Raw genomic sequence first — 54,773 nt, forward strand, 5'->3', positions numbered from 1 at the left:
CCGCCCGCGGCACCAATGTCGGCAAGTCGCTCTGCGAGCATGATCTTGCCGATACCGCCAAGCAGATCATGATTGAAGCCGCCACTGCCGGTTGCGCGATCGTCCTGCCGGAAGACGGAGTCGTCGCCCGAGAATTCAAGGCGGGTGCTGCCAACGAGACCGTCTCGATCGACACCATCCCTGATGATGCCATGGTCCTCGACGTCGGCCCGAAGTCGATCGACGCCGTCAAGGCATGGATCGAGCGCGCCACCACGCTCGTCTGGAATGGCCCGCTCGGGGCCTTCGAAATCGAGCCCTTCGATGCAGCGACCGTCGCCGCCGCAAAATATGCCGCCGAACGCACCAAGGACGGCAAACTTACCTCCGTTGCAGGCGGCGGTGACACGGTCTCCGCTCTCAATCATGCCGGCGTTGCCGAAGACTTTACCTATGTTTCGACCGCAGGCGGCGCCTTCCTTGAATGGATGGAAGGAAAGGAACTACCGGGCGTGGCCGTTCTCTCCCGTTAATCGATAAGGCGATTAGCCAGATATTCCAGCAGGATAGACCGCGGAGGCTAGCGCTTCCGCGGTCTTTTGCTCAAAAAGAGAAAAAATTCCCGAACTTTCAAACGATTGAAATCATTTCAATCGTTTCAATGACTTAGCACTCCCTTTTTTCTCCCTATAAACTTCTGTTATCCGGGTTCTATATTATCAATTCTGCCGGGTTTCATTGTGGAGAGAACGAGATGAGCGAACGACTGGAAGACATTGCAGTTAAGATGGTTGCCGGTGGTCGGGGCCTGCTGGCAGCCGATGAATCGACCGCCACCATCAAGAAGCGTTTCGACGCGATCAATCTTGAATCGACCGAAACCAGCCGGCGCGATTATCGCGAGATGCTCTTCCGCTCCGACGAAGCGATGAAGAAGTACATCTCCGGCGTCATCCTTTATGAGGAAACCCTTTTCCAGAAAGCCGCCGACGGCACGCCTTTCGTCGACATCATCAAGGCTGCAGACAGCATTCCGGGCATCAAGGTCGATATCGGCGCCAAGCCGATGGCCAAGTTCCCCGGCGAAACCATCACCGAAGGCCTCGACGGCCTCGCAGACCGCCTCGCCAAATATTACGAAGCCGGTGCTCGTTTCGCCAAGTGGCGTGGCGTCATCGCCATCTCGCAGACCCTGCCGAGCCGCGGCTCCGTGCGCGCCAATGCCCAGGCGCTGGCGCGCTATGCAGCGCTCTGCCAGGAAGCCAGGATCGTGCCGATCGTCGAGCCGGAATGCCTGATGGACGGCAAACCGGGCGACCACAATATCGACCGCTGCGCAGAAGTGACTGAATCTACGCTGCGCATCGTATTCGAGGAACTGGCCGATGCCCGCGTCAGCCTCGAAGGCATGATCCTGAAGCCGAACATGGTCATCGACGGCAAGAATGCCCGCAAGGCTTCCGTCGCCGAGGTTGCCGAACGCACCGTGCAGGTTCTGAAGCGGACGGTTCCGTCAGCCGTTCCTGGCATCGCCTTCCTCTCCGGCGGCCAGACAACGGAAGAAGCGACCGCCCATCTCTCCGCGATCAATTCAGGTTACGATCTGCCCTGGTTCGTCACCTTCTCCTATGGCCGCGCCCTGCAGGACAGCGCGCTCAAGACCTGGAACGGCAAGCAGGAAAACATCGCTGCCGGCCAGCGCGAATTTGCGCACCGCGCCGAAATGAACAGCCTCGCCGCCAAAGGCAACTGGAAGGCCGAACTCGAAAAGGCCGCCTGAGCCTTTTGACGATTGAAAGACGACACAGGCGGCGAACATCTTCGCCGCCTGTTTTATTTGCACGTGCGTATCGCGATGGCGATTTGTCATGGCGACAAGATAATCCTTCGCCACAACCGCGGGCCTCGCTAATCATGGCGCCTCAACCATCGGAGCCGCCATGAACAGCCTGTCCTACACCACCGTCGACGTTTTCACGTCCACCCGCTTCGAAGGCAACCCGCTCGCGGTCATGGCCGACGCAAGGGGCTTCAGCGACGCGGCAATGCAGAAGATCGCCGCCGAATTCGGCTATTCCGAAGTCACCTTCGTGTTGCCGCCGGAGAACCTCGAAAACACGGCAAGGGTGCGCATCTTCACGCCGACAATGGAAGTGCCGTTCGCCGGGCATCCCAATGTCGGCACCGCCTATGTGCTCGGCCAGCAGAGCGAAATCTTCGGCCGCCCCGTCGGCGACAAGCTGCGGTTCGAGGAGAAGGCCGGCCTAGTAGAAGTCGCCCTGCGGCGCCGCGAAGGCCGTGTCACCGCAGCGACGATCCGTGCGCCGCAACCGCTTGAAGTAGGAGACACGATACCCGAAGCGGTCATTGCCAGCTGCATCTCCATCGATCCGGCCTCAATCTGCAAAAGCACCCATGCCCCGGTCTTTGCATCGGTCGGTCTGAACTTTGCCGTCGCAGAACTCGAAAGCCTTGACGCTCTCGCTGCGGCAAGCCCGAATCTCAATGGCTTCCAGGCGGCGGCCAAGACCACAGCCGGCAGCCATGACTTCTCCCTGTTCCTCTACGTCCGCCCCGCCGCTACGCCCTGGAAGATCCGCGCCCGCATGTTCGCGCCACTGGACAACGTCATCGAGGATCCGGCGACCGGCAGCGCATCGGCAGCCCTTTCCGCCTATCTCGTCTCATTGCAGCCGGAGGCTGACATCAGCCAGCACGTAACGATCGAACAGGGCGTTGAAATGGGCCGGCGCAGCGTTATCGAGCTCGATGTCGTCAAGAAGGCCGGCACAGTGACCGACGTGACGATCTCAGGAAGCTGCGTACCCGTCATGAAAGGCGAGATCATCCTGCAGGACTGAACCTGCGGCCTACATCACAAAATCGCGCGCCAGCAGCGCCACCGCCCAGACGGCAAAGGCAATCAGCGCGATCTTCCAGAAATCCATCCGACGGCGCAGACCTGGATAGCCGAGCGGCTTGATGATCTGGATTGCCATGGCAAGGATGAGCAGCAACGCTATCAGCTTTGTCATGGCTTTATTTTTTCCATTTATCAGAATGTCACAGGACGGACATTTTTTCACGCGAACAGAGAATATCTACTCGCCGTAAAGGCATTCCGGGACACAATCAACATTCTTATGGACTGGGCAGATGCAGGTCTCGCCTTACGTCCTTTTTCAAAGCGAACACGCCGAGTCTGGGGATATGACAAGAAATCTTCTGTCCGTCGCTGCGCTGCTCTTTGGCACGCTCTTCCTTTTCATGGGCAACGGATTGCAGGGCATTCTGCTTCCCGTACGCGGAAATCTCGAAGGTTATGCCACGACGACGCTCGGCCTGCTCGGCACGTCCTGGGCGGCAGGCTTCGTCATCGGCTGCCTTGTCGCCCCGAAATTGGTGCGCCGTGTCGGCCATGTGCGCGCCTTCTCCGGCTTCATCGCCATCATCGCCATCATCGCGCTCGTGAGCGGCATCATCATCGACCCGATCTGGTGGGTCGTTCTGCGCGCCGTCACCGGCTTCTCAACCGCCGGCACCTCGATGATCATTGAAAGCTGGCTGAACGAGCGGGCGAACAATGAAAGCCGCGGCGCGATCTTCTCGCTCTATATCGGCATCACCCTGCTCGGCGTCGTGGGAGGCCAGTTGATGATCCCGTTGGAAGACGTGCGCACGCCGGTGCTCTTCATGGTCTGCGGCATTTTCTACTGCATCGCCATGTTGCCGACGACGCTGTCGACCGCCGCCTCGCCGCAGCCGCTGAAGGCCGTAAAACTCGATCTGCCGGCGCTCTACCGCAATTCGCCCGTCTCCTGCCTTGGCATCTTGCTCGTCGGCATCGCCAACGGCGCCTATGGTACGCTCGGCGCCGTCTTCGGTGCGGGTGCTGGCCTCTCCGACACTGCGATTGCTGTCATGATGAGTGCGACCATCTTTGCCGGCGCCATAATGCAGCTTCCGGCCGGGCGGCTCTCCGACCGTATCGACCGTCGTTATGTATTGGCCGCCATGTCGGCCATCGCAGCCCTTGCCGGCCTGCTGATCTTCCTGCTGCACCCCTCCTCCCCTGCTTTCCTGATCGGCCTCGTCATCCTCTACGGCGCCGTCGCCAACACGCTCTACCCGATCGCGGTCGCCCATGCGAACGACTTCGCCGCATCCGAGGATTTCGTGAAGGTCTCAGGCGGCCTGCTCCTGCTTTACGGCATCGGCACCGTCATCGGCCCGACGATCGGCGGCCCGGTCATGTCCATCATCAGCCCGCACGCGCTCTTCCTTGTGACCGCGCTTGCCCATCTTCTGATCACCGCTTACGCCATCATCAGAAGCCGAATCCGCGCCGCCGTTCCCGCAAGCGACCGTGACGCCTATACCACGATCCCGACGGCGACAGCGCCGACCCTCACGCCCGAAAGCATGTCGCTTGCCAATCGCAGCGCCGGCAAGTCTCCCGAAAGCGGCGATCCTGCTGTAAAGTTCGGCTGACGAACTGAAGCATGTCACGCAAAACTGCGCAGCGGTTTTGCGAGAACGACATGCATGAAACAAAAACTTAAAGCGTGAAAGCGAATCCTGGAGATCGCGACACGCCTTAAAGGAGGAGTGACGATGAGCTTCATGGATGACGACAGGCCACAGAAGAAGACTGCACACGAGATCGGCTCCGATCTCTCCATGCTTTCGGTGGACGAGCTGAAAGCGCGCGTGGAACTCTTGAAAACCGAGATCGCGCGGCTCGAAGCAGAGGCCGCCAAGAAGGCGTCCGGCCGGGTTGCAGCCGAAGGCCTTTTCCGATCATAAGACTGCAAACACGCAAATATTGCTTCAAAATTACTTGCTGCAAGTCTTAAATTGGGACGATATTAATAAAAAATTAAGCTTTATAAGATATTACTCATACCGTTCAGATCTTTCTGGACCTCAGACAGTTTTCCAAGCGGTGAATTGGTCTGATTTTTCTCCCTGTTTTACCTTGAGAGCCGCTTTTGCGGCTCTTCTTTTTGCGCTGCCCTACTCCTTTCCACGAAACTGTGGAGATTAACCTTTTCTTAAGAAACGGCTTGCGCATTTAGGCTAAAGATACCATCTTGAAATCATAAAGACCGGCGTGGGAAACTTTTCCACGGAAACCGGCGTTACCTGATAGTAGATGCGTGCAACAGGGATTCTTTAGATGTCGGAACTTGGATTGAACACAATCAGTTTTGCGGGCCGCGCTGCCGCATCCTCGCAGTTCAAGACGCTGTATGCCGAGGGCATGTCGCTCGTCGAAGAAACCGCATCCTACCTCGACGGCCAGGGCCGCGCTGCCTCCAAGGTGCTGCCGCGCATGGCCTCGGTCCTTTACGCGGCTGAATCGATGCGCCTGACCACCCGCCTCATGCAGATGGCTTCCTGGCTGCTGCTGCAGCGCGCCGTCAACAATGGCGAAATGTCCCGCGATCAGGTTCTGGCCGAGAAGAACAAGGTTCGCCTCGACGGCTTCAACGTCGACCGCAACGCTCCGGGCTGGGGCGACCTGCCGGAATCCTTCCGCGATCTCGTCGAACGTTCGCTCCGCCTGCAGAACCGCATCGCCCTGCTCGACCGCGAGATCTATCGCCCGGCCGAAGCTGCGATCGTTCCGGACAATCAGAACAGCGTCCAGGCCCAGCTTTCCCTGCTGCAGACGGCTTTCGGCAACAACTGATCTGGCATCAAGAATTCGATGAAACCGGCTGCGGCAACGCGGCCGGTTTTTTGTTTGTTCACGCCGCCTGCCTCACTCCTATACGCGCAGGAATGAGGAGTGCAAACACAGAAAGCAAAAAGCCCGGCTTGAAGCCGGGCTTTTGCAAATTCCGTCGACCGCAAGCGGATTAGAGGCCGAGGCCGCCGAAACGCTTGTTGAACTTCGAAACACGGCCGCCGCGATCCATGAGCTGCTGGTTGCCGCCAGTCCAGGCCGGGTGCGACTTGGAGTCGATTTCGAGATTCATGACAGCACCTTCCGAACCCCAGGTCGAGCGGGTTTCGTACTCGGTGCCATCGGTCATGACTACCTTGATGACGTGGTAGTCGGGATGGATGCCTTCCTTCATGACAATCTTCCTGCGATGCCGGGGTTCAATTTGCCGCAGACAGTTGCGGCGAAAGAACCGATTGAATAAATGAAGCCGCAGTCGTTAAGGCTACGGCTTCCCATTAGGATGCGGTGCCTATACATGAAGGGCGCCGGGATAACAAGGGCCAAGGAGCCGCAATACGCGGTCTTTGAAGGCGATCGGAGACGAATTGGCAGAACAGGCAGAGCTTGGGGAGAAGAAGTCGCGTTCGCTAAGACCGCTCGGCAGATTGGCCCCCTATGTGGCACGCTATCGCGGCATGGTCGCGGGCGCCCTGATTGCGCTGGCTCTTGCCGCCATCACCTCGCTTGCCATACCGCTTGCCGTGCGCCGGATGATCGACCACGGCTTTACTCAGGCCGACGGCAGCTTCATCAATAGCTATTTCGCCATGCTGATGCTCATGGCCATGGTGCTCGCCGTCGCTAGCGCTCTTCGCTATTATTTCGTCATCAGCATCGGCGAACGCATCGTTGCGGATCTGCGCCGCGATGTCTTTTCGCATGTCACACGGCTTTCGCCTTCCTTCTTTGACGTCAACCAATCTGGCGAGATCGTCTCGCGGCTGACGGCCGACACGACACAGATCAAATCCGCCGTCGGCGCCACGGCTTCTGTTGCGCTGCGCAATCTTATTCTCTGCATCGGCGCGCTCGGGATGATGATCGTCACCTCGCCGAAGCTTTCGAGCCTCGTCATCGTTGCGATCCCGGTCATTGTCTTTCCGCTGGTCGCTGGCGGCCGCTCGGTGCGGAAGCGTTCCCGCGCAGCACAGGATACACTGGCCGAGGCCTCCGCCTTCGCCAATGAGACGATCGCGGCAACCCGCACTGTACAGGCCTTTAACGCCGAGACCGCAGCCGCCGACCGGTACGGCTCGGCTGTCGAATCCGCCTATCAGGCCGCACGTTCCGCCGTATCCTCCCGAGCCCTGCTCACAGGCATTGCCATCACCCTGATCTTCGGCAGCGTGGTCGCCGTTCTCTGGTTTGGTGCCCATAGCGTTCTCGCCGGTACGCTCTCGGCCGGCACGCTCGGCCAGTTCCTGCTCTATGCAGTCATCGCAGCCGGCTCGCTCGGCGCATTGTCGGAGGTCTGGGGTGAGCTTTCGCAAGCGGCAGGCGCGGCCGACCGCCTGACCGAGCTTCTGGACGAGGTTTCGCCGATTGCTGCCCCTGTAGATCCGCAACCGCTTCCCTCACCGGCACAGGGTCGGGTGGAATTCGATAGCGTGCATTTCGCCTATCCGTCCCGCCCCGGCAGATCGGCTCTGCATGGGCTGGATTTCAGAGTGCAGCCGGGGGAAACGGTCGCGATCGTCGGCGCCTCCGGTGCCGGCAAAAGCACCGTCTTTTCGCTCCTGCTGCGATTCTACGATCCGCAACAGGGCGGCGTGAAGATCGATGGCGTCGATGCCCGCCAGGCAGATCCGGATGCACTGCGCCAACGCATCGCCATCGTGCCGCAGGATGTCACTATCTTCGCAGCTTCGATCCACGACAACATCGCTTTCGGCGTTCAAGGTGCCACGCGCGAGCAGGTTCGTGACGCCGCGATTGCGGCCCAAGCCGATGAATTCATCAACAGGCTGGAAAAGGGTTATGACACTGAGGTCGGCGAACGCGGCGTCACCCTGTCCGGCGGCCAGCGCCAGCGCATCGCCATTGCCCGCGCGATCCTGAAGAACGCACCCATTCTGCTTCTGGACGAGGCCACATCCGCCCTTGATGCCGAAAGCGAAACGCTGGTGCAGAAAGCCCTCGATGACCTGATGCAGGGCCGCACCACCTTGGTGATCGCTCACCGCCTCGCCACCGTTTTGAAGGCCGACCGCATTCTCGTCATGAATCAGGGCCGTATGGTGGAGGAAGGCACGCATCAGAGCCTGATCCGTCACGGCGGCATCTATGCGAAGCTCGCCCGCCTGCAATTCGATGCGGCCAACGAGGACGTCTTGGCCGCAGCCAAGTAGGCTGCCTCGCGTCGCATCGCGACTAAAGTCTGATCGGCACACCTCCCACCAGCGATTGCCTTTGCCGCAGCCTGCCCTAACCTCCCTATGCCCGAGGATGGGATCTTTGCTGTTGAAATCTATGGGAGGAGATTCGAATGGCGCTTTGTAGAATGACTCGTCGCATGAGCCTGGCGTTAGCCCTTGGTCTGCTTGCCGCCACTGCAGGCACGGCAGCATTGGCCCAGAGCTTTCCGGATCGCTCGATCACCATGATCGTGCCCTTTGCCGCCGGCGGCTCGACCGATGTCGTCGCCCGCATCGTCGCGCAGAAAATGTCCGACGATCTCGGCCAGCAGGTCATCGTGCAGAATGTCGCAGGTGCCGGCGGCAATCTCGGCGCCGGCAATGTCGCGCGCGCCGAGCCGGATGGCTATACGATCCTGATGGGTACCGTCGCCACGCACGCTCTCAACCCGCTGATCCTGAAATCGACGCCCTACGATGCCGAGAAGGATTTTGCACCGATCTCGCTGCTCGTGATCGTTCCGAACGTGCTGGTCGTCAATCCGGAACTGCCTGCAAAGAATGTGCAGGAACTGATCGCACTGCTGAAAGCCGATCCGGACAAATACAGCTACGCCTCATCCGGCAACGGCACGCCGCTGCACCTTTCCGGCGAACTTTTCAAAAGCATGGCCGGCGTCGACATGCAGCATATTCCCTATAAGGGAGCGGGACCGGCGCTGAACGACGTCATCGGCAACCAGGTGCCGATCATGTTCGACAATCTGCCCTCGTCGTCGAGCCACATCAAGGCCGGTACGCTGAGAGCTCTCGCCGTGACGACGGCCGAACGCGCGCCTTCCTTCCCCGATGTTCCAACCATAGCGGAATCCGGCATATCAGGATACGAGACCTATACGTGGAATGCGCTCTTTGCACCCGCCAACACGCCGGCCGATGTGGTCAGCCGCCTCAACGCCGCGGCCAACAAAGCCTTGACCGATCCGGCCGTTGCCGAGCGGATGAAGGAGTTCAGCGCGACGATCGTCGGATCTACGCCGGAAGAACTCGGCGCTCATGTGAAGGCCGAGCTTGCCAAATGGAAACCGGTCGTCGACGGCGCCCATATCCAGATGGAGTGACCGCAACGGGAGGGAACCGCATGCCGGTATCCCCTTCTCTCCGCCCGATCCAACCGGCGGCAACCGGACGCCCTGCAATTGAATTCTAATTAAGGTAGTGGAAAAGCTTACAATTCTGGGCTAGCCTTCAAAAGGCTGATGCACGATTTCAGCTTACCAGGAGGGATCCATGTACAGATTTGAAGTTTACAAGGATAAGGCCGGTGAATTCCGCTTCCGCTTCAAGGCGTCGAACGGAGAGACCATGTTCTCGTCCGAAGGTTACAAGGCGAAAGCATCCGCAGTGAACGCCATTGAATCCATCAAGAAGAATTCGCCCGGCGCGGATGTGGTGGACCAGACAAAGGCGGAAGCCTGATCTGAAGCGGAGGCGACACCGTCGCCTCCAGCATCTCCTTATCGACGTATTTTCCCGCACCCATTTGCAGCGCGAACTTTTTTCGACCGCGATGTCGAAATGACGGCTGCTGAAACCTCATTGTTTCGGAACGGCCCGAGGCCGCGCCACCGGAGCATTGCAGCCTTGGCAATTTCGGCTTTACATGCTGCTGCCCGGTCAAACGCCATCAGAGGATCAGGAGTTTCCGATGCAATACGCGCTTATCATCCGTGAATCCGCAGAAGACTTTGTCCGCCGCGGCGATCCCGCCTACCGCGACGGCTGGACGGCTTACACCAAGGCACTGATGCAAGCCGGGATCTTGACCGCCGGCGCCGGTCTGACCCCACCTGAGACCGGCACGATCATGCGCCGCAAGGGTGAGGATCATGACGTGCAGGACGGTCCCTACCCGGAAGGCAAGGAACAGCTCGGCGGCTTCTACGTGATCGAGGTGCCGGATCTCGATGCCGCGCTCGAATGGGCCACACGCGTTCCCGTCTCCGAACGGGGCTCGGTCGAAATACGGCCCCGGCTGCAAACAGCGTGAGACCGTTGTGACATCAGATGCAGGTCGCGCCGCCGAAAAGGTGGCGCGCCAATCCTACGGCAAGCTTATTGCCTTTCTTGCTGCCCGCTCGCGCGATGTGCCGGCAGCAGAAGATGCCCTGTCCGAAGCGCTTGCGGCTGCTCTGCGAACATGGCCCGAGCGCGGCATTCCCGATAATCCCGAGGCCTGGCTGCTCACCGCAGCTCGCCGCAACCTCATACAGGCCGTCCGCCACCGAAATGTGCGCGACAATGCTCGCAACATGATTACGCTGGCTTTCGAGGAAGCCGAAGAGCGCATGAACGATGTCGAAAATGCCGTCTTCCCGGATGAACGGCTGAAACTGCTTTTTGCCTGTACCCACCCGACAATCGACAAGTCTGTTCACACACCGCTGATGCTCCAGACCGTGCTTGGCGTTGACGCTAAAACCATGGCGCGGGCCTTCGTCGTCTCGCCGGATGCCATGAGCCAGCGTCTGGTGCGGGCTAAGGTGAAGATCCGCGATGCCGGCATTCCCTTCGCTATTCCCGAGCAGCACATGCTGACGGAGCGGCTGGCGAGCGTGCTCTCCGCAATTTATGCCGCCTATGGCTTGGGCTGGGATGGTCTCGATGGCGAGGAAGACAGTCGCACGGGCCTGACAGGCGAAGCCATCTGGCTTGGCCGTACGCTCATAACAATTCTGCCGGAAGAGCCCGAGGTCATGGGGCTGCTCTCACTGATGCTTTATTGCGAAGCAAGAAGACATGCACGGCTCGACGCTGATGGCCTCTACGTGCCGCTCGAGGATCAGGACACCGGCCTCTGGAACGAGATCATGATGGCGGAAGCCGACGCGCTGCTGCGCAAAGCCGGTACTTTCGACTGCTTTGGTCCGTTCCAGTGCCAGGCGGCGATCCAGTCCGTCCACGTCTCGCGTCGCCGGACGGCGGCAACGGACTGGGAAGCTCTCGTCACGCTTTATCGGGCACTGATTGCCATGAAACCGACGCTCGGCGCGAAGGTCAGCCACGCAGCTGTCATCGGCAGGGTCGAAGACGCGGCCTCGGCCCTCACTTTGCTGGACGGGCTGGAGCAACGTGCCATTGCCAGCTACCAGCCCTATTGGGCAGTGCGCGCGCATCTGCTTTCCGAACTCGGTGAAAGTGATGCCGCGGCAGAAGCCTACGGAATCGCGATCGGCCTGAGCGACAATCCGGCCATCTGCACCTTCCTCACCAGCAGGCTTAAGGCCGTTATTTCTCGGTCAGCTTGAGTTCGATACGGCGGTTCGTGGCACGCGCTTCCGGCGTATCGCCGGGCGCAATCGGCTGGAATTCGCCAAAACCTGCCGCAACAAGCCGGTCGGCAGGCACACCCTGCGCGATCAGGAACTTCACGACAGAGATCGCGCGGGCAGACGAAAGCTCCCAGTTGTCCCGGTAGCGGCCCGTGCCTGAAAGCGCGACATTGTCCGTATGCCCGTCGACGCGCAGAACCCAGTTGATTTCGGGCGGAATTTCCTTGGCAAGGTCGAGCAAGGCGGCGGCGAGCTTTGCCATTTCTGTTTGGCCATCGGGATTGAGGTCCGCTCCCCCAGATGGGAACAGCACTTCCGACTGGAAGACGAAACGGTCGCCGACGACACGGATGTTTTCGCGATCGGACAGGATCTCGCGCAGACGGCCGAAGAAGTCCGACCTGTAGCGGTTGAGTTCCTGCACGCGCGCGGCCAGCGCCACATTCAGACGGCGGCCGAGATCGGCGATTTTTGTCTGCGAGGTTTGATCCTTCTCCTCGGAAGCCTGAAGTGCTGCCTCGACAGCAGCAATCTGGCTGCGCAGTGCTGCGATCTGCTGGTTGAGGAGCTCGACCTGGCTGAGGGCACGGTCGCTGACCTGCTTCTGCTCATCGAGCTGTTGCGTCAGCGTTCCGATCTGTCGCTTTGCCGCATCCTGGCCGCCGGAGCCCGCGCTCAGCAGCGCCTGCAATCGCGTACGCTCGCCCTCAGCACTCGCAAGCGATGCCTGCAGATTGGCGACGGAATCCTGAAGATCCTGATTGCTGCCCTTCTCGAGCGCCAGCAACTGCGTGAGCTCATTGATCTGACCGTTCAGACGTGCCAGCACCTCATCACGGCCGCTGATTTCGCGGCTGAGAATGAACTGGCCGACGACGAAGACCGTAAGGATGAACATGATGGCGATGAGCAGCGTCGACAGAGCATCGACGAAGCCCGGCCAGTAGTCGACCGCGCGTTGGTGGCGACGGTTGCGGGCAAGAGGCATCGCTTACTTGCCCTCGCTCTTTTCGACATGGCCGGCCCGCTCGCGCGCCCTCTCGCCGCCACGATCCTGCACGCCGATACGCTCGGCCAGCCGGTCGAGCGTGCGGCGCATCGCCTTTGCCTCGTCCTGCTGCACCTCGATCCAGTCGCGCAGCATCTGCTGCTCGTTGCGCATGTTCTTGACGAGGCCCTGGATGCCTTCGGCAAGGCTCGCCATGGCCGCGACCGACCGCTGGCTGGCCGGGCCACCCTCTTCGGCAACCTTGCGCAGATATTCCGAAAGCGCCTTCATATCTTCCGACGAGCCGCCGGAGACTGCATCGAGCGTCGGCACCGGAATGTCCGAGCCGACATCGGTAACGGAGGAGAGCCAGTTTTCGAGCTCCGTGTAGAAACGGTTCTGCGCGCGGCCGGCCTGCAGGTCGAGGAAACCGAGGATCAGCGAACCCGAAAGACCGAGCAGCGATGACGAAAAAGCCTGGCCCATGCCGGACAGCGGCGTCGCAAGCCCTTCTTTCAGCGTGGACAGCACGTCGCCCGTACCGTTCGAGCCGGCATCGAGTGACTGGATGACCGAGCTGATGGAACCGATCGTACCGATAAGGCCCCAGAAGGTGCCGAGCAGGCCGAGGAAGACGAGAAGCCCGATGAGGTAGCGGGAGACGTCGCGTGATTCGTCGAGACGATTGGCGATCGAATCCAGAATGGAGCGCAGCGCCGTGGTCGACAATGCCACCCCGGACTTGCGATTGCCGATCAGCGCCCGCATCGGCGCAAGCAGCCGCGGATTGCGGTTCACCTTGTCGGCGCTGCCTGCCGCGCGGAAGGAGTTGAACCAGCGCACTTCCGGACGAAGCGACAGCACATGATTGAAAACGAGAATGATTCCAACGGCAAGAACGCCGAGGATGAGACCATTGAGGCCCGGATTATGCATGAAGGCGGTCTGTGTCTGCCGGAACAGGATGGCCGCTATGAAGCCCACGATGATGAGGAACAATAACATCGTCCAGAAGAACGACATGGGACTTGAGAGTTTGTAGGCGTAGCCACTCGTGGTCTTCTCGGTCGAGCCGAACTCGGCCACATTCACATTTTCCATAGGTTCCTCGGCCTCCGGACTAATTGCAGCCGGAGACTAGATCAACATTGCGCCGAATTGAAGTATGCCCGGTGGAAAAGCGGGACTTTGCAACAGGCTGCTTGCCCGCCCGTCACCGGGTCGGAACGGGCCGCTTGACGACTTCCGTCAGGGCCTTGTGAATGTGCTCGTTGCCGGCAATGATCGCGCCGGTTTCGAGGATCGACGTGCCGCCGTCCCAGTCGGTCGCAAAACCGCCCGCTTCGCGGATGAGCAGGATGCCGGCCGCCATGTCCCAGGGCGACAACGCCGTTTCCCAGAAACCGTCAAAACGACCGGCCGCCACATAGGCAAGATCGAGCGAGACCGCACCCATGCGACGGATGCCGGCGACCTCACCCATGACGTGGCGCAGCTCGATCAGGAACTTGCCGTGATTTCCACGGCCGAGATGCGGCACACCGCAGGCGATGACGCTGTCGGAGAGCACTCGGCGCGAGGCGACCCGCAGCCGGCGATCGTTCAAGAATGCACCACCGCCGCGCTCTGCGGTGTAAAGCTCGTCCGTCGCCGGGTTGAAGATGACACCTGCCACGATCTCATTGTTGCGCTCGAGTGCGATGGAGACGGCGAAGGCTGGAATGCCGTGCAGGAAGTTGGTCGTGCCGTCGAGCGGATCGACGATCCAGCGATGCGCGCCATCAGTACCCTTGATCTCTTCGCTTTCCTCACCGAGGAAGCCGTAGGTCGGGCGAGCCTTGAGAAGCTCTTCCTTGACGATCTTTTCGGCCTTGCGGTCCGCATTCGAGACGAAGTCGCCCGGTCCCTTCACCGATACCTGCAGGTTCTGCACTTCACCGAAATCACGCCCCAGCGACTTGCCTGCCTTGATGGCAGCCTGAACCATGACATTGAGAAGAGCTGAACGGGCCATGTGGGCATTTTCCTTGGATAATACGGGACGCGCTGTCAGGGGCGGGGGTATGTCCCTGAACGCCGGAAGCGACAGCGCTGCATAGATTGGCGGCCTCAAGACCACAAAATCAGGGAAATTTCAAGGGGAATGCCGCATGGCGGGGTTGCAGCACGAAAGGATAATTCCAAGTTATTCTGGATAGATCCGTCTGAATGGCACTCGGCCGCATGGGCGAGGACAAGGAAATCGCGAGCTTCGCAGCCTGTCTCGCGAGCCCCGAAACATCCTTCATCACCGGCGCCAGCCTGACGATCGACGGCGGTTATCTGGCCTGGTGCAGACAAGCGAACGGCGGCGCAGATGTGCCGTCATTCCATTGCTCCCGTCATTCCATCGCTCAATGTCCGAAAGTCAGGACTTCTGCTGTGTGATCAGCACTTCGCGGGCGATCTGGTCGAGCGGCAGAATTCGGTCGACACCGCCCTTGGCGATCGCTTCCTTCGGCATGCCGAAAACAACCGAGGTCGCTTCATCCTGCGCGACGGTATAGGCGCCGGCCTGATGCATTTCCAGCATGCCGCGCGCACCGTCGTCTCCCATTCCCGTCATGATGATGCCCATCGCGTTCGAGCCGGCCGAACGGGCAGCGGAACGGAAGAGCACATCGACAGACGGGCGGTGGCGGGAAACCAGTGGTCCGGACTTGACGGACACATAATAGCGTGCGCCCTGACGCTCCAGCAGCATATGCTTGTCGCCGGGCGCAATCAGCACGTGACCGCGCAGCACCGGATCGCCGTCGGCTGCTTCCTTGACCTCGACTTCGCAAAGACCATTGAGGCGCTTGGCGAAAGCCGCGGTGAATCTTTCCGGCATGTGCTGGACGATCACCATGCCCGGCGCATTGGCCGGCAGCGCCTCCAGAAATTCGCGCAGGGCTTCCGTTCCGCCCGTCGAAGCGCCGACGCAGACGACCATTTCCGTCGTCTTCGCCATGGCCCGGCCGGTTGGTGGCGGCAGCATCGCATCGGCCGTCAGCTTCTTGGCCGGCCCTTCCGCCGAAGCCGAACGGACGCGGCCTGCAGCGCGGCGCACATTCGCAAGCCGTGCATGCGAAGCGCTCTTCACCACTTCACGGATACGCATCGCATCGTCGGCCAAACTGTCGGCCGCACCGATTTTCGATTTCAGGATGACATCGACAGCTCCAGCCTCCAGCGCCTGCAGCAGCGTTTCCGAACCTGCTTCCGTCAGCGAGGAACACATGACGACCGGGATGGGCCGCTGTGACATGAGCTTGCGCAGGAAGGTGATGCCATCCATGCGCGGCATCTCGACATCGAGCGTGATAACGTCGGGGATCTCTTCCTGGATCTTGCGCGCCGCCATGAACGGGTCGGAGGCGACGCCCATGACTTCGATCTCCGGGTCGTCTTCCAGAACCCGTGTCAGTGTCTGCCGGACACTGGCGGAATCATCGATGATGAGGACACGGACTTTTTTGGCCATAGGACCCTCTCAGATGCGCTGGAACACCGTATTCGAAACCTGCTTCAAGGGAAGGTCGAAGCCGGTGATCGATTCCGAGTGTCCGATAAACATGTACCCGCCCTTCGCGAGGCAATCGCAGAGACGGGTGAGAACACCTGCCTGCGTCTGCTTGTCGAAGTAGATCAGCACGTTGCGGCAAAAGATCAGATGCATCGTGTCGCCAACCGGATATTTCTCGTCCATCAGGTTCATGCGGGCGAAGCCGACGCGGCTACGCAGCTTCGGTGAGATGCGAACATCGCGTCGGCCCTGCTGCTTGGCCACCATGACATACTTCTTCTGCAGGTCGCGCGGCACCGGCGCGACCAGATCTTCCGCATAGATGCCCCGGCGCGCGGTCTGCAGCACGTCGGTCGAGAGGTCGGTCGCCAGCACACTGTAGGAGAGATCGCTACGACCCTCGACGAATTCGGCCAGCACCATTGCCATGGTGTAGGGCTCCGCGCCGGTCGAGCATGCCGAACTCCATGTACGAATGGTCCGCACACCGCTGTCGGCGAGCGTTGGAAGGGCGACCGTCTGCATATATTCGAAATGCTTGGCTTCCCGGAAGAAGTCGGTCTTGTTGGTCGTCACGACGTCTATCAGGTAGACGCTCTCCTGCTCGAGACCATCCTCGTTGAACAGGAAATCGCAATAGTCGTCGAAGCTCGCATGGCGCGTGGCGCGGAGACGCCGGCGCAGCCGGCCCTCCAGCATCGTCAGCTTCGTCGGCGGCATCTTGATGCCGCTATAGTCATAGATGAACCGTGCCAGCTTGTCGAAGTTACGCTTGCTGATCCTGTCACCCGGCAATTGGGTTTCTACCGCTGCCATACTCATAAAACGCGACGCTCCGGGTAAGTCTCGAGGGCCTTAGGCGGCCGATTGCAGGACAGAGGCATCCTCGCGCGACAGAAGCCGGGCAAGGTCGACGATAACGACGAAGCCGTTCTCGCGGCGCACGACACCGGCAATGTAATCCGACCGCCAGCGCACGCCGATATCGGGCGCAGCCTCGATCTGATCGCGGCGGAACGGCGTCACTTCGAAAACGCGATCGGCGACGAGGCCGAGCGTCAGAAGACGGTTTTCCATGGGAACGTCGAGGACCAGCACGCGCGTATGCGGCGTCGGCACGGTCTTCGACATGCCGAGCTTCAATCGCAAGTCGATCGTCGGCACGCCCTGACCGCGCACATCGCGCAGGCCGAGCAGATAGTCGGGGCCATTCGGAATCTTGAAGGCTTCCGCATAGTCGAGGATTTCGCGCACCACCTCCACCGGAACGGCGAAGATCTCCTCGCCGAGGCTGAAGGTCACGAATTGAGCTTCCAGAGATGTTGTTGCCATGATCAACCGCTTTCCTTGGATTCGGGCGCCCCCATTATCGGGGACGCCTGTTAACAGATTGAAAGGACCCGAATGCTCAGGCGCTTTCCTTGAACTCCGCATCCCCATCGTCGGGGCCGCCCATGGAGAGGTCGAGGGCAAAGCCCTTGGCGCGCGCCTGCTGGGCAGCAACCGTATTGGCGGCCGCGGTCTTCTTGGCGACCGGCTTGCGGCCTCCGGTCGGAAGCGGCGTGCTCACCGTGACCTTGGCAGCCGGAGCGCGGGACAGACGGTTGCCGGCCATATCCACCTTGAAGAAGGCGATCGAGGCCTGCAGTTCCTCAGCCTGGGTTGCCAGCTCTTCGGAGGTCGCCGACATTTCTTCGGAGGCACCGGCATTCTGCTGCGTCACCTTGTCGAGCTGCTGGATCGCCTCATTGATCTGGGCTGCACCAATATCCTGCTCGCGGCAAGCAGCGCTGATCTCGGAGACCAGTTCGGCAGTCTTGCGGATATCCGGAACCAAGCGGCCGAGCATGTCGCCGGCTTCCTGCGCCGCCTTTACCGTATCGCCGGACATCGCCGAGATTTCAGCGGCTGCCGACTGGCTGCGTTCTGCCAGCTTGCGCACTTCCGAGGCGACGACCGCAAAACCCTTGCCGTGCTCACCGGCACGCGCGGCTTCGACGGCGGCATTCAGGGCGAGCAGGTCGGTCTGGCGGGCGATTTCCTGGACGATGCCGATCTTCTCGGCGATCGTGCGCATCGCAGCCACCGCACGGTTGACGGCATCGCCGGAATTCTCCGCATCCTTGGCGGACTGGCGGGCGATCTTTTCGGTCTGGGCGGCGTTATCGGCGTTCTGCTTGATGTTTGAGGCCATCTCTTCCATCGAAGCGGAGGCCTCTTCAGCCGAAGCCGCCTGTTCGGTCGCACCCTGCGAGACCTGCTCGGAGCTGGCAGACAGTTCCTGGCTGCCGGACGAGACGTTTTCCGCAGCGGCGATCGCATCGGCGACAACACCGCGCAGGCGCTCCACCATCTGCTCCAGAGCGATGCCCAGCGTGTCCTTTTCCGACAGAGGCTTCGGAGAGACCGTAAGGTCGCCGTTCGAGATCTGGTTGGCGATCTGCGCGGTGTTACGCAGGTTGCCGGTCATCCGCGTCATGGAATTGACCAGATCGCGGATCTCGTCATTGCTCTTATGCTCGATGTCCTGTTCGAGATCGCCGATGCTGACGGCATCAGCAAGTTGAACCGCGCGCTTGAGGCCACGGGAGATATTGAGCAGGATCCAGATGGCAGCAGCCGAGGATATGACCATCAGCCCGATCGTCATGAGGATGAGCAGGTTGCGCGACTGTGCATATTGCTCGTTTGTGGCCGAGTCGGTCTCGGCGACATTGCCGGTTACCGTGTCATTCAGCTTCAAAAGGATGGCGAGAAGCTGTGTCGTAACCTGCTGGCCTTCACCCATCGAAATGACGCCGGCCTGCGTGTTGGATTCACTGGTGTTCTGCGTGGCGAGATCAGCAACACGGTCCTGAAGGGACGTCCACTTGCCGTAGAGATCGCCGAATTCGCTCATGCCGCTGCGGATATCCGGATCGGGGGATGCAGCAAGACGTGCCTGCAGCGTCTTGATCTGATCGCGCTGCTGGGAGATTTCGTCGACATAGCCGGCGATCTTAGTCGGATCCGTGTTGATGATTGCATCCTTCTCGGCGCGGATCGAGCGCATGACCGCATCGGAAAGATCACCGGAATCGCGCAGGTTGGCGACTGGGCCGGCAACCATGACCGAGATGTCATCGTTGAGCGACGAAAGATTGTAGATCGAAAGACCTGCCATTGCGCAGGTCAGGAGAACAATGAAACCGAAGACCAGGCCCAGTTTCAGTTTGATGGTGAAGCGCATTTCCGAACCTCTTTTAGAATGGTTGCGGCTGTGCCGCACAACAGGACCTCTGATAAACGCTTCATGCGTCGCCGGCTGAGCCCGGTACAGACCGGCTTGGACATCGCCGGATGCCGGAGGGGCCATGTAGCTTCGGCCCCTCCCTCGTCGAAAACGGAAAACCCTATGCGCTTTCCCGGAAATCATCGTCCGCCGTATCCGGCCCGCCCATGGACATGTCCAGGGCAAAACCCTTGGCGCGAGCTTGCTGAGCGGCAACGCCGTTGGCAGGGGCCGCTTTGCCGGCCGGCTTGCGGGCTGCTGCCGGAGCGGGGCTGCGCGTCGTCACTTTGGCGGCCGGGGTGCGGCCCTGGCGGCCACTCGTCGCCATTGCCTTGCCACCCGTGGTATCGACCTTGAAGAAGGCGATCGAGGCCTGCAGTTCCTCGGCCTGAGCGGCAAGCTCTTCCGAAGTAGCCGACATCTCTTCCGAAGCACCCGCATTCTGCTGGGTGACCTTGTCGAGCTGCTGGATCGCCTCGTTGATCTGCGACGCACCGACATCCTGCTCACGGCATGCGGAGCTGATCTCCGCCACGAGTTCCGCCGTCTTTCTGATGTCAGGCACCAGGCGGCCGAGCATGTCCCCGGCTTCCTGGGCAGCTGTGACGGTATCGCTCGACATGGCGCTGATTTCCGCTGCCGCCGACTGGCTGCGCTCGGCAAGCTTGCGCACTTCCGAAGCGACGACCGCAAAACCCTTGCCATGCTCTCCGGCACGAGCAGCTTCCACTGCAGCGTTGAGTGCGAGAAGGTCGGTCTGGCGGGCGATTTCCTGGACGATGCTGATCTTCTGGGCGATCGTACGCATGGCCTCGACCGCACGGGAAACGGCGTTTCCGCTCATCTCCGCATCCTTGGCCGACTGGCGGGCGATCTTTTCCGTCTGGGCGGCGTTATCGGCGTTCTGCTTGATGTTGGCAGCCATCTCCTCCATCGAGGAGGAGGCTTCCTCGGCCGACGAAGCCTGCTCGGTGGCGCCCTGCGATACCTGCTCCGAGCTCGCCGAAAGCTCCTGGCTGCCGGCCGAAACATTCTCCGCTGCCGCAATTGCGTCCGCGACGACATCGCGCAAACGCTCCACCATCTGTTCGAGCGCGGTGCCGAGTGTGTCCTTGGCCGAGAGCGCCTTCGGAGAAACCGTCAGGTCGCCGGCGGCAATCTGCGTGGCAATGTCGGCGGTGGCACGAAGATTGGTGACCATGCTTTGCATGGCGATGCCGAGCGTATCCTTGACCGAAAGCGGCTTCACCTCGACCGAGAGGTCGCCTTCTGCGATCTGGTTGGCAACATCGGCGGTAGAGCGCAGGTTATTCACCATGCCGAGCATGGCAATGCCGAGCGTATCCTTGTCGGAGAGCGGCTTCGGTGTGACGCTGAGATCACCGTTCGAAATCTCGTTTGCGATGCCAGCGGTATTACGCAGATTGTCCGTCATGACGTTGATCGTGTTCACCAGGTCCTTGATCTCGTCATTGCTCCTGATCTCGACCTTCTGGTTCAGATCGCCGATGGCGACGGCGCTGGCGACGTTCATGATCTTGCGTAGGCCGCTGTTGATGCCGAGCGCGATCCACAGCGCGGCAGCGAAAGCGATGACGGAAGCGCCTATGGCGATGCCGATCAGCAGGTTTCTCGTATTACCATAGAGGATTTCCGTATCGTCGTCGGCTTGGGTCATCGACTTCTGCTGAAGCGCGACGAGCGTCGTAAAGACGTCTTCCAGTTCGTCGACGATGGCGCGAACCTCTCCGCCGGAATAAGCCGTGGCCGCTGCCCTGTCGCCACCTTCCTGGATGGAGGCAACTTTATTGGAACCTTCCATGAAACGTTTGCCCAGCTCGACCAGCCTGTCCCACGTGGGCTTGCCGTCAGCCGTTGCGAGCCGTTGGCCGCCTGTCGCGAAAGTAAGCATGTCATCCATACTCTTCGCCGACTTCTCGTAGTTCTTCCTGACCACTTCGGGATCCATTTCCAAAAGGGCGTTCTTCTGCCACCTGATGGCATCGAGCTCGGCAGCTTTTGCTTCCAGAGCCAATTCCAGTCTTTTTGATGGACCTGCGATCAGGTCGCCGACGGCGGCATTCAGCGAGCTGAGACTGATAATTCCATAAACCGCGCTGCCTACCAGCAACAGTATGACGAAGCCGAACGCGGCCGCGAGCTTGAGCTTGATCGTAATACGCATCGCAATACCCCTATTTGAAAACGACGTAATAAACGTGGACCGATGGTTCCTGTCGCCGCGTCATGCAGCAAGACATTCCGGTAGGCAAAAACAGGTCGCACAAAGGTCTTGCGGCCTTGCATCCGGCGTTCCTGGTCGCCGGAAGCTTGTGTCAGGGGCCGCATGCGCAGCCGCCCTGACGGGATAAAGCGCTCAGGCGCTTTCCTTGAACTCCGCATCCCCATCGTCGGGGCCGCCCATGGAGAGGTCGAGGGCAAAGCCCTTGGCGCGCGCCTGCTGGGCAGCAACCGTATTCGCGGCCGCGGTCTTCTTGGCGACCGGCTTGCGGCCTCCGGTCGGAAGCGGCGTGCGCACCGTGACCTTGGCAGCCGGAGCGCGGGACAGACGGTTACCGGCCATATCCACCTTGAAGAAGGCGATCGAGGCCTGCAGTTCCTCAGCCTGGGTTGCCAGCTCTTCGGAGGTCGCCGACATCTCTTCGGAGGCACCGGCATTCTGCTGCGTCACCTTGTCGAGCTGCTGGATCGCTTCGTTGATCTGGGCAGCACCGATATCCTGCTCGCGGCAGGCGGCGCTGATCTCGGAGACCAGTTCGGCCGTCTTGCGGATGTCAGGAACCAGGCGGCCGAGCATGTCGCCGGCTTCCTGCGCGGCTTTGACCGTATCGCCGGACATCGCCGAGATTTCGGCGGCTGCCGACTGGCTGCGTTCTGCCAGCTTGCGCACTTCCGAGGCGACGACCGCAAAACCCTTGCCGTGCTCACCGGCACGCGCGGCTTCGACGGCGGCATTCAGGGCGAGCAGGTCGGTCTGGCGGGCGATTTCCTGGACGATGCCGATCTTCTCGGCGATCGTGCGCATCGCAGCCACCGCACGGTTGACGGCATCGCCGGAATTCTCCGCATCCTTGGCGGACTGGCGGGCGATCTTTTCGGTCTGGGCGGCGTTGTCGGCGTTCTGCTTGATGTTTGAGGCCATCTCTTCCATCGAAGCGGAGGCTTCTTCAGCCGAAGCCGCCTGTTCGGTCGCGCCCTGCGAGACCTGCTCGGAGCTGGCCGAGAGTTCCTGGCTGCCCGAAGAGACGTTTTCCGCAGCCGCGATCGCATCGGCGACGACACCGCGCAGGCGCTCCACCATCTGCTCCAGAGCGATACCAAGCGTATCCTTTTCGGAGAGAGGCTTCGGAGAAACCGTCAGGTCGCCGTTCGAGATGAGGTCTGCCACCTCGGCCGTTGTGCGCAGGTTTGACACCATGCTCTGCATGGCGATGCCGAGAACATCCTTATCCGACAGCGGTTTTGCGTCTACCGAGAGATCCCCCATGGCGATCTTGTCGGCAAGCGCTGCAGTGCTGCGCAGGTTGGCGGTCATGACATTGACCGTGTCGATCAGATCCTTGATCTCATCATTGGTCTTGATCTCGACCTTCTGTTCGAGGTCGCCCTTCGACACGGCCTCCGCGATGAAGGCAACCTTCTTCAGACCGCGGTTGATGCCGAATGCGAGCCAGACGGCGATGGTCGTCGAGAAGACGAACAGCACAACCGCCATGCCGATCAAGGCGCTGCTGGAATTGTCGTACTGGACATTCGTCGCTTCGTCCGTAGCACGCAGATCCTCAACGATGTGATTGTTGAGTTCACCCAGGATCTTCAGGAGATTGTCCGTGACCTTTGCGCCATTGCCCATGGAGATCTGGGCGGCATGGGCATTGCTTTCAGTTGTGTTCTGGGTTGCCAGATCGAGGATCTGGTCCTGCACTTGCATCCAATTCGGATAGACCGAACGGAATTCTGCGAGCTTGCCGACGACTGCCGGATTGGTCTCCTTGTCGAGCTCGGCCAGCCGATCGTCGATGGACTTCCGCTCCTGCGTGACCGTGTCCCGATATCCGGTAATGGCAGCCGGATCCGTGTTCATGATGGCATTCTTCTCGGCGCGGATCGATGCGGCGACCGCATCAGAAAGCCCGCCCGAAGCCAAAAGATTCTTGGCAGGACCAGCAACGATATCGGTGATAGCCGCATTGAGTGAATAAAGATTGGTAATGGCAAGACCTGCCATCCCAAGCGCCAATAATATTACGAGGCCAAAAGCAATACCTAGCTTCATTTTAATAGTGAAACGCATCTCTATCCCCTGAAAGCGGAAAATACTGTCTCGCAAGGCGGCCCGTGAGCAGATCGCCAGTAAGGAAAACCAATGAAGAGCCAAAAAAGGGGGACAGCGAGTAATTCACTTCCCAGCAGTCGGACATCTAGTGATCACGACGCTAACGCATACACACGTTGCGGGATATTTTCGTCCGAGGCCGCCAAAGCGGCCGCGGAGAGTTTCGGTCGACTGCGAAGCCGCTCAGGCGCTTTCGCGGAAATCGTCGTCACCGGCATCCGGGCCGCCCATCGACATGTCCAGGGCAAAGCCCTTGGCGCGTGCCTGTTGGGAAGCTACGGTGTGGCCGTGATTGTGGTTTTGCGTCGCCGGAGCCGGCTTGCGTGGGGCAGCGGCCGGAGCCTTGACCATCTTGGCAGTCGTCTTCGCAGCGGTCTTCCGTACGCCAGCACGGGTCGCGCCTGCCGTATCGACCTTGAAGAAGGCGATCGAGGCCTGCAGTTCTTCGGCCTGAGCAGCAAGCTCTTCGGAGGTCGCCGACATCTCTTCGGAGGCACCGGCATTCTGCTGGGTCACCTTGTCGAGCTGCTGGATCGCTTCGTTGATCTGCGCTGCACCGATATCCTGCTCGCGGCAGGCGGCACTGATCTCGGAAACCAGCTCGGCAGTCTTGCGGATGTCAGGAACCAGGCGGCCGAGCATGTCGCCGGCATCGCGGGCGGCCTTCACCGTATCGCCGGACATGGCACTGATTTCGGCGGCTGCCGACTGGCTGCGTTCTGCCAGCTTGCGCACTTCGGAAGCGACGACCGCAAAGCCCTTGCCATGTTCGCCGGCGCGAGCGGCCTCGACGGCGGCATTCAGGGCGAGCAGGTCCGTCTGGCGGGCAATTTCCTGGACGATGCCGATCTTCTCGGCGATCGTGCGCATCGCATCCACGGCGCGGTTGACGGCATCGCCCGAAGCTTCCGCGTCCTTGGCGGACTGGCGGGCGATCTTCTCGGTCTGGGCGGCGTTGTCGGCATTCTGCTTTATATTCGCAGCCATCTGTTCCATTGAAGCGGAGGCCTCTTCAGCCGAAGCCGCCTGTTCGGTCGCGCCCTGCGAGACCTGTTCGGAGCTGGCTGAAAGTTCCTGACTGCCCGACGAAACATTATCAGCGGCAGACAAGGCATCGGCCACGACGCCGCGCAGGCGTTCGATCATGACATTGACGTTGCCGAGCAGTTCACCGATTTCGTCATGCGTGGTGATTTCGGCCATCTTCGTCAGGTCGCCTTCGGCAACTTCGCGGACAACGGTGTTGGCGCGGCTAAGACCCTTGCTGATCGTATTCGCGATCCAGAAGGCCGTGAGGACAGCAATCAGCAACGCTACGGCAGCAACCGCAATCATCGTCGTGCGCGTCGTGGCATACTGCTGTTCGGCGCTGTCGTCTGCTTCCTTCATGCGCTGTTTTTCGAGCGTCAGAATTTCATCGAGTGTGGCGTCGATATCGTTGGCCGTCTGGCGAGCCGTCGTGACCGAGACATTGTTGGCGCCGTCCATATTGCCGTCCTTGATGAAATTTCGGATCTGGTCGTCGGCCTGATTGAATGCCTTGGAGAGTTCGGCAACTTGCTCCCAACGCGCCTTGCCTTGCTCGGTCGCAAGCTTCGTCACGGCAGCGAAGGCATCGGCGAAGTCCTTGCGAGCCTTGTTGCCCTTTTCGATCGCACCGGAAGCGTCGTCGGCATTGCGCGCCGTCAGGAGGTTCTTCTGCTGGCGGATGGCTTCGAGCTGGGCGATATTGATCTGTTGCGCCAGGTCGAGGCGCGCGGCAGGACCGGCAAGAAGGTTACCGATCGTGTCGTTCAGCGAGCCGAGGCTGAAGATGCCGTAGGCGGCAGTACCCATGAGCATGAGAATGATAAAGGTGAACGCTGTCACCAGCTTTGTCTTGATCGTCAATCGCATCGTCTTAACCCCTAGTGATTGGCCCCGGCTAGTTGACGGCCCCCGCCGTCTCATGCCTCGATGAGAAAATCGCCTGCAAATTCGGGAGGATGATGAACTCGCCGCCCCTCTTGACCAGGCAGTTGATGTAATCCGCGCGCCAGCGCATACCCACGCTCGGTGGCGGTTCGCTGGCGCTCTTCGTCAGCGTCGTGACCTCGTTCACCTTGTCGGTGCGCATTCCCACGAGTGTCTGCTCCCCCTGCAGATCGACCTCGATGACGACGATGCGGCTGTCGATCGTCGCTTCCGAAGCTTCCATCCCGAAAGCAAGACGAAGATCGGCGAGCGGAATGACCTTGCCGCGGAAGTTGATGACGCTGGCGACGAAAGGCTGGGCGCCGGGCACCGCAGTTTCGGGAAGCAGATCCAGGATTTCCTGGACGATGACCGCTTCCAGCGCGAAGGTCTCGCCATTGAGATCGAAAGTCAGAACTTCGACTTCCTCGGCATAATTCCAGTGCTTGTCGAATTTTTCGGCTGTTGCTGCTGTGCTCATCCTGCCACGCGCAATTGCGCCTCCTGTTGCTGACCCGCGGCAACGAGGTGCCCGACGTCAAGAATGAGAGCGACGCTGCCGTCGCCAAGAATGGTGGCGCCAGAGAAGGTCGCCACGTCGTTGTGCAGTTTGGACATCGACTTGATGACCGTCTGGTGGTCGCCGATGATCTGGTCGACCACGAGGCCGACGCGTTCTGTGCCCGTCGAGATGACGACCACCTTCTGATGCACGTCCGGCTTGGTGCCGGTGCGGAAGAGATCGCGCAGCCGCAGGAACGGCACCAGGCTGTCGCGCAGCGAGATGAAGCTGCGCCCACGCGAGCGGAGATCTTCTTCCAGCGAAAGTTCGAGGCATTCTTCGACCGCCGAGAGCGGGATGACGTAACGGCCGGAACCGACACGCACCAGCAGGCCATCGATGATCGCGAGCGTCAGCGGAATGCGCAGAGAGACTTCCGATCCCTGCCCCGGCAGGCTGACGATCTCGATGGCGCCACGCAGCGCCTCGACCGTCTTCTTGACGACATCCATGCCGACGCCGCGGCCGGAGAGATTGGTGATCTGCGCAGCGGTGGAGAAGCCCGGCGCGAAAATGAGCTGCAGCAGTTCCTGATCGGAAAGCGGCTGGCCGGGCGCAATCAGGCCCGAGGATTCCGCCTTGGCGCGAACCCGCTCGCGGTTGATGCCGCGGCCGTCATCCTTGATGGAGATGATGACTTCGCCGCCGGACTGGCGGGCGGCAAGCGTCACGGTCCCTGCTTCCGTCTTGCCGGCGCCAAGGCGTTCGGCTGGCGGCTCGAGGCCATGGTCGATCGAATTGCGGACGAGGTGGACAAGCGGATCGGCGAGACGCTCGATGACGGTCTTGTCGACTTCGGTGGTCTCGCCTTCGGTGACGAGTTCGATCACCTTGCCGGTTTCACGCGCGAGATCATGGACGAGGCGGCGGAAGCGCGAGAAGAGCGTTCCGACCGGCACCATGCGAAGCACCATCATCGTGTCGCGAAGCTCGCCGGAGAGACGTTCGATTTCCTCCGAAACCGAGCGCAGGGCGATATCCGAGCTGGAACTTGCCAGCTGGCTGAGGCGCGACTGGGCGATGACGAGCTCGCCGACGCGGTCCATCAGCTCGTCGAGACGTTCTGCCGGAACGCGGACGTTTTCCTGCGTTTTTGCCTGGGCTGCGGCTTGGGCGGGCGCGGGCGTTTCGCGCTTCACCGGAACGGCCTCGACCGGGCGGAATTCCGGAGAGGCGGCGGGTGTTGCCGCCGCGACCGGAGCGGCGGCAGCTATATCCTTCTTTGTATCGACCGGAGCGGGCTGCGGACCGGCGATTTCCTGAACATCGAGCTCCATATCGTCCATGACGAAGATGAAGACGTCGTCTATGGCGGAACGGTCCTGCTCGCTGGTCAGAACGACGTCCCAGGAAACGTAGAGTTCGGTCGGGACCAGATCATCGAGCGGCGGAATGCCTGACGTGTTTGCACGAACAGTGCATTCGCCGAGATCGCGCAGTTCATCCAGAAGACCGAGCGGGTTGGTGCCGTTGGCCATGGCATTTGCCGGCAGGCTGAAACGGATGCGCCAGGTCGTCGTCTTCTTAGCAGGAGCGATTGCAGTGACAGCGGGCACTGCAGCGGCAGGCGCAGCAGCCTCCTTTGCCTCGACCTTGCCGCCGACGGCGGCCTGAAGCTGGGCAAGCAGCTTGTGGCCGGTATCGCCATGATCGGCATCGGGCTGCTCGACGAGAGCCCGCATGTGATCCTGCGCGGCAAGGACGGCCGCGACCAGCTCGGCGGTTGCCGGAACCTCACCCTTGCGGACACGGTCGAAGGCCGTTTCGCAATGATGGGTGAAAGCGGCAAGCGCCTCGAAGCCGAACATCGCCCCCGAGCCCTTCAACGTGTGAAGGCCACGGAACACGGCGTCGACGAGATCCTTGTTTTCGAGGTCGTAGTTAAGGTCGAGAAGGCCGGCTTCGATCGCCTCGAGGCATTCGGCTGCTTCGGTACGGAAGACTGCGACTGGATCAAGCGAGCTCATCTGCCAAGGACCTTCTTCACGATCTTAACGAGATTTTCCGGATCGAACGGCTTGGTGAGCCAGCCGGTGGCGCCGGCAGCCTTGGCGCGCGCCTTGAGGTCTGCATCGGACTCCGTCGTCAGGAAGATGATCGGCACGCCGGCCTGGGCGGGCAGCTTGCGCAGCTCCTCGATCATCGTCAGCCCGTCCATGACGGGCATGTTGAGATCGGTGACGATCAGGTCGAAATTGCCGCTCTTGGCGATTGCCAGGCCCTCGGCGCCATTGACGGCTTCGGTGACTGCGTAACCTGCATTGGTGAGCGTGACCTTGGTGGTCAGCCGGATGCTGGCGGAATCGTCGACGGTCAGGATGTTTGCGCTCATAATGTCACCTCTTTATGCAACCAGAACTTCTTGTCTTCTTCATCGAAGGCCTCGGTAAATCCGGCCCGCTCGAGAACCTTGAGAAGCGAACCGCTGGCCGGAGTCGAAAGGGTAAAAGTCTTACCTGCGGCCTTTGCCTGACGACGGGCCGCTTCGATGAGCTGAAGGAAACTCAGATCCGCCTCCGCATTCTCAGGAAGACTTAGAGTAATACTATTATTGTCACGGAATTGATCAATAATCTTCGAATATACTTCTGAAGCATTGCGAATGCTCAGAATTTTTGGAAGGAATATAGATTCACAATATTGTGCCTGAGTATCCAATGCGGCCTCCATGGTCGGAGAAATACTTAACGACCCTAAAAGGACTCTCATGACAGGCTTAACAGCGGGTAAACGACGGTTGTAGGAAAGTGCAATTTGCGCGAGTCTGGACTCCCTGAATTATCACCCAAGATAAATTATAATGAAGCCTTCTCATATTATAAAATACTATATAAAAACAAATAGATAGATTGGCACCAGCACAGGGTCTGTCAATTCTTGCCGAATGCCTTCATAGGTTGTTAATCACAACGTTTACGAGTCTGCGGCGTTTACCTGCCGTTTCCATCCTGCCCGTAAAAATAGAGTCAAATTGCCTGTGTTTATAAGTAAAGGTACAAAAATGACAAACGCGACGGCATCGGCACAGACTGCGTTTTACGCATCAGGTTCGGATATCAGTCAGACTCTGGAATCGGCCCGCACCGAGGTCGAGGAACGCTTCCTCGAAGGTGGCACCGTCCTGCTGTCCGTCATGGATGTCCTCAATCGTCTGTTGACGTCGCTGGAGCAGATCACCAAGGCGCTCGACAACAATGAGGCGAGTGATACCAGCGCTGATCTCAATGCAACCGTCCAGAACCTGATCGAGCTTCCGGGCGCCGAAGAAAACCGCCAGCAGGCCCTGGCGGCACTTGCCCAGACCGGCTCGGAATTGCACCGGCATGTCGCAGACATGCAGGAGACGATGCGCTACCTGCGCACCTTCGCGGTCACGGTGAAGATAACGGGCGCGGGCCTCGCCGAATTCGCGGGCTTCGCTCAGGAGATCCTCGAACGCATCTATTCAGGGACCGACGAAGTCAACCGTTTCGCTAGCCATCTCGACAGCCTGCAGAAGGAAGTCAAGCTCGCCCTCTCCTTCGGCAACAATCTCTCCAAGAACTATGCCGACACCGTTCCTGCCGTTGCCAGGGCACTCAAGGACGACGCGAAGAAGATCGCCGATCATCGCCAGAATCTAGGGGCGATCGCCCGCGACGTCGGTGCCGTTGCCCGTGGCGTGCAGGCCAAGGTCGCATCCACGCTTTCGGCGCTGCAGATCGGCGATATCACCCGCCAGCGCATCGAGCATGTGCAGAGCACCTTCTCGTTGCTGGAGGATTTCTTCGTAAGCGAGGACGGCGTCAGGCTCGATGCCGACGCACGCAAGCGCCTGCAGAACGTCATTCATCACCTGACGGCCGCGCAGATGGCGGACATGTGCACGGATTTCCAGCGGGATTCCCGCAATGTCGTGCAGACCATCGCGAGTTTCAGCCAGGATACGCAGGAAATTCTGAGGTTGCGCGACCAGATGAGTGGTCAGAGCGGTGGCAATGGCGGCAATTTCATGCGCGCGCTGGAATCCAGCGTCTCGGCCGCCCACGAGATCGTCAAACAGGTCGATGCCGCGGGCCGGCAGGCCGATCAGGTCAGTCAGTCGACGCTCGGCACCGCCGCGACGCTTCTGCACTCCATCGAGGCGATCCGCGCGGTCAAGACCGATATTCACTACATGGCGCTGAATACCAACCTGCGCTGCAGCCGTCTCGGGGAAGAGGGCAAATCGATCAACGTCGTTACCGCCGAGCTGCGCATCTTTGCCGGCAAGCTCGACGATTCAGCCGATGCCATCGTCAACGGCCTGCCGGCACTCGAAGCCTCGGCCGGACGCGTTGCTCCTGCAGGCAGCGCCAAGAACGGCGGCCTTGCCGAAAGCCTCACCTCGGCGGTCGGTACGATCCGCTCCGCAGCCGACCTGATGGAAGACGAGCTCAAGGTGCTTGCCGAACATGGCCGCGAGGTCGCGACCAAGATCAACCTGCTGATCGGCAAACTCGATTTTCAGCATGATCTCGGCGATGTGCTCGCTCGCTGTGCCGACGTGCTGGAAACCGTGGCCGGCGATCGGATCGCCGATATCTCCGACATCGCCGAAGCGATTGCTCCGTTCGACCGCAAGATCTTCAAGCTCTACACGATGGTGCAGGAACGCAATGTCCATCGCGACATCATTCCCGCCATCGACGAAACGGCGGCAGCCGCATCTGCTGAGCCGGCAAAAGCCCAGAGCGACGAAGATCTGTTCGAGGACGCGCTTTTCTAAGGCAAGGCCCGCGCGTCAGTTGGTCCGGCGGAACTTGTTTGCCGCCTCGATCGCGGCCTTCTGCTGATCGTCCTCGATGCCGAGATAGAAATCCTCGAGCACCGGGTCGGTCAGCCCTGCCCGCCGCGACAGCACGTACCATTTCGCGGCCTCGATTGGATCGGGCGGGGTACCGAGCGCATTGATGTATAGATGTGCGAGCTTGTTCTGTGCAACGACATTGCCGCGGTTGGCGGCAAACTTCAGCCATTCGAAGCCACGCACGTAATCCTTCGGCCCGCCGATACCGTTAACCAGCCAGATACCCATGTCGAGCTGCGCCGTATCGAACCCCGCACGCGCCGCGCGCGCCAGCCAGTCGCGGGCCAGAAGCTTCTTGTCTTCAGGCAGATCGGCAACCTTCTGGTAGATCTGCGCAACTGCATATTGCGCATCGGCGACGCCGTGTTCCGCCGACTTCTCATAATAGGGCAAGGCAAGCTTCAGCCCCTTGTCGCCGCGATTGTCGGCAACGAGTGTCTGCGCCCAGTTGAATTCGGCAGACGAATTGCCCGCATCAGCCGCTTTGCGCATGAATTCATCGGCCTTCGCCTTGTCGCGCGTGACGTTGTTGCCCTCCATGAGGAGCAGGGCATATTTGAACATGGCTGCCGGATCGCCACCCTCCGCCGCCTTGCCGTACCAGAAAGCGGCATTCTTCATATCCCGCTTGACGCCAAGCCCCTGCGACAGGATTTCCGCAATCAAGGTCTGGGCGGCCGGATCGCCGAGCTGCGCCCTCGGCAACGCCTTGTCCATGGCAGTCAGGTAATAGCCACGCTGATAGGCGCCGAACGCCTCGTCGATCTGCCCCTTGTATTCCTTTTCAGGCGGCAGGTCGGGCAGCTTTGCGCCCATGCGATCGAAAACCCCGACGCCATCGGATGGAACGGCGCCAGCGGGCGGCTGCGGCCGGTCGGTACGGAATGTCTGGCTGGGCGTCGCGGAGGGTTCGGTAATCGCTTCATTCGCCTGGGCCAGCGCAAACTCCGGCCGGACCGCCAGCAGGGCGGTTATGCAAAGGAGAACGCATCTCGAAAGGCGGGCAGGGATCGGCATGAGGGCGATATCAATCCTCAAACCGTGGCGCTTTTTCGTCAAGCAAGGCATTGATCTGAGCCACGATCGAGGACGCCTGCGCCGGCTCCGCAAAAACCCCCATGCGCATCGCCACGAACTCCGCGCCGGTCTCGGCAACGGCAAGCGCGGAAGCCGGATCGGTGCCGCCCATCACGATGCAGGGGATCTCGATCATCGAAGCCCACCACTCGGCAAGCGCCAGGTTCTTCGGATGCGCCTCCGGCTTGATGTCGCCATCGAGCTTGCCGAAGAAGATGTAGTCGGGCCGTTCCTCGCCGACTTCCAGCGCCGTATGCCGGTCGGCCGCATTGCCGCCGCCGACGATCAGCTTGTCCGCGTAACGATCGATCGCATCGGCAATCTCGCCTGCCGGTCCGGTGACATGCAGGCCATCGGCCTTCGAACGGCCGACAACGCGGCTGTCGCCGGCGATCAGTGCCGCAGCACCGGCACCCTGAATGATCGGCACGAGCTTCTCCGCACGTTTCTGGAAGCTGCCGTCATCCAGGCCGTATTGCGGGAGAATGACGGATGCGACATCGCCGCCATCAAGCGCATCGGCAACGCTCTTCACCTGTTCATCGGCATCGGCGATGTCGGGCACAACAAGGACAAGGCGGCAGCGGTTTTCCGGTTCGGTCATGAAGTCTTTCCATCTGCGGCGGTTTTTCCCGCTCTATGGCGGATCCGCACTCGTTTTGAGTGAGTAATTCCGATAGAGGGGGCTTGCAAGGGGAGGAACTTCAAAAGCATGCCGCAAGATCTGTCATTCTACTACGCCGCAATCCCGGCTGTCATTCTGGTCGGGCTTGCCAAAGGCGGGATGGGCGACGCTTTGTCGCTGATCGGCCTCCCCTTTCTCGCCCTCGTCGTCGCACCCGTCGAAGCCGCCGCGATCCTGCTTCCCATCCTCGTTTTCATGGACATGATATCGCTGGTGATCTGGCGCCAGCACGGCGACTGGACGACGCTGAAGATCATGCTGCCAGGCGCCATTCTCGGTATCGCTTTCGGCTGGGCCACCTCCGCTCTCGTACCAGGCAATGTGCTGCGCATTCTCATCGGCGCCGTCACCATCGCCTTCTGCCTGCGTTATTTCTGGAACAATTTCGGCCCCGGCAAGGGGAAGGTCATCCCGCCGCGGCCCCAGCGCCCGGTGCTGGCGAGCCTTTGGAGCACGCTTTCCGGCTATGGCAGCTTCGTCGCCCATGCCGGCGGCGCGCCCTTCCAGATCTATGCCTTGCCGCTCAAGCTGCCGCCGCGGGAATTCACCGGCACCAGCGTGCGCTTTTTCGCCATCCTGAACGCCGTAAAGCTCGTTCCGTATTTCGCGCTCGGCCAGCTCGACACCCGCAATCTTCTGGCCTCCGCCACGCTCCTGCCCTTCGCTCCGCTGGCAACAATCACCGGCGCATGGTGCGTACGGCGCATGAAGCCGCAGATATTCTATCCCTTCATGTATACCATGGCGCTGATCGCCGCTTTCCTGATCCTGCGCGAAGGCATGCTCGAATAGGGTTGTCTTCCGTTGCGATGCACAATTTCCTTGCTGCAAGGGCCTGTTTGACGTAGCTTTTTGCGATGTCGAACACGGACCCCTTCGCTGCGATTGCTGATCCGAACCGGAGGTTTTTGCTGGAGGAATTGCGGCGCGCGCCGAAGACGGTCAATGAGCTTGCCGAGGGCCTGCCGATCAGCCGCCCTGCCGTGTCGCAACATCTGAAGGCGCTGCTCGAAAGCAACCTCGTTTCCGTGACCTCGGAAGGCACGAAGCGCATCTACACGGTCAACAACCGCGGCTTCGACAAGCTCAATCTCTGGCTGGATCAGTTCTGGGCCTGAAGACGCCCTTTTCTCATAAAAACGCCAGCCCGATGCCGCATGCAAGGGACTGGCGCTTGATTTCGGTTATTCACCGGGTCTTGCTTGATAGTCTAGAAAACTGGGGAATTTACCTTTTCTTTCACAAGACTGATATCCGGCGATATCCTGGAAAGATCAATGGACGGATGACTTGAGACGCTCGATCTCGTCCTTGATGCGCAGCTTACGGCGCTTGCATTCGGCAAGTTCAGTATCGGAAATAGAGGGAGATGTTCTCAGGGCATGCAACTCCTCCTCGAGAGCGACATGCTTTTTCTGGAGCGATTCAAGATGAGCTTGAACAGTCATTTGACCCTTCCTTCCTCTTACCCTTCCCCAGCCATCCATTGCTGGAGATCCAAGGTGTCAACCCGCGGACTGTGACACATTTTTAAAGGCTTGTCGAAGGCCAAAAGATGAAGACTAAGTGGCAAATTCATGATCAACACTAACTTCCCGTTACCTCTATTTGGTGATAGGAGCTTGCGGAAATTATCGGCAGACCGGACAAGGTCCGAAGACGATTATGGGGAATACAAATGGCCGATCAGGAACAGGCGGAAATCAGGCTCATGGTGGCGCGTCTGCGCCAGGAGCACGAGGATTACGACGCCGCGATCAACGCCATGATTGAGACGGGCTGCGACGCGCTGCGCATCCAGCGCATGAAGAAGAAGAAGCTGGTCATCAAGGACAAGCTCTCCAAGTTGGAAGATCAGATCATCCCCGATATCATCGCCTGAAGGAACGATTGTGACGATGACAGACAGACCGCCAGTCGCCATTATCATGGGCAGCCAGTCCGACTGGGAAACCATGAAGAATGCTGCCGATACGCTGGAGGCGCTGGAAATCGAGTATGACGCGCGTATCATTTCCGCTCATCGCACACCCGACCGGCTCGTCACTTTCGCCAAGGGCGCACGCGCGGAGGGGTTCAAGGTCATCATTGCAGGCGCCGGCGGCGCGGCCCACCTTCCGGGCATGACCGCCGCCATGACGCCGCTGCCGGTCTTTGGCGTGCCGGTCCAGTCGAAGACGATGTCCGGTCAGGACAGCCTGCTTTCCATCGTCCAGATGCCGGGCGGCATCCCAGTCGGCACGCTTGCCATCGGCAAGGCAGGCGCCATCAACGCTGCTCTTCTCGCCGCTGCCGTGCTCGCCCTCTCCGACGAGGAGATCGCCGACCGCCTCGACGAATGGCGGGAGCGCCAAAGCGCCTCGGTCGCCGAATATCCGATGGACGATCTCTGATGGTAAGAACGATAGGTATCATCGGCGGCGGCCAGCTCGGCCGCATGCTTGCCATGGCCGCGGCACGGCTGAATTTCCGCACGGTCATCCTCGAGCCGCAGACGGACAGCCCCGCCGCCCAGCTCGCCAACCGGCAGATCGTCGCCGCCTATGACGATCCGGCAGCGCTCGCCGAACTGGCTGATCTCTGCGACGTCGTGACCTACGAGTTTGAGAATGTGCCTGTTGCGGCTGCCGAAAAGCTGGCAAAAAGCGTGCCTGTCTATCCGCCGCCGAAGGCGCTGGAAGCCGCCCAGGACCGCCTCATCGAAAAACGCTTCATCAACAGCTGCGGGATCCCGACCGCCCGTTTCCATGCCATCGACAGTCAGGCCGATCTCGATTCGGCGCTGGCGGATTTCGGTGGTCAGGGCGTGCTGAAAACCCGCCGCCTTGGTTATGACGGCAAGGGCCAGAAGGTGTTCCGTTCACCGGCCGACAGTCCTGACGGGACCTATGCGGAGCTCGGCTCGGTGCCGCTCATCCTCGAAAGCTTCGTCGCCTTCGAGCGCGAGATCTCGATCATCGCCGCCCGCGCCACCGATGGCACCGTGCTCTGCTTCGACCCGGCCGAAAATGTCCATCGCAACGGCATCCTTCATACATCGACCGTACCGGCGGCGATCTCCGCTGCCACCGCCGATGCAGCACGCAAGGCTGCTGAACAAATCCTCGCCGCGCTCGACTACATCGGCGTCATCGGCATCGAATTCTTCGTGCTGGCCGATGGCAGCCTGATTGCCAACGAGATGGCACCGCGCGTCCACAATTCCGGCCACTGGACGGAAGCCGCCTGCATCGTCTCGCAATTCGAGCAGCATATCCGCGCCGTTGCGGGCCTGCCGCTCGGCAATCCGCGCCGCCATTCCGATTGCGTGATGCAGAACCTGATCGGCGACGATATCCTGGCCATCCCGGACTGGCTGAAACGCGACGACACGCTTGTGCACCTCTACGGCAAGACCGAGTCGCGCCCTGGCCGGAAGATGGGCCACGTGACGATGCTGACGGGCAAAACCACCTGAACCTTTGCCCGGACAGCGCCTGAAACCCACGGAAAAAAGCCTTCACATGGTTGACACAGGGCAGAGGCCGGGTTATCTGCTCCCCCACCTGAAGAGCGCGCCCAGCCGGCGCGCTTTTGATTGTTAAAGATACGGGCGAATGTGAATTCCCCCAGAAACATCGCGGATCAGAAAAATGAAGATCAAGAATTCGCTCAAGTCGCTCAAGGCGCGTCATCGTGACAACCGTCTCGTTCGCCGCAAGGGCCGCATCTACATCATCAACAAGCAGAACCCGCGCTACAAGGCTCGTCAGGGCTGATTGTACGCGTATCCGGTTTGCCTGCCTGCGGGCTGGTATATCGGTTGGTTGCTTCGGTGATCACGCCAAATTTGTTTGATCTTCAGCGATGGCGGGCTAATATGTCCGCCATGCGCTTTTTTGCTATGACCTCAGCGGCGCTGCCGCTTGCCCTCACCCTGTTCGTCCCTGCCCTTCCTGCCATGGCGCAGCAGAAGGACGTTATTGTCGAGCAGCCGGCCAATACCGATTCTTCGCCGAAACAGCGTCTCGACCAGCTCTATTCGCAGTTGAAGCGTGAGCGCGACCCGGACAAGGCGAGCAGCATCGCCAATCAGATCCGCATGGAATGGAACGATTCCGGCAGCGCAACCATCAATCTCCTGATGCAATGGGCCGACAAGGCGATCGAGGAAAAGCGCAATCCAGCAGCCCTAGACTTCCTCGATGAAGCCATCGCCCTGAAGCCGACCTATGCCGAAAGCTGGAACCGGCGCGCGACGCTGAACTTCGTGCTCGGCAACTATCGCAAGTCGATGGCCGATATCGAGCAGGTATTGAAAATCGAGCCTCGCCATTTCGGCGCGCTGTCCGGCATGGCGGCTATCCTCGCCACAACAGGCAATGACGACATAACGCTCAAGGCCTGGGAGCGCATTCTCGATGTCTACCCCGCAGATCGTACCGCCCAGGATCAGGTCAACACGCTCTCGGAAAAGCTTGCCGGCAACCGCACCTGACAGATCCGGCGCGCACTTGACGGCATAAGAAGGTGCACAATCTTAGCTCGATGATATCGTCACTGTGCGGTTGAAGCCATGCTTGCCGAAATCTCTGCCCTCCTTGTCCCGATAGCCGCCGCCATCGGCTATTCCTCCTACAAAGCCCGCCAGTTCGAATATGCCAATCCCAATATCGGCGAACTGACCGATATCGGCGGCTATCGCATGAATGCCGTGCATGTGCCTCGCCCAGACAGCGCCGATCTTCCGGCTCTGGTTTTCATTCATGGCGCGAGTGGCAACCTGCTGGACCAGGCTAGTGCCTTCCAAGAGCCGCTGGAAGGCCGTGCAGAGATGCTCTTCGTCGATCGCCCCGGTCATGGCTATTCGGAACGCGGCGGGCCGGAAAATGCCCTGCCTTCCGGCCAGGCCGACGCTATCGCCAGGCTGATGGAAAAGCGCGGCATCGAAAAGGCAATCATCATCGGCCATTCCTTCGGCGGCGCGATTGCCGCGGCCTTCGGCGTCCGCCATCCGGGCAAGACGGCAGGTCTGCTATTCCTCGCGCCGGCCTCCCATCCATGGCCCGGCGGCATCGACTGGTACTATCATGTCGCAACGGCGCCGGTTGTCGGCTGGCTCTTCAATCATGCAGTCGTAGTGCCTCTCGGCCTGCACCGATTGGAGCGCGGCACGCTGAATGTCTTCCGCCCCAATCCCCGCCCCGTTGATTACGTCGCCAAGACCGGCCCGTCGCTGGTGCTGCGGCCGCGCGCCTTTTACAACAATGCCCTCGATTTCAAAGGGCTTCACGAATATCTGACGGCCAATGCGCAGCACTATTCCAAGATATCAGCACCGACCGTCATCATAACGGGCGACAAGGACGAGATTGTCTGGGAACACCTGCATTCGCGGGGCCTGGCGCGGGATATCAGGGGGTCGGAACTCATCATGGTCAGAGGAGTCGGCCACAAACCGGACTATCTCGCAACTGACGTCGCCATCGCCGCCATGGAGAAGATTGCCGGCGAGCCGCGCGACCTTGCAGCAATTGCCCGCAAGGCGGAAGAGCGGCTAGCCGGCCTTTCAATCGATCAGACCGTCGGAACGGTGCCGCCATCGATGGTATATTCCGCCCCGTGAATGGAAGCGGCACGCGGCGAGGCCAGGAAGGCAACGAGCTCCGCCACCTCTTCCGGGCGCCCTGGCCGGCCGATCGATATACCCCCAAGCGAATCCATCAGCAGCTTGCGGCCACCATCCTCGTCAGTACCGGCCTCTTGCGCGATACGCCGGATCAGCGCTGTTGCAGCCGTGGTCTCGATGAAGCCAGGTGCTATGGCATTCACCCGAACGCCCTTCGGTCCGACCTCTTTCGACAATCCCTTGCTGTAAGTCGACAATCCGGCCTTGGCTGCCGCGTAGGCGAGCGTCGCTTCATAGAGCGGCAGCCGCCTCTGGATCGATGAAATATGGATGATGACGCCATGGCCGCGCTCGATCATGCCGGGCAGGAAGGCCCTGTCGAGCCGCACGGGTGCCATCAGGTTGGCATTGATGTCCGCCTGCCAGTGCTCATCGCTGAGCGCTGCAAAACCGCCGCTCGGTGCCGATGAACCGCCGACGTTATTGATGAGAATATCGAGACCGCCGAAAGCATCCAGCATTGCCGAGGCGACGCTATTGACGCCCTCCGCCGTGCTGATATCGGCCTGAACGAACAGTGACGGCATCTGCCCTTCCGGCAGTGGCGAGCGCGCGGTTGTCACGACCCTCGCGCCAGCTGCCGAAAACCGTCGAACTATCGCCTCGCCCATGCCCTTGGTGCCGCCTGTGACAAGCACACGCTTGCCAATGAACTCGTTCGGATCGAACGGAAAAGCCGGTGCAGCGCTCATGCATCGATCTCCAGATGCGTGATGGCACCACCCGCAAGCGTGAAATGATAATACAAGGTGACGGGACTGCCGGGAAAATTGCCGGCGACCAGTGCAGCCACGACCGGCGTATGAGCTTCACCGGAGATTTCCCTGGGATCGACGGTCACACCATATTTGCGCGTCGTCTCCTCCATCCATTCGCGGATTTCAGCATGACCCCGCCTGTCTTCGCCCTCATCGCGCACGCTGGCATCAGCGGCAAAGCAGGCGAGCATTCCCTCGATATCCTTCTGGTTCTTGGCAGAGTAATAGGCCGACAGCGGCTTCGGAAGCTCTATATTCATTCGCAAACTCCTCTTCGGTTGCTTCCCGAAAAGAATGGGCATAGGCTTTCCAAATGACAAGAACCTACAAGAAAGTCAGGTACTTACCTGAAAGTAAGGTACTGCAATGACACCCTATTCTGCCGCGACCGGCGTCGAGAACGTTCTGAAGATCCTGGAAGGGCGCTGGAAGCTCATCATCCTCTTCCACCTCTTCGGCGGCAAGGTGCTGCGCTTTTCGGATCTCGAACGGGCCATCCCCGCAATCTCGCAGAAGATGCTGATCCAGCAACTGCGCCAGATGGAAAATGACGGCATCGTGCTGCGTATCGTCCACCATCAGGTGCCGCCCAAGGTGGAATATCGCCTGACCGACTGGGGCCAGGCCCTTTGCCCCGCTTTAGACGCCCTGTTGAAATGGGCAGCCCTGAAGGACAAGGACCTGACCGGCATGGTATTCACTCCCGAGGAGGCCGTCGACAAGACGGTCTGACCCACTCAAGCCGCAAGGTGAATGCCGCCGTCGCAGGTCAGGACATGACCGCTCATGAAACCATTCGAGACCAGAAATGCCACGGCCCTGGCGACGTCATCCGGCCGGCCGGTGCGGCCGACCGGTGTGCGCCCGGCAAAATCTTGAAAGACGGCCTGACGCTGCTCGGCAGGCAGGAAGTCCCACCACGGCGTATCGATCACACCGGGCGAAACACCATTCACGCGCAATGGCTTCAGCTCGGCTGCGAGCACCCGCACCATCGCCTCGATGCCGGCATTGACGGCAGCCAGACCAGCAGTCCCCGGCATGGCGGCCAGCGCGCTGACGGCGGAAACGAAAGTGATGCTGCCGTTCGGCTTCAGGAAAGGCAGAGCCGCTTGTGCTGTTGCCGCTTGAGGGATCAGCTTCGTCCGGAAGCCCGCCAGCAGATCGGCCATATCGAGCGTTGAGAAGGGGCCGGCTCCATGGCCGCTGCCAAGCGCCAGCACCAGGTGATCGAACGATCCGAGACCTTCGAAAGCCTGCCTCACCGCGGCGGGATCTCGGGCATCGATGGCAATCGTCGCGATCTCGCCGGAAAGATTGTCAGCCGACGCCTTGAGCTTTGTCTCGTCCCGTGCGGCGGAGGTGACGCGAAATCCCTGTTCCAGAAGCAGTTTGACCGTGGCGAGGCCGATACCCGAAGAGCCACCGATAACGACTGCATGCTGTAATGACATGAGAATACTCCCTTGAATGATCTGGCCCCCGACTTGCTTTGCCGGAGACGTTCTCATCTTGCGGAGCTCAAAAATCGCAAACAGGCCTAATTTTATCCTGGTATCGATACTGATATGATGGCCGCTATGGATCAGAAGCTGGATACGTTCGATGCCCGCCGCCGCGAGTTCGCGGCCTTCCTGCGCTCTCGCCGTGAACGCCTGCGGCCGACCGATGTCGGCCTGCCGGAAGGCTTCCGCCGCCGGACACCGGGGCTCAGGCGCGAAGAACTCGCCATGCTCGCAGGCGTCGGCACCACCTGGTACACCTGGCTTGAGCAAGGCCGCGACATCCATCCTTCCCCTCAGGTGCTGAATGCACTGGCGGACGCGCTTCGCCTTGATGAAGCAGAACGCCAGCATCTCATCACGCTGAATAGCCGCCAGTTGCCGCAACCGCTTTCGTCAGCACCCGAGGTGGTCGATGAACCGCTTCGCCGGATGCTTGATAATCTGGAACATCAGCCGGCTTATGTGCTCGGCCGACGCTGGGACGTGCTTGCCTGGAACCGCGCGGCAGACTTGCTGTTCGGCGGTTATGACCGGCTGGGGCCGGACGAGCGCAACACCATGCACCGGCTGTTTGCCGATGATTTCCATCGCAGCCTGCTGGTCGACTGGGAGGCCGTCGCCCGCGTCTCGCTCGCCATGTTCCGCGCCGACAGCGCCCGCTATGCCGGCGACCCGGATTTCGAGCGGCTCATCGCTCTGCTCCAGCAGGCGAGTCCGGAATTCCGCGCCTGGTGGCCACGCCATGAGGTCGTGGCTCCGCTCACCGGCGTGAAGCGCCTGAACCATCCGGTCAAGGGCCTGATGGCCTTCGAACACACAGGCCTTGCGCTGATGAGCCAGCCGGACATGAAGCTGATCGTCTACACGCCTCTCGACGAACACGACACGAACAGGAAACTCGCCGAGCTTCTCGCCTGATTATTGTCTGCCGCGGAAGTGACGCCATATCTTTCCCATCGCCGTCCTTCGAGGGGAAATTCATGGACCGCCTTCACAGACAATCCGTCGCCATTCTCGCCGCCATCTCGCTTTGCCTCGCGCCATTGCCAGCCTTTGCTGCCTCGCCTGCGCCTGTCGAAGCCGAACATGGCATGGTCGTCACTGCCCAGCATCTGGCAACCGATGTCGGTGTCGACGTGCTGAAGAGCGGTGGCAATGCTGTCGATGCCGCGGTCGCAGTCGGTTATGCGCTGGCTGTCGTTTATCCGACAGCCGGCAACCTCGGCGGCGGCGGTTTCATGACGATCCGCCTGAAAGACGGACGGACGACCTTTCTCGATTTCCGCGAACGCGCGCCGCTCGCGGCAACCGAGACCATGTATCTCGACGCCAAGGGCGATATCGTTCCCCGCGCCAGCCTCGACGGCTATCTCGCCGTCGGCACACCGGGTTCGGTCATGGGATTCGAGACAGCCCGCGAGAAATACGGCACGAAGAAGCGCGAGGAACTGATCGCGCCAGCCCTGAAATATGCAGCGGAAGGCTTCACGCTGGAGCAAGGTGATACGGCAAGCTTTGCCGGCAGCGCCAAGCGGCTTGCCAAGGATGAAGAGGCCGCAAAAATCTTCCTCAAGGCCGGCGGCAGCCCCTATTCGCCCGGTGAAAAACTGGTGCAGCCGGATCTGGCCGCTGTCCTACAATCGATCTCGGAAAAAGGCCCCGACGCCTTCTATAAGGGCGCACCGGCCGATGCGATCGTCAAGGCGAGCCAGGCCAAGGGCGGCATTCTCGCCAAGGAGGATTTCGAGCAATACAGGGTGCGGGAACTGAAACCGATCGAATGCAATTACCGCGGCTATGACATCATTTCCTCACCACCGCCCTCCTCCGGCGGCGTCATCATCTGCGAGATCCTGAACGTCCTCGAAGGCTATCCGCTTTCCTATCTCGGCTATGGATCGACCGAAGCCGTGCATATAATGGTCGAGGCCATGCGTTATGCCTATGTGGACCGCAACGCTGCGCTCGGCGATCCCGATTTTATCGACAACCCCGTCTCCAAGCTGCTGGACAAGAACTATGCCAAGGAGATCCGCGCCAAGATCGATCCCTACAGGGCCGGTACGTCGGCCAATCTGAAGCCGCTCGGCGGCAAGGAAAGCACGGAGACGACGCATTATTCCGTTATCGATGACGAAGGCAATGCCGTTGCCGTAACCTATACGCTGAACGGCTCCTTCGGCGCCGGTGTGGTCGCACCCGGCACCGGCGTGCTGCTTAACAACGAGATGGACGATTTCACCTCCAAGCCCGGCGTGCCGAATCTCTATGGCCTTGTGCAGGGCGAGGCCAATGCCATCGCACCGAAGAAGACGCCGCTGTCTTCTATGAGTCCAACGATCGTCACCAAGGACGGCAAGCCCTTCATGGTGATCGGCAGCCCCGGCGGCTCGCGCATCATCACGATCACACTGGAAACGATTCTCAACGTCGTCGATTTCGGCATGGACATCAGCCAGGCGGTCAACGCCCCGCGCATCCATCACCAATGGCAGCCGGACACCGTCTACCTGGAGCCCTTTGCGCTCTCTCCGGATACTGAAAAGGCGCTTGCCGAGATGGGTTACAAACTCGCGGGTGGCAATGGTGCTCCGGTCTGGGGACAGGCGGCTGGCATCCTCGTCGGAGGCAAAAGCCTTGCAGCCATCGAGAAGGGTGGTGGCGCCCGCTACAACGGCGCAATGGACAGCCGCGCGACCGAAGGCTCGGCCAACGGTTATTGACAGGCCGGGCTTCAGCGGATCCTGACGCGAACGAAATCGCCGTCGATCTCGACGCGCGGCATGGCGCCCGGCACGCTCGGCTGCCGGGCATCGACCCAGGAAGCTTTTGCCGTCACCCTGTAGTCTATCGGCACACTGTCTCCGAACCCGAGATAAGCATCGAGTGCGCGAGCACGGATCGATACTCTTTCGTCCGCTTCGACCCTGTCGAAATCAAGGGAAGCCCGCACGGCATCGGCACGGATATCGATGCCACTGGCATGGCCGTCAAAGGTCACGTCAGCCGCTTTTCCGGCAATGGCGAGATCGGAGAAATGGCCATCGAGCCTTGCCGTGAAGGCGCTCTGATCGATCCTGAGGGCCGCGCCGGCGGGCACATTGGCATTGACCTCGATCACGCAGTCGGACGGGTCCAGCCAGGACGATGCGGCAATATCGATATGCAGGACCGTGCCGTCGACACGCATGTTGCTGTTGTCACGGCAATCGGCGAAGTACCAGCTCGAATACCAGGATGAGAACCAGCCCTTGCGTCGCCCACTGAGTGATGCCCCATAAGGCTGGTCGCTTCGCGTGGTGATGTTGATCGAGCTGGCATCGCCGCTGATGGCGACGGCCCGTACGCCGGAAAGGTCGGAAATTGCAGTGGTCGACACCTTATCCGGCAATGCGGAAGCGGAGGCTACCAGAAGCACCGGCATGACGAGAAGAATGGCCATCGGAAATCCGTTCATGATTGCGACCTCCTATCGAGGACACCGGCAGGATGGATTTTCAGGCCCATTTCGAGACCTCGATCACGATCCGGGTCGACCGCGAACGCAATCGGGTTCATTCTGAGATCATTGTTGCTGTTCGGATATCACCGATGATCTTTGTTCCCCTGCCCTTCGTCGTGGCTCTTCTGCTTGCCATCCTGCTCATCCGCATGCTGCGGCAGGGAGATGGATCGCTCGCCGAAAAGCGACCTTTCCTGCTGCTGATCGGGTTCTATGTCCTCCAATCCGTGGTGATCGGCATCCGCTGGGGCTATGACATCATCGAGATCATGCCTCTTCAGTCGTTGATCGCGACAACGATCGCGGCTCTCGCCTGGGTCTGCTTCAAGGGGCTGGCCATGGAAGAGCTGCCCACCCTCTCCCGTTTCTGGCCGCACCTTCTGCCGACGGCCGCGATCATGGTTCTCATCGCCCTTTATCCTGAGCCGATCAGCCTCGCCATTATCCTGATCTTCCTCGGCTACGGTGCAGCACTGCTCTGGCTTGCCCGGCATGGCCCGGATGCGCTCGTCGCCTCCCGCCTTGACGGTGCAGTGCTTTCCTATCGTTCGCTGCAGATCACCGGCTTCGCCCTCATCGCTTCTGCCATCACCGACGTCATTATCAGCTTCGATTTCACCAAGACCGGTGGCATCCATGCAGGCGCCATCGTAGCGCTCGGGAATGTCATCGCGCTACTGATTCTCGGCACCGCCGCCTCGGTGGCGAGCAGCGGCAGTACAGTCGAAGCGACATCCGCGGAACCGCCCCCGCCGCCACCGGCAACGGAGGAAGACGCAGCGGTCGCCGCAGCCCTCGATGCGCTGATGCGCGCTCGTCAACTCTACCGCGATCCCGAACTCAATCTCAGCCGCATTGCCCGCAGGATGAACCTGCCCGCCCGGCGCGTCTCCACGGCCGTCAACCGCATCCACGGCATGAGCGTCTCACAATATGTGAACGACCTCCGCATCCGCGCCGCCTGCGAGCAGCTGATCGGCACCGATCACTCGATAACGCAGGTGATGTTCGACTCCGGCTTCATCAGCAAGTCCAACTTCAACCGCGAGTTCGCGCGTATGAATGGCGAAAGCCCGACACAGTTCAGACGACGGCGCATCCCCCAGGAATCGGGTGGCACAGCGTCCAATGTCATATTCATGTCACCGTGACAAAGTCGCCGTTCACAAGCAAAGATGCGCGCTCTATGCATGAGCGGCATTCAGCAAAAAGAGATTCCCATGGCTTCCATTGAAATGATCGTTGCCGCCCGGGCTCGCCTGCGCGGTCATGCGCGGCGCACGCCGCTTCTCTCCTCCCCCTTTCTCGATGAAATCGCCGGCCGGCGGCTGTTCGTGAAGGCCGAATGCCTGCAGCATACCGGCTCCTTCAAGTTCCGCGGTGGCTGGTCCGCCGTCTCGGGCATCGATCCGGACCTGCGCAAGAAAGGCGTCATCGCCTTCTCCTCTGGTAACCATGCACAAGGTGTCGCCCTTGCCGCCCGCATGCACGGCATCCCCTCTGTCATCATCATGCCGAGCGACGCGCCGAAGCTGAAGATCGCCAACACGCGGGCCTTCGGCGCCGAAGTCGTGCTCTACGACCGCGCCAATGACGACCGCGACGAGATCGGCGCGAAGCTCTCGGCCGAACGCGGGTTGACGCTCATCAAGCCCTTCGATGAGCCGCTGGTCATTGCCGGCCAGGGCACCACCGGGCTGGAAATCGCCGAACAGACGGAAGAGGAAGGCGTCAGGAATGCCGAAGTCCTCGTTCCCTGCGGCGGCGGCGGCCTGAGTTCCGGCATCGCCCTGGCATTGGAAGCAAGCGCACCGGGTTTTCGCGTCCGTCCCTGCGAGCCGGAAAACTTCGACGACACGACGCGCTCGCTTGCCTCGGGTAAGATCGAGCGCAATGCTTCGCTCACGGGCTCGATCTGCGATGCGATCGTCACGCCGCAACCGGGCAACATCACCTTCCCGATCCTGAAACGCCTGGCCGGACAGGGCGTTGTCGTCACCGACGATGAAGCACTGCGCGCTGTCGCACTTGCCTTCATCCGCCTCAAGATCGTCGTCGAGCCAGGCGGGGCCGTTGCCCTTGCCGCTGCACTCTTCCACGGCGACCAGTTGGACAGCGATACGGCAGTCGTCGTCACCTCAGGCGGCAACATCGACGCCGGCGTGTTTACCACAGCGCTGGAGCGCTTCGGCTAAAAGCCGGCAACTTAACGACGAAGACCCTGATCGCGATCGGCGACGACCCCGATCATGATCGGGGTCTTCCTCACCTGAAAAACAGCGAAACCTCGTCTCGCCGCCATGTGGCGGTCTTCGTTCCGAGGTTTTCATGATACATCTTCTCATCCAGCTGCTGTCGGCCTGCCTTCTTGCCGCCAACACTCCGGTACATACGGCCAACACTGTCGGTCTGTCCTTCTTCTCGGTTCCTGTGCCGGAACGCGGCGGCATCATGGACATCACGCTCTGGTATCCGGCGACGGCAGGCGGAACGCCCGTCCTGGTCGGTGACAGTCCGCTTTTCAAAGGCGAGGCCGCACAACAGGGCGCACCTGCCGCTGCCGGCAGCCATCCCTTGATCCTGCTTTCTCATGGCGGTCTGAAATCCGGTCCGTTCATCGGCGCCTGGATGGCATCGCGCCTCGCGTCGAAGGGCTTCGTGGTGGCGATGATGCGACAGCCGGATCCGCAGATGATGACGAGCGAAGAGAGCCTTCACGAGATATGGCTGCGGCCCGCTGATCTCTCCGCAGCCCTGAACGCAATCGAGAAGGGCGGCACGCTGCCTGCAACGATAGACCACAACCGTATCGGCGTGCTGGGCTTCCTAGTCGGCGGGACATCCGCACTTTCGATTGCTGGCGGCCACCTCGATCCGGAGAGCTTCGCGCGCTCCTGCGATCCCGGCGGCACAGGCATCGACTGCGCCGAGTTCGCCAGCGCCGGTATCGATCTCCATTCCATCGACAGGCAGAAGCTCGCCCGCTCCCATCTCGAACCGCGGGTGAAGGCGGTCGTCGTCATCGATCCTGAATTCGGCGCCAGCTTCGCGCCTGAAAGCCTCGCGCGCATATCGATCCCCGTCCGGCTGATCAATCTCGGCACCCCGGAAACCATCTGGCCGGGGCTGCGCGCGTCAGGCCTGAAGGACGCAATACAAAACGCACGTCACGATCTCCTGACGGGCGCTTCGCAATACAGCGCCTTCAGCGAATGCAAACCGTCAGGCGCCGCCATCCTTCGCAAGGAAGGTGAAGAGCCTCTCTGCGACGATCCGAGGGGAACAAGCCGGACGGCTATCCATGATCGCCTCGCGGAGATGGTGGCAGCGGCCTTCAGTACGAACCTCCCTCGATAGAAAATATCGTCCGCAGCGACCTGCCGCGGACGATGCCATTCTCTGTCGATCGCCGTTATCCGACCTTGTAGCGCGGAGCCGGCGCCGAGCGAGACAGGTTCGGCATCAGCGCCTGGCGTGCCTGTTCATAAGCGGCGAGCAGGCCGGCATCTTCGAGCGCCGGGATCGTCGCAAATTCACCCTCGGCAAGACCTGCCAGTGACGCGTCGACCATGTTTTCAGCTGACATGACGATCTCGCCCGGCAGATGCTCGACCGGCGTGCCGGCAATGCCCCAGAACTCTGTGGCGGTGGCGCCTGGCAACACGACCTGGACGCGGATATTCTTGTCGGCAAGCTCATGCTTCAGTGACTGGCTGAAGGCGAGCACGAAGGCTTTCGTTCCGCCATAGACGCCGTTGAGAATCTCAGGCGCGATCGCCACGATCGAGGCGATATTGATGATGGTGCCGCCACCGCGGGCGACGAGACCGGGCACGGCGGCGTAGGTCAATCGCATCACCGCCGTCACGTTGATATCCACCATCTCCTGCATCTTGTCGACGTCGGAGGCGAGCAGCGGCGCAGTGCCTCCGAAGCCGGCATTGTTGACCAGCATGGTGATGCTCCGGTCTTCCTTCAGTACCTTCTCGACTTTGACGAGATCGTCTTTCTTGCCGAGATCGGCAGACAACGTCTCGACGGTGCGGCCCGTTTCATCGGCCAGCCGCCTTGCCAGCGCCTTCAGCCGCTCGTCATTGCGGGCGACGAGGATGAGGTTGTAGCCCTGCTTTGCCAGCCGTTGCGCATAGATTGCGCCGATGCCCGAGGATGCACCTGTGACCAGCGCCGTACCCTTATGCTCCTGTGCCATGATCTTCTCCATTTCGTGCGCCGGCCCGATTGCCTTGCGCTTGAGGAGAGTTTTACGCCCGATTGCCGATGTCCCAAATGTCATATATACCACCTTTTAGGACATCCACTTTTCGAGACATGACCCATGCAGCAAATCGGTTTCCTGCTCTTTCCCGGCTTCCAGATCATGAGCCTCGCTGCCGTCTCTGCCTTTGAATTCGCCAATCTGGAACTTGGCGAGAAGGCTTACGATATTCATTATCTCTCCGAGACCGGCGGCCCGATCGCCAATTCGCTCGGCATGATCATCGAGACCGAAGCCTTCGGCGATCCCGCTTTCGACACGCTGATCGTTGCCGGCGCACCTGACGTCAGGCTGCCCAGCGAGGCCGAGGCGGATTTCATTCGCGCGGCCCTTCCCGTGACACGCCGCCTGGCCTCGATCTGCACCGGTGCCTTCCTTCTCGCCGATGCCGGCGTTCTTGATGGCCGCCGCGCCACCACCCACTGGTATCTCGCTCGCGAACTGCAAAGCCGCTATCCGCAGATCAGGATGGAAGAGGATCGCATCTACATCATCGACGGTTCCGTCTGGACCTCAGCGGGCATGACGGCTGGTGTCGATCTGGCTTTGGCCATGGTCGAGAAAGACCATGGCCTGGAGATCGCCCGCGCTGTTGCCCGCAAGCTGGTCGTCTATCATCGTCGCGCCGGCGGCCAGTCGCAGTTTTCCGCCCTTCTGGAACTGGAGCCGAAATCCGACCGCATCCAGAAGGCGCTTGCACATGCCCGCAGCAATCTGAAATCCACGCTCTCGGTCGAAGAACTGGCCGAGGCTGCACATCTGAGCCCCCGTCAATTCAGTCGTACCTTCCGCGCCGAAACGGGTCAGTCGCCGGCAAAGGCCGTCGAGAACCTGCGCCTGGAAGCGGCTCGCCTGATGATGGAACAGGGCCGTCATCCAATCGATATCGTCGCCCGCGAAACCGGCTTTGCCGATCGCGAGCGTATGCGCCGCGCCTTCCTGCGCGCCTTCGGCCAGCCGCCGCAGGCAATTCGTCGGGCGGCCCAGCAGGAACTGCAGGCGTGATGTGACAGGCAAAGCCGAATGCACCCTCTCTGGTCGCGGCGGAGGTGGAGGGGGTGGATGGGGTTCGGTGCATTTTTCCAAGAGTAGCCGTAAGCGCCGCTATACAGCCACGTTGAGTACCGACATAAGTGGCTTCCGGCAGGTTTGATCAAATAACCCCATCCACACCCTCCACTCGATTCAAATCAATATATATCAATTACTTGAGCTGGAGGGGTAACCCCGTCCACACCCTCCATTTGAACGTGAACCCCCTCCACCGAGAGCATTGAGCGTCCATTTCGGAGACACAAAGGGCGCTCTCTTCTTCAATCCGGGCATCTTGTGGAGGAGGTTACCTGAAGTGGAGGGGGTTCGATACGAAACAACCCCCTCCACATCAATCATGCCGCGCAAAAGCGTGCAGCTGTTTTGCGATACGCCTCAACCTTGCTGAAGCGCCCTGCGGATGGCGATTTCGACAGGCGAGTAGGCACCATCCTCACGCGCAAGCTTTAGCGGCTCGGAAGGCGCGAGGCCCGGCTGCGCCATGAAGCGCGGTTCCTTGCCCCGATGCATCTGTGCTGCATGGATGAGGAACGGATGGCACAGATAGACCGTACCCGCCTGCCCCGTCGCCAGAGCAAGCGGCCTGTCCTCGCCGACATGCTCCAGCCAAAGATGCGCCATGCCAGCCTCACCGGCCGGCTCCAGAAGCCTTGCGATGTCCTTGTGCGACCCGACCCGGATACGCGTCGGCGCGTCTTCTTCGCCGACATCCGAGAACAGGAAGAGCATCAGGAGCGCCCGTCCGCGTGAGTTGATATTCACCCGCCAGGCGGAAAAATCCCGCTGCTCGCCCGGGTTTCCATCCGCTCCCGGAAAGCTCAGATCCACATGCCAGCCGGCATCGCCGGGATCGTCAGGATGCGGAAAGCGGACCGGGAAGCTGCCAAGACCGCTGCGCGGCTCCCAGCGTCCCTTGCCCACGAGCTGATCGAAAGCCGAATGCAGCAGGGGCGTGTTGACTGCCGTCTCGAACGGTCCGCCGCCGTAGCCGGCAAGCCGGACGACCGGCTGCACCCAGCTTTTCGGATCGTCGGGATCAAAAGGGATATCCCGCCACATGATGGCGCGGGCCTCCTCGGCCACGTTGCGGGGAAAAGCATCATCGACGCGTACGAAGCCGTCTTCGATGAATTGCTCGATCTGCGCGGCGCTGAGCGCCGGCGGGTAAACGGTAGATGTCATGAAATATCTCTCTATCGCCAAACCCTGCCGGCATCATCCATTCGCCTGACGCAGGGTGGTTACAGTCCACGGTAACGCACCAGCCAACCGGCTGGTTAAGCGGCCGCATCTTCCTTTGCCCGAAGGCAGAGCCTTAGAGGCTCAAGAAGAAGACCGTGGCGATGTTGAGAGCGATCATTTTCATAGTGGGGAGAAGCTATTGGTTTCCGCCCGGAGGGTCAACACCTCACCCGAACCTTCGCAGCGCCTTCCCCTGATCGGATGGAATGGAAACATACCGCACCGCCTCATGCACCGACTGCAGCACCAGTTCCGCCAGCCGCCTCGTTGCAGCATCCGGCTCCGCGTCCGCTCGATGCAAGACCAGCCCCAGGTCAGGCAGTTCCGGCAGGCCGGCTTCCCCTGGCGCCAGCATCCGCACCTTGGCAGGCAGCCCGATAGGCGTACGCACCGTAATACCCAGCCCTGCAGCGGTTGCCGCCCAGAGGCCGCCGAGGCTTGGACTGACGAAGGACAGCCGCCAGGAGATACCGGCCTCATCCAGCACTTTCGTCGCGGCGTTCCTGAGCAGGCAGGGCGCCTCGAGCGAAGCCAGCGGCATCGGCTCGCCGCTTCCAGCCGCCCATGCCGGCATCCCGCTCGCCGGACCGATCCACCGCATCGGCACATCGGCGATATGCTCGCAATGCGCGGTCAAGGTGCTGACGCTCCAGGCGAGCGCCAGATCGAGCTTGCCCGTCGTCACGCGTTCCAGAAGCTCGGCATTGCGCACCACCCGCGCCTCGATACGCACCTTCGGATGCGCCCGCGCAAAACGCCCAAGCACCTCGGGCAGCAGGTTCTCGCCGAAATCCTCCTGCAGGCCGAGCCGCACCCAGCCCTCCAGCTCGACGCTCTGCACCGCCGCGACCGCTTCGTCATTCAGATCGAGCAACCGCCGGGCATAGGCAAGCATTGTCTCACCGGCTTCCGTCAGCGCCAATCTACGTCCCGATTTGCGGAAGATCGGCGTACCGGCCTGCTCCTCCAGCCTTTTGAGCTGTGCACTGACGGCGGATGTCGACCGTCCCAGCCGATCCGCCGCCTTGGCGAAATTGCCGACATCCATGCCGGTCGCAAACGTTCTCAGCACATCCAGATCGAACGTAACCCGCCTCATCCAACAATCCCATTTTAAAGGACAATAAGTCCATAAAATTCTGATTTTCTGTATTATCGTGGCGTGGCATGCTTCTCCTGTCAAGACACACAACAAGGAGGCATCCAATGCCGTTTGCTCGCATCTCCCTTCTGAAGGGCAAGTCGCCGGATTATCTGCGCGCCCTTTCGGACAACATCCACAAAGCCATGGTGGAGACCTTCAACGTGCCACCTGCCGACCGCTTCCAGATCATCCACCAGCACGAGCCGGGCGAATTGATCTTCGACCGGAATTACCTCGCCGGCCCGCGCTCGGATGATTTCGTGCTGATCGCGATCACGGCTGGCAAGCCGCGGACGACCGAAATGCGCAAGGCTTTCTTCCGCCGAACCGTCGAACTGCTGCAGCAATCGTCTGGCCTGCGCCCGGAAGATGTGATGATCGTCATCTCGACCAGCGAACCGGACGAATGGTCCTTTGGCGACGGCCTAGCGCAGATGGCCGAGCCCGGCTGGGAAGCCCGCGCCATGGGAGTTCCATCATGAGCGAGGCCAACCCGAAGACGATGACCATCTGCCGCCCCGGCAATGCCACCCGCGCTCCGGAAGGTATTTCGAATGCGCCCTTCTGGGTCGAAATGCTGCTCGACAGTCGGATCGATGGCGAAAACACCGCCATGCGCGCAACCCTGGATCCTGGCACCGTCACCCACTGGCATACGCATCCGCGCGGCCAGTTTCTTTATGTCCTCTCCGGCGTCGGTCTCGTGCAGCGGGAGGGTGAACCAGTCGAGGAAGTCAGAACCGGTGATGCAATATGGTTCGCTCCGGACGAGCTTCACTGGCACGGGGCAACAGCCGAGAGTCCCTTCAGCTACTTGAGCATCCAGGGCTTCGAGAAGGGACGCTTTGTCGATTGGCGGAACGTGGAGGAACCTCAGCGATGATGGCAATGCAATATTCCGTCACCCTGGCCGCCGACTACGACATGGAGATCATCGACCGCCGCATCCGCGACAAGGGGCCGGCGATGGACGGCTTCCCGCAGCTTGGTTTCAAGGCGTTTCTAAGCGCTCGCCATGGTGAGTTCGGCAGCGGTGAAAACCTCTATGCGCCCTTCTATCTCTGGGATCAGCCGGAAGGCGCCTGCGACTTCATCTGCGGCCCCGGCTTTGCTGCGCTGACTGGCGCCTTCGGCCGGCCGAGCATTCGCCACTGGATCGTCTGGAGTGCGCAGGTCTCGTCCGACCTCGGCAATGCCCGCTTCGCCGACAGCGAATATCGCGCCATCGAGCCGCATGCCCAACTGCCCGACCTGCGACAGCAGGAGGTTGACCTGGCAAAGCAGGAAGCCGGCGGCAAACATGTGCTCGCCCGCATCGCCGCCTTCGATCCACATGACTGGACGATGGTGCGTTTCGGTCTCTATGCAAAGGCGCCTCCCGCCTCAGGCACTAATCAGATCTATCGCGTCGGCCACCTCTCCCGCGGCCGAAGCGCATAAAGCGAAATCGAAAAACAAAAAGCGCCCCTCTTTCGAGGAGCGCTTCGCATTTTCTAGCTTGAAAACGATCAGATGCCGCTCTGGCCGTCGGAGCCGATATAGGCGATGCGCAGCATATTGGTCGCGCCCGGTGTGCCGAGCGGCACGCCGGCGGAGATGATGATGCGATCGCCCGGCTTGCCGAAGCCTTCCGCAGCAACGATGCGGCAGGCGCGGTTGACCATGTCGTCGAGGTCGGTTGCGTCATGCGTGACGACGCAATGCATGCCCCAGACGACGGACAGGCGGCGCGCCGTCTTAATGATCGGCGACAGAGCGATGATCGGCACCTGAGGACGCTCGCGCGAAGCGCGCAGGCCGGTCGTGCCCGAAGAGGTGTAGCAAACGATGGCCGACAGCTTCAGCGTCTCGGCGATCTGACGGGCGGCAAGCGAGATAGCATCCGCACCGGTTGCTTCCGGCTGGGCGCGCTGCGCGTAGATGATGCCGGGATAGTGCGGATCCTTCTCCACCGTGCTCGCAATCGAGGCCATCATCGAGACGGCTTCGACCGGATAGGCGCCGGATGCGGATTCAGCCGACAGCATGATCGCATCCGCGCCTTCGAAGACGGCGATGGAAACGTCAGACACTTCGGCGCGGGTCGGAACCGGCGAAGAAATCATCGATTCCAGCATCTGCGTGGCGACGATGACAGGCTTGCCCGAACGGCGGCAGGAGCGGATAAGCTGCTTTTGAATGCCAGGAACAGCTTCGAGCGGCATTTCGACACCGAGGTCACCGCGGGCCACCATCAGCGCGTCGGAAAGCTCGATGATTTCTTCGATGCGTTCCAGAGCCTGCGGCTTCTCGATCTTCGACATCAGGCCGACGCGGCCACGGGCGATCTTGCGCACTTCGGCGAGGTCATCGGGGCGCTGGACGAAAGAGAGCGCCACCCAGTCGACGTCGTCGGTCGCAAGAACCGCGTCGAGGTCGGCACGATCCTTATCGGTCAGCGCACCGACGCCGAGCAACGTGTCGGGCAGGCTGACACCTTTGCGGTCGGAAATGCTGGTACCGGCGATAACGGTCGTGACAATGGTCTTGCCATCGCACTTTTCAGCGCGCAGCGCCAGCTTGCCGTCATCGATCAGCAGGCGGTGACCCGGCCGAACGGCCTCGAGAATTTCAGGATGCGGCAGGAAAACGCGCGTATTGTCGCCGGGGGTATCGTTGCTGTCGAGCGTGAAGGTCTGGCCGGGCTTCAGCTCCACCTTCACATTGGCGAATTTGCCGACGCGCAGCTTCGGACCCTGAAGGTCCGCCAGAATGCCGATCGGCCGGCCAGACCGGGCTTCGACAGCGCGAATGCGCTGCACGAGCATACGCATCACATCATGGCTCGCATGGCTCATGTTGATGCGGAAAATATCCGCACCCGCCTGGTGCAGCTTCTCGATCATCGATTCCTCGGAGGAGGCCGGGCCGAGGGTGGCGAGGATTTTAACTTTGCGGTTACGCTTCATCAATTCTGGC

General features: G+C 60.7%; 58 protein-coding genes and 1 pseudogene (2 of these 59 cut by a window edge). 31 read left to right on the forward strand and 28 right to left on the reverse strand.

Translation table 11 applies throughout. From position 1 onward, the window contains the following. The 3 genes from FHT87_RS23765 to FHT87_RS23775 all read left to right on the forward strand — a co-directional run. Positions 1-512, forward strand: partial view of a phosphoglycerate kinase gene (locus FHT87_RS23765; RefSeq protein ID WP_183735201.1) — the 3' portion only. 685 nt of this gene lie to the left of the window's left edge; only the last 512 of its 1,197 coding nucleotides appear in the window; the start codon falls outside the window, past its left edge; its stop codon occupies positions 510-512. A 221-nt stretch (positions 513-733) separates the two neighbouring features. Next, positions 734-1,759, forward strand: coding sequence for a class I fructose-bisphosphate aldolase (locus FHT87_RS23770; RefSeq protein WP_183735202.1), 1,026 nt, complete (start codon positions 734-736; stop codon positions 1,757-1,759). Positions 1,760-1,919: 160 nt separating this feature from the next. Then, positions 1,920-2,840, forward strand: coding sequence for a PhzF family phenazine biosynthesis protein (locus FHT87_RS23775; RefSeq protein WP_183735203.1), 921 nt, complete (start codon positions 1,920-1,922; stop codon positions 2,838-2,840). Positions 2,841-2,849: 9 nt separating this feature from the next. On the opposite strand, the gene FHT87_RS23780 is transcribed toward FHT87_RS23775, so the two are convergent. Further along, positions 2,850-3,014 (reverse strand): hypothetical protein, encoded by a 165-nt coding sequence (locus tag FHT87_RS23780; protein ID WP_183735204.1) that lies wholly within the window; start codon positions 3,012-3,014, stop codon positions 2,850-2,852. 175 nt (positions 3,015-3,189) lie between these two features. On the opposite strand from FHT87_RS23780, the gene FHT87_RS23785 reads away from it, so the two are divergent. The 3 genes from FHT87_RS23785 (at position 3,190) to FHT87_RS23795 (ending at position 5,674) form a co-directional block, all read left to right on the forward strand. After that, a complete protein-coding gene (locus FHT87_RS23785) occupies positions 3,190-4,470 on the forward strand; it encodes an MFS transporter (RefSeq protein ID WP_183735205.1) in 1,281 nt (426 codons plus the stop codon). Positions 4,471-4,593: 123 nt separating this feature from the next. Further along, positions 4,594-4,785, forward strand: a complete 192-nt coding sequence (locus FHT87_RS23790; RefSeq protein WP_183735206.1) for a DUF1192 domain-containing protein — start codon at positions 4,594-4,596, stop codon at positions 4,783-4,785. 373 nt (positions 4,786-5,158) lie between these two features. Beyond that, positions 5,159-5,674, forward strand: a complete 516-nt coding sequence (locus FHT87_RS23795; RefSeq protein ID WP_112545041.1) for a DUF1465 family protein — start codon at positions 5,159-5,161, stop codon at positions 5,672-5,674. Positions 5,675-5,843: 169 nt separating this feature from the next. On the opposite strand, the gene rpmE is transcribed toward FHT87_RS23795, so the two are convergent. Further along, positions 5,844-6,065, reverse strand: a complete 222-nt coding sequence (rpmE, locus tag FHT87_RS23800) for a 50S ribosomal protein L31 (protein ID WP_007826526.1) — start codon at positions 6,063-6,065, stop codon at positions 5,844-5,846. Between the two features lie 193 nt (positions 6,066-6,258). On the opposite strand from rpmE, the gene FHT87_RS23805 reads away from it, so the two are divergent. The 5 genes from FHT87_RS23805 (at position 6,259) to FHT87_RS23825 (ending at position 11,375) form a co-directional block, all read left to right on the forward strand. Continuing rightward, complete coding sequence (locus FHT87_RS23805; RefSeq protein ID WP_183735207.1) at positions 6,259-8,061, forward strand: ABC transporter transmembrane domain-containing protein; 1,803 nt, start codon at positions 6,259-6,261, stop codon at positions 8,059-8,061. A gap of 137 nt (positions 8,062-8,198) precedes the next feature. Next, positions 8,199-9,188 carry a tripartite tricarboxylate transporter substrate binding protein gene (locus FHT87_RS23810; RefSeq protein ID WP_183735208.1) on the forward strand — a complete coding sequence of 330 codons (990 nt, stop codon included), beginning with the start codon at positions 8,199-8,201 and terminating at the stop codon, positions 9,186-9,188. A gap of 169 nt (positions 9,189-9,357) precedes the next feature. Then, complete coding sequence (locus FHT87_RS23815) at positions 9,358-9,546, forward strand: YegP family protein (protein ID WP_113295350.1); 189 nt, start codon at positions 9,358-9,360, stop codon at positions 9,544-9,546. Positions 9,547-9,775: 229 nt separating this feature from the next. Continuing rightward, the gene (locus tag FHT87_RS23820) at positions 9,776-10,117 is read left to right on the forward strand and encodes a YciI family protein (RefSeq protein WP_183735209.1); all 342 of its coding nucleotides are present in this window, start codon (positions 9,776-9,778) and stop codon (positions 10,115-10,117) included. A 7-nt stretch (positions 10,118-10,124) separates the two neighbouring features. After that, entirely contained in the window at positions 10,125-11,375 is a 1,251-nt protein-coding gene (locus FHT87_RS23825; protein WP_183735210.1) for a DUF6596 domain-containing protein, read from the forward strand. On the opposite strand, the gene FHT87_RS23830 is transcribed toward FHT87_RS23825, so the two are convergent. From FHT87_RS23830 to FHT87_RS23840, 3 genes are all read right to left on the reverse strand, one after another. Continuing rightward, the gene (locus FHT87_RS23830; protein ID WP_183735211.1) at positions 11,356-12,387 is read right to left on the reverse strand and encodes a peptidoglycan -binding protein; all 1,032 of its coding nucleotides are present in this window, start codon (positions 12,385-12,387) and stop codon (positions 11,356-11,358) included. The genes FHT87_RS23825 and FHT87_RS23830 overlap by 20 nt on opposite strands. A gap of 3 nt (positions 12,388-12,390) precedes the next feature. Further along, positions 12,391-13,488: a MotA/TolQ/ExbB proton channel family protein gene (locus tag FHT87_RS23835; RefSeq protein ID WP_183735212.1), complete on the reverse strand. Its 1,098-nt coding sequence runs from the start codon at positions 13,486-13,488 to the stop codon at positions 12,391-12,393. 112 nt (positions 13,489-13,600) lie between these two features. Continuing rightward, positions 13,601-14,401, reverse strand: a complete 801-nt coding sequence (locus FHT87_RS23840) for an inositol monophosphatase family protein (protein WP_183735213.1) — start codon at positions 14,399-14,401, stop codon at positions 13,601-13,603. A gap of 194 nt (positions 14,402-14,595) precedes the next feature. Here FHT87_RS23840 and FHT87_RS23845 point away from each other — a divergent pair. Then, positions 14,596-14,715, forward strand: a pseudogene (locus tag FHT87_RS23845) (SDR family oxidoreductase); the annotation flags it as partial. A gap of 79 nt (positions 14,716-14,794) precedes the next feature. On the opposite strand, the gene FHT87_RS23850 reads toward FHT87_RS23845, so the two are convergent. From FHT87_RS23850 to FHT87_RS23900, 11 genes are all read right to left on the reverse strand, one after another. Next, entirely contained in the window at positions 14,795-15,892 is a 1,098-nt protein-coding gene (locus FHT87_RS23850) for a chemotaxis response regulator protein-glutamate methylesterase (RefSeq protein WP_183735214.1), read from the reverse strand. A 9-nt stretch (positions 15,893-15,901) separates the two neighbouring features. Further along, positions 15,902-16,756 carry a CheR family methyltransferase gene (locus FHT87_RS23855; protein WP_183735215.1) on the reverse strand — a complete coding sequence of 285 codons (855 nt, stop codon included), beginning with the start codon at positions 16,754-16,756 and terminating at the stop codon, positions 15,902-15,904. Between the two features lie 33 nt (positions 16,757-16,789). After that, positions 16,790-17,266 carry a chemotaxis protein CheW gene (locus FHT87_RS23860; RefSeq protein WP_029869063.1) on the reverse strand — a complete coding sequence of 159 codons (477 nt, stop codon included), beginning with the start codon at positions 17,264-17,266 and terminating at the stop codon, positions 16,790-16,792. 76 nt (positions 17,267-17,342) lie between these two features. Beyond that, positions 17,343-19,163 (reverse strand): methyl-accepting chemotaxis protein, encoded by a 1,821-nt coding sequence (locus FHT87_RS23865; RefSeq protein WP_183805205.1) that lies wholly within the window; start codon positions 19,161-19,163, stop codon positions 17,343-17,345. Between the two features lie 163 nt (positions 19,164-19,326). After that, positions 19,327-21,390: a methyl-accepting chemotaxis protein gene (locus FHT87_RS23870; protein WP_183805207.1), complete on the reverse strand. Its 2,064-nt coding sequence runs from the start codon at positions 21,388-21,390 to the stop codon at positions 19,327-19,329. A 192-nt stretch (positions 21,391-21,582) separates the two neighbouring features. After that, on the reverse strand, positions 21,583-23,520 hold the full coding sequence (locus FHT87_RS23875; RefSeq protein WP_183805209.1) for a methyl-accepting chemotaxis protein: 1,938 nt from the start codon (positions 23,518-23,520) through the stop codon (positions 21,583-21,585). Positions 23,521-23,745: 225 nt separating this feature from the next. After that, entirely contained in the window at positions 23,746-25,458 is a 1,713-nt protein-coding gene (locus FHT87_RS23880; RefSeq protein WP_183805211.1) for a methyl-accepting chemotaxis protein, read from the reverse strand. Between the two features lie 28 nt (positions 25,459-25,486). Continuing rightward, positions 25,487-25,996, reverse strand: a complete 510-nt coding sequence (locus FHT87_RS23885) for a chemotaxis protein CheW (protein WP_183735220.1) — start codon at positions 25,994-25,996, stop codon at positions 25,487-25,489. Next, positions 25,993-28,044: a chemotaxis protein CheA gene (locus FHT87_RS23890; RefSeq protein WP_183805213.1), complete on the reverse strand. Its 2,052-nt coding sequence runs from the start codon at positions 28,042-28,044 to the stop codon at positions 25,993-25,995. Before FHT87_RS23890 ends, FHT87_RS23885 begins: the two co-directional genes overlap by 4 nt. Next, positions 28,041-28,409 carry a response regulator gene (locus FHT87_RS23895; protein ID WP_183735222.1) on the reverse strand — a complete coding sequence of 123 codons (369 nt, stop codon included), beginning with the start codon at positions 28,407-28,409 and terminating at the stop codon, positions 28,041-28,043. The genes FHT87_RS23890 and FHT87_RS23895 overlap by 4 nt, the downstream gene beginning before the upstream one ends. After that, positions 28,406-28,735: an STAS domain-containing protein gene (locus FHT87_RS23900; RefSeq protein ID WP_183735223.1), complete on the reverse strand. Its 330-nt coding sequence runs from the start codon at positions 28,733-28,735 to the stop codon at positions 28,406-28,408. Before FHT87_RS23900 ends, FHT87_RS23895 begins: the two co-directional genes overlap by 4 nt. Positions 28,736-29,078: 343 nt before the next feature. Here FHT87_RS23900 and FHT87_RS23905 point away from each other — a divergent pair, with 343 nt between their 5' ends. Continuing rightward, entirely contained in the window at positions 29,079-30,824 is a 1,746-nt protein-coding gene (locus tag FHT87_RS23905) for a chemotaxis protein (protein ID WP_183805215.1), read from the forward strand. Positions 30,825-30,839: 15 nt separating this feature from the next. On the opposite strand, the gene FHT87_RS23910 is transcribed toward FHT87_RS23905, so the two are convergent. Together FHT87_RS23910 and FHT87_RS23915 are read right to left on the reverse strand one after the other, a co-directional pair. After that, the gene (locus FHT87_RS23910; protein WP_183805217.1) at positions 30,840-31,922 is read right to left on the reverse strand and encodes a tetratricopeptide repeat protein; all 1,083 of its coding nucleotides are present in this window, start codon (positions 31,920-31,922) and stop codon (positions 30,840-30,842) included. 10 nt (positions 31,923-31,932) lie between these two features. Next, positions 31,933-32,586, reverse strand: coding sequence for a thiamine phosphate synthase (locus FHT87_RS23915; protein ID WP_183735226.1), 654 nt, complete (start codon positions 32,584-32,586; stop codon positions 31,933-31,935). Between the two features lie 108 nt (positions 32,587-32,694). Between FHT87_RS23915 and FHT87_RS23920 the strand changes: the two genes are divergently transcribed. Together FHT87_RS23920 and FHT87_RS23925 are read left to right on the forward strand one after the other, a co-directional pair. Continuing rightward, a complete protein-coding gene (locus tag FHT87_RS23920) occupies positions 32,695-33,459 on the forward strand; it encodes a sulfite exporter TauE/SafE family protein (protein WP_183805219.1) in 765 nt (254 codons plus the stop codon). A gap of 65 nt (positions 33,460-33,524) precedes the next feature. Further along, complete coding sequence (locus FHT87_RS23925) at positions 33,525-33,785, forward strand: metalloregulator ArsR/SmtB family transcription factor (RefSeq protein ID WP_025669780.1); 261 nt, start codon at positions 33,525-33,527, stop codon at positions 33,783-33,785. Between the two features lie 156 nt (positions 33,786-33,941). On the opposite strand, the gene FHT87_RS23930 is transcribed toward FHT87_RS23925, so the two are convergent. After that, positions 33,942-34,115 (reverse strand): DUF465 domain-containing protein, encoded by a 174-nt coding sequence (locus FHT87_RS23930; RefSeq protein WP_007826474.1) that lies wholly within the window; start codon positions 34,113-34,115, stop codon positions 33,942-33,944. A 230-nt stretch (positions 34,116-34,345) separates the two neighbouring features. Between FHT87_RS23930 and FHT87_RS23935 the strand changes: the two genes are divergently transcribed. From FHT87_RS23935 to FHT87_RS23960, 6 genes are all read left to right on the forward strand, one after another. Next, the gene (locus FHT87_RS23935) at positions 34,346-34,549 is read left to right on the forward strand and encodes a DUF465 domain-containing protein (protein WP_007826473.1); all 204 of its coding nucleotides are present in this window, start codon (positions 34,346-34,348) and stop codon (positions 34,547-34,549) included. 16 nt (positions 34,550-34,565) lie between these two features. Then, positions 34,566-35,060, forward strand: a complete 495-nt coding sequence (gene purE / locus FHT87_RS23940) for a 5-(carboxyamino)imidazole ribonucleotide mutase (protein ID WP_183735228.1) — start codon at positions 34,566-34,568, stop codon at positions 35,058-35,060. Beyond that, complete coding sequence (locus FHT87_RS23945; RefSeq protein WP_183805413.1) at positions 35,057-36,124, forward strand: 5-(carboxyamino)imidazole ribonucleotide synthase; 1,068 nt, start codon at positions 35,057-35,059, stop codon at positions 36,122-36,124. The genes purE and FHT87_RS23945 overlap by 4 nt, the downstream gene beginning before the upstream one ends. Positions 36,125-36,299: 175 nt before the next feature. Further along, positions 36,300-36,425 (forward strand): type B 50S ribosomal protein L36, encoded by a 126-nt coding sequence (gene ykgO, locus FHT87_RS23950; RefSeq protein WP_007826467.1) that lies wholly within the window; start codon positions 36,300-36,302, stop codon positions 36,423-36,425. Positions 36,426-36,526: 101 nt separating this feature from the next. Next, a complete protein-coding gene (locus FHT87_RS23955; RefSeq protein ID WP_183805221.1) occupies positions 36,527-37,144 on the forward strand; it encodes a hypothetical protein in 618 nt (205 codons plus the stop codon). Positions 37,145-37,222: 78 nt separating this feature from the next. Then, on the forward strand, positions 37,223-38,272 hold the full coding sequence (locus tag FHT87_RS23960; RefSeq protein ID WP_183805223.1) for an alpha/beta hydrolase: 1,050 nt from the start codon (positions 37,223-37,225) through the stop codon (positions 38,270-38,272). Here FHT87_RS23960 and FHT87_RS23965 read toward each other — a convergent pair. Then, a complete protein-coding gene (locus FHT87_RS23965; protein ID WP_183735231.1) occupies positions 38,224-39,027 on the reverse strand; it encodes an SDR family oxidoreductase in 804 nt (267 codons plus the stop codon). The genes FHT87_RS23960 and FHT87_RS23965 overlap by 49 nt on opposite strands. Then, complete coding sequence (locus tag FHT87_RS23970; protein ID WP_183735232.1) at positions 39,024-39,353, reverse strand: nuclear transport factor 2 family protein; 330 nt, start codon at positions 39,351-39,353, stop codon at positions 39,024-39,026. The genes FHT87_RS23965 and FHT87_RS23970 overlap by 4 nt, the downstream gene beginning before the upstream one ends. Before the next feature lie 106 nt (positions 39,354-39,459). Between FHT87_RS23970 and FHT87_RS23975 the strand changes: the two genes are divergently transcribed. After that, complete coding sequence (locus FHT87_RS23975) at positions 39,460-39,825, forward strand: helix-turn-helix domain-containing protein (RefSeq protein WP_183805225.1); 366 nt, start codon at positions 39,460-39,462, stop codon at positions 39,823-39,825. A gap of 5 nt (positions 39,826-39,830) precedes the next feature. Here FHT87_RS23975 and FHT87_RS23980 read toward each other — a convergent pair whose 3' ends face one another. Next, positions 39,831-40,547: an SDR family oxidoreductase gene (locus FHT87_RS23980; RefSeq protein WP_183735234.1), complete on the reverse strand. Its 717-nt coding sequence runs from the start codon at positions 40,545-40,547 to the stop codon at positions 39,831-39,833. A 114-nt stretch (positions 40,548-40,661) separates the two neighbouring features. On the opposite strand from FHT87_RS23980, the gene FHT87_RS23985 reads away from it, so the two are divergent. Next, on the forward strand, positions 40,662-41,516 hold the full coding sequence (locus tag FHT87_RS23985; RefSeq protein WP_183735235.1) for a helix-turn-helix transcriptional regulator: 855 nt from the start codon (positions 40,662-40,664) through the stop codon (positions 41,514-41,516). Positions 41,517-41,578: 62 nt separating this feature from the next. Beyond that, a complete protein-coding gene (gene ggt, locus FHT87_RS23990; RefSeq protein ID WP_183805227.1) occupies positions 41,579-43,321 on the forward strand; it encodes a gamma-glutamyltransferase in 1,743 nt (580 codons plus the stop codon). Positions 43,322-43,332: 11 nt separating this feature from the next. Here ggt and FHT87_RS23995 read toward each other — a convergent pair whose 3' ends face one another. Continuing rightward, entirely contained in the window at positions 43,333-44,055 is a 723-nt protein-coding gene (locus FHT87_RS23995; protein WP_246699670.1) for a hypothetical protein, read from the reverse strand. Between the two features lie 134 nt (positions 44,056-44,189). Between FHT87_RS23995 and FHT87_RS24000 the strand changes: the two genes are divergently transcribed. The 3 genes from FHT87_RS24000 to FHT87_RS24010 all read left to right on the forward strand — a co-directional run bounded on the left by FHT87_RS24000 (position 44,190) and on the right by FHT87_RS24010 (position 47,457). Beyond that, positions 44,190-45,251: a helix-turn-helix domain-containing protein gene (locus FHT87_RS24000; RefSeq protein WP_183805229.1), complete on the forward strand. Its 1,062-nt coding sequence runs from the start codon at positions 44,190-44,192 to the stop codon at positions 45,249-45,251. Positions 45,252-45,320: 69 nt separating this feature from the next. Then, positions 45,321-46,295, forward strand: coding sequence for a threonine/serine dehydratase (locus FHT87_RS24005; protein ID WP_183805231.1), 975 nt, complete (start codon positions 45,321-45,323; stop codon positions 46,293-46,295). Positions 46,296-46,428: 133 nt separating this feature from the next. Continuing rightward, positions 46,429-47,457, forward strand: a complete 1,029-nt coding sequence (locus FHT87_RS24010; protein ID WP_183805233.1) for a dienelactone hydrolase — start codon at positions 46,429-46,431, stop codon at positions 47,455-47,457. A 55-nt stretch (positions 47,458-47,512) separates the two neighbouring features. Here FHT87_RS24010 and FHT87_RS24015 read toward each other — a convergent pair whose 3' ends face one another. Further along, entirely contained in the window at positions 47,513-48,310 is a 798-nt protein-coding gene (locus FHT87_RS24015; protein ID WP_183805235.1) for an SDR family oxidoreductase, read from the reverse strand. 126 nt (positions 48,311-48,436) lie between these two features. On the opposite strand from FHT87_RS24015, the gene FHT87_RS24020 reads away from it, so the two are divergent. After that, positions 48,437-49,381, forward strand: a complete 945-nt coding sequence (locus FHT87_RS24020; RefSeq protein ID WP_183805237.1) for a GlxA family transcriptional regulator — start codon at positions 48,437-48,439, stop codon at positions 49,379-49,381. A 423-nt stretch (positions 49,382-49,804) separates the two neighbouring features. Here FHT87_RS24020 and FHT87_RS24025 read toward each other — a convergent pair whose 3' ends face one another. Both FHT87_RS24025 and FHT87_RS24030 read right to left on the reverse strand, forming a co-directional pair. After that, complete coding sequence (locus FHT87_RS24025) at positions 49,805-50,611, reverse strand: phytanoyl-CoA dioxygenase family protein (protein WP_183735242.1); 807 nt, start codon at positions 50,609-50,611, stop codon at positions 49,805-49,807. A 226-nt stretch (positions 50,612-50,837) separates the two neighbouring features. Next, a complete protein-coding gene (locus FHT87_RS24030; protein ID WP_183805239.1) occupies positions 50,838-51,770 on the reverse strand; it encodes a LysR substrate-binding domain-containing protein in 933 nt (310 codons plus the stop codon). 107 nt (positions 51,771-51,877) lie between these two features. Here FHT87_RS24030 and FHT87_RS24035 point away from each other — a divergent pair, with 107 nt between their 5' ends. From FHT87_RS24035 to FHT87_RS24045, 3 genes are read left to right on the forward strand one after another with little or no spacing between them, the layout of a single operon-like run. Beyond that, positions 51,878-52,297, forward strand: coding sequence for a tautomerase family protein (locus FHT87_RS24035; protein WP_183735244.1), 420 nt, complete (start codon positions 51,878-51,880; stop codon positions 52,295-52,297). Further along, positions 52,294-52,698, forward strand: coding sequence for a cupin domain-containing protein (locus tag FHT87_RS24040; protein ID WP_183735245.1), 405 nt, complete (start codon positions 52,294-52,296; stop codon positions 52,696-52,698). Before FHT87_RS24035 ends, FHT87_RS24040 begins: the two co-directional genes overlap by 4 nt. Then, positions 52,695-53,255: a DUF4865 family protein gene (locus FHT87_RS24045; protein WP_183735246.1), complete on the forward strand. Its 561-nt coding sequence runs from the start codon at positions 52,695-52,697 to the stop codon at positions 53,253-53,255. Before FHT87_RS24040 ends, FHT87_RS24045 begins: the two co-directional genes overlap by 4 nt. 68 nt (positions 53,256-53,323) lie before the next feature. On the opposite strand, the gene pyk is transcribed toward FHT87_RS24045, so the two are convergent. Together pyk and FHT87_RS24055 are read right to left on the reverse strand one after the other, a co-directional pair. Beyond that, positions 53,324-54,763, reverse strand: a complete 1,440-nt coding sequence (gene pyk, locus FHT87_RS24050) for a pyruvate kinase (RefSeq protein ID WP_183735247.1) — start codon at positions 54,761-54,763, stop codon at positions 53,324-53,326. Further along, positions 54,763-54,773 carry the end of a DUF1036 domain-containing protein gene (locus FHT87_RS24055; RefSeq protein WP_183735248.1) on the reverse strand. It continues 475 nt past the right edge of the window, so only the last 11 of its 486 coding nucleotides appear in the window; the start codon falls outside the window, past its right edge; its stop codon occupies positions 54,763-54,765. Before FHT87_RS24055 ends, pyk begins: the two co-directional genes overlap by 1 nt.

The organism is Rhizobium sp. BK316, assembly GCF_014193695.1.
Taxonomy (GTDB): domain Bacteria; phylum Pseudomonadota; class Alphaproteobacteria; order Rhizobiales; family Rhizobiaceae; genus Rhizobium.

Excerpts from the sequence above, each read along its gene's own strand:
- FHT87_RS23810 (WP_183735208.1), top strand. The coding sequence starts at position 8,199 with ATGGCGCTTTGTAGAATGACTCGTCGCATGAGCCTGGCGTTAGCCCTT.
- FHT87_RS23890 (WP_183805213.1), bottom strand. The coding sequence starts at position 28,044 with ATGAGCTCGCTTGATCCAGTCGCAGTCTTCCGTACCGAAGCAGCCGAA.
- FHT87_RS24010 (WP_183805233.1), top strand. The coding sequence starts at position 46,429 with ATGATACATCTTCTCATCCAGCTGCTGTCGGCCTGCCTTCTTGCCGCC.
- FHT87_RS23930 (WP_007826474.1), bottom strand. The coding sequence starts at position 34,115 with ATGACTGTTCAAGCTCATCTTGAATCGCTCCAGAAAAAGCATGTCGCT.
- FHT87_RS24030 (WP_183805239.1), bottom strand. The coding sequence starts at position 51,770 with ATGAGGCGGGTTACGTTCGATCTGGATGTGCTGAGAACGTTTGCGACC.
- FHT87_RS23985 (WP_183735235.1), top strand. The coding sequence starts at position 40,662 with ATGATGGCCGCTATGGATCAGAAGCTGGATACGTTCGATGCCCGCCGC.
- FHT87_RS24020 (WP_183805237.1), top strand. The coding sequence starts at position 48,437 with ATGCAGCAAATCGGTTTCCTGCTCTTTCCCGGCTTCCAGATCATGAGC.
- FHT87_RS23780 (WP_183735204.1), bottom strand. The coding sequence starts at position 3,014 with ATGACAAAGCTGATAGCGTTGCTGCTCATCCTTGCCATGGCAATCCAG.
- purE (WP_183735228.1), top strand. The coding sequence starts at position 34,566 with ATGACAGACAGACCGCCAGTCGCCATTATCATGGGCAGCCAGTCCGAC.
- FHT87_RS23970 (WP_183735232.1), bottom strand. The coding sequence starts at position 39,353 with ATGAATATAGAGCTTCCGAAGCCGCTGTCGGCCTATTACTCTGCCAAG.
- FHT87_RS23910 (WP_183805217.1), bottom strand. The coding sequence starts at position 31,922 with ATGCCGATCCCTGCCCGCCTTTCGAGATGCGTTCTCCTTTGCATAACC.
- ggt (WP_183805227.1), top strand. The coding sequence starts at position 41,579 with ATGGACCGCCTTCACAGACAATCCGTCGCCATTCTCGCCGCCATCTCG.
- FHT87_RS24045 (WP_183735246.1), top strand. The coding sequence starts at position 52,695 with ATGATGGCAATGCAATATTCCGTCACCCTGGCCGCCGACTACGACATG.
- FHT87_RS23955 (WP_183805221.1), top strand. The coding sequence starts at position 36,527 with ATGTCCGCCATGCGCTTTTTTGCTATGACCTCAGCGGCGCTGCCGCTT.
- FHT87_RS23790 (WP_183735206.1), top strand. The coding sequence starts at position 4,594 with ATGAGCTTCATGGATGACGACAGGCCACAGAAGAAGACTGCACACGAG.
- FHT87_RS23840 (WP_183735213.1), bottom strand. The coding sequence starts at position 14,401 with ATGGCCCGTTCAGCTCTTCTCAATGTCATGGTTCAGGCTGCCATCAAG.
- FHT87_RS24035 (WP_183735244.1), top strand. The coding sequence starts at position 51,878 with ATGCCGTTTGCTCGCATCTCCCTTCTGAAGGGCAAGTCGCCGGATTAT.
- FHT87_RS23965 (WP_183735231.1), bottom strand. The coding sequence starts at position 39,027 with ATGAGCGCTGCACCGGCTTTTCCGTTCGATCCGAACGAGTTCATTGGC.
- FHT87_RS23905 (WP_183805215.1), top strand. The coding sequence starts at position 29,079 with ATGACAAACGCGACGGCATCGGCACAGACTGCGTTTTACGCATCAGGT.
- FHT87_RS23815 (WP_113295350.1), top strand. The coding sequence starts at position 9,358 with ATGTACAGATTTGAAGTTTACAAGGATAAGGCCGGTGAATTCCGCTTC.
- FHT87_RS24040 (WP_183735245.1), top strand. The coding sequence starts at position 52,294 with ATGAGCGAGGCCAACCCGAAGACGATGACCATCTGCCGCCCCGGCAAT.
- FHT87_RS24015 (WP_183805235.1), bottom strand. The coding sequence starts at position 48,310 with ATGGCACAGGAGCATAAGGGTACGGCGCTGGTCACAGGTGCATCCTCG.
- FHT87_RS23915 (WP_183735226.1), bottom strand. The coding sequence starts at position 32,586 with ATGACCGAACCGGAAAACCGCTGCCGCCTTGTCCTTGTTGTGCCCGAC.
- ykgO (WP_007826467.1), top strand. The coding sequence starts at position 36,300 with ATGAAGATCAAGAATTCGCTCAAGTCGCTCAAGGCGCGTCATCGTGAC.
- FHT87_RS23870 (WP_183805207.1), bottom strand. The coding sequence starts at position 21,390 with ATGCGTATTACGATCAAGCTCAAGCTCGCGGCCGCGTTCGGCTTCGTC.
- FHT87_RS23860 (WP_029869063.1), bottom strand. The coding sequence starts at position 17,266 with ATGGCAACAACATCTCTGGAAGCTCAATTCGTGACCTTCAGCCTCGGC.
- FHT87_RS23920 (WP_183805219.1), top strand. The coding sequence starts at position 32,695 with ATGCCGCAAGATCTGTCATTCTACTACGCCGCAATCCCGGCTGTCATT.
- FHT87_RS23935 (WP_007826473.1), top strand. The coding sequence starts at position 34,346 with ATGGCCGATCAGGAACAGGCGGAAATCAGGCTCATGGTGGCGCGTCTG.
- FHT87_RS24005 (WP_183805231.1), top strand. The coding sequence starts at position 45,321 with ATGGCTTCCATTGAAATGATCGTTGCCGCCCGGGCTCGCCTGCGCGGT.
- FHT87_RS23875 (WP_183805209.1), bottom strand. The coding sequence starts at position 23,520 with ATGCGTTTCACTATTAAAATGAAGCTAGGTATTGCTTTTGGCCTCGTA.
- FHT87_RS23830 (WP_183735211.1), bottom strand. The coding sequence starts at position 12,387 with ATGCCTCTTGCCCGCAACCGTCGCCACCAACGCGCGGTCGACTACTGG.
- FHT87_RS23865 (WP_183805205.1), bottom strand. The coding sequence starts at position 19,163 with ATGCGCTTCACCATCAAACTGAAACTGGGCCTGGTCTTCGGTTTCATT.
- FHT87_RS23795 (WP_112545041.1), top strand. The coding sequence starts at position 5,159 with ATGTCGGAACTTGGATTGAACACAATCAGTTTTGCGGGCCGCGCTGCC.
- FHT87_RS23980 (WP_183735234.1), bottom strand. The coding sequence starts at position 40,547 with ATGTCATTACAGCATGCAGTCGTTATCGGTGGCTCTTCGGGTATCGGC.
- FHT87_RS23960 (WP_183805223.1), top strand. The coding sequence starts at position 37,223 with ATGCTTGCCGAAATCTCTGCCCTCCTTGTCCCGATAGCCGCCGCCATC.
- FHT87_RS23895 (WP_183735222.1), bottom strand. The coding sequence starts at position 28,409 with ATGAGCGCAAACATCCTGACCGTCGACGATTCCGCCAGCATCCGGCTG.
- rpmE (WP_007826526.1), bottom strand. The coding sequence starts at position 6,065 with ATGAAGGAAGGCATCCATCCCGACTACCACGTCATCAAGGTAGTCATG.
- FHT87_RS23820 (WP_183735209.1), top strand. The coding sequence starts at position 9,776 with ATGCAATACGCGCTTATCATCCGTGAATCCGCAGAAGACTTTGTCCGC.
- FHT87_RS23835 (WP_183735212.1), bottom strand. The coding sequence starts at position 13,488 with ATGGAAAATGTGAATGTGGCCGAGTTCGGCTCGACCGAGAAGACCACG.
- FHT87_RS23855 (WP_183735215.1), bottom strand. The coding sequence starts at position 16,756 with ATGAGTATGGCAGCGGTAGAAACCCAATTGCCGGGTGACAGGATCAGC.
- FHT87_RS23975 (WP_183805225.1), top strand. The coding sequence starts at position 39,460 with ATGACACCCTATTCTGCCGCGACCGGCGTCGAGAACGTTCTGAAGATC.
- FHT87_RS23785 (WP_183735205.1), top strand. The coding sequence starts at position 3,190 with ATGACAAGAAATCTTCTGTCCGTCGCTGCGCTGCTCTTTGGCACGCTC.
- FHT87_RS23925 (WP_025669780.1), top strand. The coding sequence starts at position 33,525 with ATGTCGAACACGGACCCCTTCGCTGCGATTGCTGATCCGAACCGGAGG.
- FHT87_RS23770 (WP_183735202.1), top strand. The coding sequence starts at position 734 with ATGAGCGAACGACTGGAAGACATTGCAGTTAAGATGGTTGCCGGTGGT.
- FHT87_RS24000 (WP_183805229.1), top strand. The coding sequence starts at position 44,190 with ATGATCTTTGTTCCCCTGCCCTTCGTCGTGGCTCTTCTGCTTGCCATC.
- FHT87_RS23850 (WP_183735214.1), bottom strand. The coding sequence starts at position 15,892 with ATGGCCAAAAAAGTCCGTGTCCTCATCATCGATGATTCCGCCAGTGTC.
- pyk (WP_183735247.1), bottom strand. The coding sequence starts at position 54,763 with ATGAAGCGTAACCGCAAAGTTAAAATCCTCGCCACCCTCGGCCCGGCC.
- FHT87_RS23775 (WP_183735203.1), top strand. The coding sequence starts at position 1,920 with ATGAACAGCCTGTCCTACACCACCGTCGACGTTTTCACGTCCACCCGC.
- FHT87_RS24025 (WP_183735242.1), bottom strand. The coding sequence starts at position 50,611 with ATGACATCTACCGTTTACCCGCCGGCGCTCAGCGCCGCGCAGATCGAG.
- FHT87_RS23995 (WP_246699670.1), bottom strand. The coding sequence starts at position 44,055 with ATGAACGGATTTCCGATGGCCATTCTTCTCGTCATGCCGGTGCTTCTG.
- FHT87_RS23880 (WP_183805211.1), bottom strand. The coding sequence starts at position 25,458 with ATGCGATTGACGATCAAGACAAAGCTGGTGACAGCGTTCACCTTTATC.
- FHT87_RS23885 (WP_183735220.1), bottom strand. The coding sequence starts at position 25,996 with ATGAGCACAGCAGCAACAGCCGAAAAATTCGACAAGCACTGGAATTAT.